We start from the raw sequence: 57,671 nt of genomic DNA on the forward strand, positions 1-57,671 counted from the left end.
CTCCAGCGGCTAGAATCTCCGGCCATTTCGCTCTCTCGGTCGAAGCAAAAAGCGCTTCTTGGTCGAGAGCTTGAAGTGACCTGGATTCTGAACGAGCCGCTTGCGCTTTTAATTGATATCCAGTTCCGGCGGCTAGCTCTTCGTGTCTAAGAACCTCCGCTACTCAAGGTAAAAAGCACCTTTTGTGCGAGAGAACCTTAGCCAGTCAGAGCTGAGCGAGCCGCCTCCACTTTTAATTTTAAAAAGACAAAAACAGGTAGTTGCAAAATGGAGTTAGCCTTGTTATAATTTCATCATATGTGTTTCATCAATATAGTTGTGTAAGCAGCTGAAGATGAAAAACTCTGTTTCGAAAATGATTCAGGGCGGAAGGAGATGAAAAGAATGAAAGCAGGAATCCATCCAAATTACAATAAAGTTGTATTTATGGACACGAACACTGGCTTCAAATTCTTAAGCGGGTCTACAAAAGGCTCTAGCGAAACTGTTGAGTGGGAAGATGGTAACACTTATCCATTACTAAAAATTGAGATCAGTTCTGATTCTCACCCATTCTACACTGGACGTCAGAAGTTTGCTACTGCAGACGGACGTGTTGACCGCTTCAATAAGAAATACGGCATCAAGTAATAAAGAACATAAAACAGGCAAGTGTATGTATTCGCTTGTCTGTTTTTTTTGCGAAAATATTAAACCTTTACCCTACTTTGGATTAGGAAAGTAGATGAAAGGAGAGCTCAATGTACTTAATGAATCAAAATGGTTGGATTGAAGTGATTTGCGGGAGTATGTTTTCTGGGAAATCAGAAGAGCTCATCCGCCGTATACGCCGTACACAATTTGCGAAACAACATGCGATTGTATTTAAACCATGTATTGATAATCGTTATAGTGAAGAAGATGTTGTATCACATAATGGATTAAAGGTTAAAGCAGTTCCTGTTTCAGCTTCAAAAGATATATTTAACCATGTAACAGAAGAAATGGATGTTATTGCAATCGATGAGGTACAATTTTTTGATGGGGACATTGTGGAAGTGGTGCAAGTATTGGCAAATCGTGGCTATCGTGTCATTGTAGCTGGATTAGACCAAGATTTCCGTGGTCTACCATTTGGACAAGTTCCTCAGCTGATGGCGATTGCTGAACATGTAACTAAATTGCAGGCAGTTTGTTCTGAATGTGGATCTCCTGCAAGTCGTACGCAACGTTTAATCGATGGAGAACCAGCGGCATTTGATGATCCAATTATTTTAGTTGGGGCTTCAGAATCGTATGAACCACGTTGTCGTCATTGTCATGCAGTACCTACAAAACAAAGATAAGTGAAACTCGCTATGTAGAGCGGGTTTTTTTCGAAAATAGATGAAGATTGGTGGCAAGAATCTCCGGCCATTTCACTCTCTCGCTCGAAGCAAAAGCGCTTCAAGGCCGAGAGTTCCAATGTCCTGCGATTCTGAACAAGCCACCTGCGCTTTTAAATATAATTTGCGTTTTTTTGATTAAGTACCATATACTATTTGTATTAGATACTAGGATGTAGAGGTGAATGGTGTGTTAGATCGTTTGCAAGCTGTAGAAAATCGTTATGAGAAGTTGAATGAATTGTTAAGTGACCCAGAGGTTATTAGCGATACAAATAAGCTTCGTGAGTATTCAAAAGAGCAATCTGATATTCAGGACACGGTAGAGGTGTACCGTGAGTATAAAGATGTTCGTGAGCAATTACGAGATGCAAAAGCAATGTTAGAAGATAAGTTAGACGCTGATATGCGTGATATGGTAAAAGAAGAGGTTTCTGAATTAGAAGGACAAGAGAAAACATTATCAGAACGTCTGAAAATTTTACTTGTTCCAAAAGACCCTAATGATGATAAAAACGTTATCGTTGAGGTTCGTGGCGCTGCTGGTGGTGACGAGGCAGCTTTATTTGCTGGTGATTTATATCGTATGTATAGCCGTTATGCTGAGGTGCAAGGTTGGAAAACTGAAATTATCGAAGCGAGCTATACAGAGTTAGGTGGATATAAAGAGATTATCTTTATGATTAATGGTAAAGGTGCTTTCGCGAAGCTGAAATTCGAGAATGGTGCTCACCGTGTACAACGTGTTCCTGAAACGGAATCTGGTGGACGTATTCATACATCTACAGCAACTGTAGCTGTACTACCAGAGGCAGAAGAAGTAGAAATTAATATTCATGAAAAAGATGTTCGTGTTGATACGTTTGCTTCTAGTGGTCCTGGTGGACAAAGCGTTAATACAACGATGTCAGCGGTACGTTTAACACATTTACCGACTGGTGTAGTTGTATCTTGTCAGGATGAGAAATCACAAATTAAGAATAAAGAAAAAGCGATGAAAGTATTACGCGCACGTGTTTATGATAAATTTAGACAAGAAGCGCAAGCTGAGTATGATCAAAACCGTAAACAAGCTGTTGGTACGGGAGATCGTTCAGAGCGTATTCGTACGTATAACTTCCCGCAAAACCGTGTTACAGACCATCGAATCGGTTTAACGATTCAAAAGCTAGATCAAATCCTACAAGGTAAGTTAGATGATTTCATCAATGCCTTAGTGATGGAAGATCAGGCGCAAAAGATGGAGGCAGCTGAGTAATGCGTGTCTATGAAGCCCTGAAATGGGCTTCTTCTTTTTTACAGGAAAATGGACGAGATGAAAATGCGGGAGAAATTGTCCTTTGTCATGTATTAAAGACAAACAGAACCGGAATGCTCATGAATATGCGTGAAGAAATAACTGCGGAACAAGAGAAAGGTTTTGCAGAATTTATCCACAACCATGTAGAAGGTATTCCGATCCAATATATGCTCGGTTATGAAATGTTTTATGGCCGATCATTCTTTGTAAATGAAGAGGTATTGATACCAAGACCGGAAACAGAGGAACTTATAGTTGGAGTGCTAGAGAGAATTGAGCGCCATTTCGGTAATGAGGAGCTTCACATAGCGGATATTGGAACAGGTAGTGGAGCGATTTCTATTACGCTCGCTTTAGAAAATAAAAATCTTCATGTGTATACAGTAGATATCGCACAGGAGTCGATTGAAGTTGCAAAAGAAAATGCAAAAACTTTAGGGGCGGATGTAACTTTCTATCACGGCGATTTACTGTCTCCGTTTTATGAAACAGGTCAGAAGTTAGATGTTGTTGTTTCCAATCCTCCGTACATACCAGAGGAAGATTGGCGTGGTCTTTCTACTGTTGTGAAGGAGCATGAGCCGAAGCGTGCGCTTGTTGGTGGTGAAGATGGACTAGATTTCTATCGTCGTTTTATGGAAGAATTGCCGAATGTATTACAGAAAAGGGCGATTGTGGCGTTTGAAATTGGTGTAGGGCAAGGTGAAGATGTGAAAGCATTATTACAGCAAACTTTCCCGCGCGCTCAAGTTGAAGTTGTATTTGATATTAATGGAAAAGATCGCATGGTATTTGCAGAGATGGAGTAAGGCATAAGCCTTACTCTATTTTTTGTATGAAAAATTCGTAACTACTCAGCCATACATTTTATTTAGAATTTTGGTAAGGGGTATTATTCCAGAGAAAATACGCCTCTTATTACCTATAGAAAGTTATTTTCATTTTTCAGCATATAGATTGCTGCCACGAAGATAAAAATGGACATACACTTTGCTAGCTTTCTTTGTTTTAAAACTTTGCGCGTGGCAGGAAAAGGCCCTGACCGCTCCTGTAAATAGCCAGTCCCTCTCGTCTATTTAAAAAAATGTTTTTCTGTCGGTTTTTCATAGAGTGGCTGATTAGTTACAAAAATTCATATAGATTTTGAATTTAATAGTTTAGAAAGATGAAAGTCTGTCCACACTGTTTTTAGAGGGGACGGTGGAGGAAATGAAAAAACAAGTTATTGCTTACTTTCTTTTATTATTAATTGGTGCACAGTTACTTGTGCAGTTTGGATATATGAAAGCTGATGCAAAAGGGCCTACTGTTATTCCGAAAGAGGCCGTTCGATTACGTATTTTAGCTAATAGTGATTCCGATAAAGATCAGGCATTAAAACGTAAAGTACGTGATGAAGTGAAAGCGCAAATTGATGGATGGGTAGCGGATTTAACGTCATTTGAAGAAGCTCGAAAAGTAATTCAAAATCATATTCCTGAAATTGAAAAGACAGTGGCGAATACGCTGAAAAGAGAAGGAAGTAAAGAGGCGTTTCAAGTGAAATTCGGTAAGAATGTGAAGTTTCCTACAAAGGTATATGGGAATTTTATTTATCCGGCAGGAGAATATGAAGCGGTACTTATTACAATTGGAAAAGGTGAAGGTGCAAACTGGTGGTGTGTATTATTTCCACCGATGTGTTTCTTAGATTTTTCAAGTGGTACAGCTGTAAGGAAAGAAGAACATGTTGTGAAGGCTGAATCTCCTGAGGAGGGGGAAGTTAAGGAGCAAGATGAGGAAGTAGTGGATGTACCAGAGAAGAAAGAGGGTAAAGTGAAAGAAACGAAGGTTGTAAAGCAGGAAGTCGCAAAAAAAGTAACAGATTCTGAAAAGAAAGTAGTAAAACACGAAACACAAGTAGAAGAACAGCCTGTAAAAAAAGTAGAAACAAAAACTGTGGAAAAAGTGGAGAAACCTGTGGAGCAAAAACAAGAAAAGCAAAATGAGTATGTAACAGTAGAAGAGGAAGAGAAACCAGAGGTTAAATTATTTATCGTCGAAGCTTTTACATCTTTATTCTCTAAATAGTGCTATTAATAAATCCTTCCTCATATATATCAATGAGGAGGGATTTACTATGAAGAACGTGTATTTTGCTACGAAAGCAGATGTAGAAAGATTACATTCTTTTTTCGGACAAGCTAATAAAAAAGATGATAAAATAAATGAGTTGTACGCACAATTTATGATCTTGGAAGAGGCGGGAGAAATACGAGCGGTAATTGGATATGAACAAAGTGGAGAAAATGCACTTATCCGTTCTTGTTTATTCACACCTAATGTGGATAAACAGACTTTCTTATATTTTTTCGAGATGTTTTTGCAGTATATGAAAGAAAAAGATATTCGACAATTGTACTTACTCACAAATCATCCACAATCTGTGACCATCTTTCAGTTTTTTAACTTTGTCATTATAGAGAAAGAGGAAGTGCCAGAGGAAATTCGACAGTTAGAACACTTTTGTAAAAATATAAAAGAGCTAAATGCAATAATACTAAATTGTCAGCTATTCACAAAGTTATCCACGGATTAACAAGGTTTATCCACATTTTGTGGATAAACCTTGTTTGTCTTTTGGATAAATCTCATAGTAAACTAAAAATAGACAAGTATTTCATGGTAGAAAAGGACGTGGGAAAAAATGCATACAAATATGTGGGTTGTGGATAATGTTGTGGAAAGAAAAAAATATTATCCACAATTAAAAGAAGCAGCGAGATTATTAAGAGAAAATGAAGCGGTGGCCTTCCCAACGGAAACGGTTTATGGGTTAGGAGCAAACGCAATGGATGATGAAGCGATAGCGAAAATTTTTGAAGCGAAAGGGAGACCGAGCGATAATCCACTGATTGTCCACATAGGAACAAAATCTCAGTTAGATGGTATCGTAAGAGAAATTCCGCCGGTTGCAGAAAAGTTAATGGAGCATTTTTGGCCAGGACCATTAACAATCATTTTACCGAGAAAAAAAGGGATTTCAGAGAGGGTTACGGCAGGACTTAATACAGTCGGAGTGAGGATGCCGGATCATCCAGTAGCGCTCGCCCTTATTGAAGAGGCAAACGTGCCTGTTGCGGCACCGAGTGCGAATCGTTCAGGACGCCCAAGTCCAACGTTAGCTTCTCATGTGTATGAAGATTTAAATGGGAAAATTGCTGGTATTGTTGATGGCGGGGCGACAGGAGTAGGTGTTGAATCAACTGTAATTGATTGTACGAGCGAAGTTCCGACGATTTTACGTCCTGGTGGGATTACGCAGGAACAATTGGAAGCAGTAATAGGAAATGTTTCTTTAGATCCAGCTTTAAAGGATGAGAAAGAAAAACCGAAATCGCCTGGAATGAAATATACACATTATGCACCGAAAGCGCCACTTAGTATTGTTGAAGGATCCCGTGAGTTTATTCAACGTATTGTGGATGAGAAAAAGAAAGAAGGATTTAAAGTAGGTGTATTAACGACCGAAGAGTATCAACATGTGTATAGTGCAGATGTTGTATTGTCTTGTGGTGTGCGAAGCGATTTAGCCAGCGTTGCGACTAAGTTATATGATGTGCTTAGAACGTTTGATGCAAGTGAGGTAGATGTTATTTTTAGTGAATCATTCCCGAATGAAGGCATAGGAAATGCAATTATGAATCGTTTAACAAAAGCTGCGGGACATCATATTATCACTGAATGATAATGTACCTTTAGCAAACAGAATATTTTTCCTCGGATAAGCATATTGTGAAGTAGCACGTCCGAGGGGGGATATGAATGACACTTGAACAATTAATACCTTTAATAATTATGGCATTTGCCCTGGGGATGGATGCATTTTCAGTGAGCCTCGGTATGGGGATGGTAACATTAAAGTTAAGACAAATCCTTTATATAGGTATGACGATTGGGATATTTCATATTATTATGCCATTTATCGGAATGGTACTAGGACGTTTTCTATCAGAGAAGTATGGGGATGTCGCGAATTTTGCAGGAGCTATTTTATTAATTGGGCTAGGGTTCTATATTGTATATTCGTCTATTTTAGAAAGTGAAGAGACTAGAACTGCTCCAATTGGAATTAGTTTATTTGTATTTGCATTTGGTGTCAGTATAGATAGTTTTTCAGTAGGTCTTAGTCTTGGAATTTACGGAGCAGAGACAATTATTACGATATTATTGTTCGGACTAATAAGTATGTTACTGGCGTGGATGGGTTTATTGCTCGGTAGGCATGCCAAAAATATGCTTGGTACATATGGTGAAATAGTAGGTGGTATCATTCTGGTTGGATTTGGATTATATCTCCTTTTTCCTATATAATTTTATATAGGAGGGAATTATGAACAAGTTATTGGAATGGTATGTTAAGTTTTTAACCTTCTTTCCTAGATGGCTAAGAAGGCTAATAATCTGGGGTATTATTTTGCAAATTTCGATGTTAGGTTGGATTAAGTTAATTCGTGAATGGTGAGATCGTTCCTTTCTGTGCATAGTTTCGTTTGTACTATATTGATCACACTAAAAAATTACAAATATAGAAAGGATGAGATGAATGACGAGATTGAAGCAAGTTTTTGGCATTATTATTAGTTTTTTTGTTTTTTGGTTCAGTATGCTCGGTGTACAAATGTTTGCTGAGTTTTTAGATATTGAGTCATTGAAGTTTGTTGCAGGAAAATCGGAGGCGGCGCGTACTTTTTATTCTCCGTACCCGTTTTTAATTGTTTTCCTTATTACGTTACTTTCCTTATATTTCTTTGTAATAAAGCTTGGTAGATCTAAAAAAGAGAAATTCCCGGCATTAGAGGAGAAGAACGAAGAATTACGATAAAAAATCCCCCGCTTTCAGCGGGGGGGGTATGTTTGAGTGATGAAGCTGGAGCTTTTCGGTGGCATCCAGCTCCCCCTCCTAGGCCCTTGAGTCTAAGAACCTTCCCCACGAGAAGATAAAAAGCATCTTCTGTGAGGAAGAACCATTCTGAGCGAGCCGCTTCCGCTTTTAGATCTATCCAGCTCCAGCGGCTAGAATGGTCGGTGGCTTCGCGCCTTCCTGCGAGGCAAAAAGCGCCTCTACGTCAGGAGCTCCATCCCCCTCTTATTCTGAACGAGCCGCTTCCGCCTTTAAATGGGCCTCACTAATTCAAATTGTTCTCCTAGTTTTGCGTAGTTGTGTCCTGCTAGGCGGCTTATTGGTTTTAGTTCTTCGGCGTGAATTCGGCCGTTTTCGTATAAGTGCTCTGCGACGTGGAAGCGAACGACGCGGCCGATTAGTAGGTCACAAGCTGGCGAGTCGTCGGTTCCGCCGAGCGGTATAGCGCGTTCTAATATGCATTCCATTCGAATGTTTGCTTCTTTCACCCCTGGTACAGAAATGACATCGCTGTCGATCGGTGTTAGTTTTGCTAATTCGATTTCACTTTCATCGGGTGGTAGGTTGGCAGCTGTTTCATTGATCGCTTCTACGTAAGACTCATCAGAAATATGTACGACAAATTCCCCTTTTTCGATTGCGTTTCGGGAAGTGTCTTTTGGTTTTCCTTCTTTTCGTTGTACTGAAACCGAGATAAGTGGTGGATTGGCAGCGACGATATTGAAATAACTATATGGCGCACCGTTCAATACACCATCTTTAGTTACAGAAGTAACGAATGCAACAGGACGTGGAATAATACTTCCTGTTAGTAATTTGTAATTATCTTTTTCGGTTTGTTCGTTTGGATTAATGGATAACATGTTGTAATCCCCTTTCTAAATATGAATACTTATTGTTTGTTTACAAGATACTAGTGGGAAACTCCTGCTGAAAAAATATTTTTTTGACGTTTTTTGTATTACTACGTAAAAAAGGCCCACTTCAAATTTTACTGAAGTAGGCCTTTTTTGAATAGGTATCTCAAATCCAAGATAAATGATTAAAGTAAAACGTAAGCACCAGGGCCAATTAAAGCTACACCAACAGCAACAGCGATTAACATTAAATTATACTCATATCCGTTTTGTGTTACCCAGTAACCATTTTTTCCGTGAACAGTGAAGATTGCCATTAACATTGTTCCAACGATAAATAATGAACCAACTGCAATGAAAATACCTGATGCAAATAAGAAACCACCTAGTAATTCAGTTGCGCCAGCCATAAATGCCATGAATACACCAGGGCGTAAACCGATTGATTCCATCCAGCCACCTGTTCCTTTTAAACCGTAACCGCCGAACCACCCAAATAATTTTTGAGCGCCATGACCCATGAATGTAATACCTATAATAAGACGAATAATAAGAAGACCGAAATCCATCATTTAAAAAAACCTCCTAAAAGTTATTAACTTACCTTATGTAAGTAATGATAAAATAGTTACTTACTTTAGTCAAGTGGATTTCGGAAAAAGTTTGAATTAAATTTTACAAATTAACAACAAAAAACAAAATGTAGTAAAGACCTCTAGACAAGTTGGGTAAAAAAAGAGAAAATATAAGTAGAAGTTAACTTCTCATTGTTATTCAGACAATCAGAATTGACTGGAATTTTGTGAGGCGCTACAATAAGAGTCTAGTAGTAATGGCATAAGTTATTTCGAAAGCGTTTTTACAGTATAACATTCGAAGTATGAAGTCTTACGTGTATTTCGATCTTGAATAGAGATTGCCCTATAAACTTTTAGGTAAATTATAAGGAGGACTATCCTATGTTTAAAAAATTATTCGGTTTTGGTTCAAAAACAAATGAAGAAACAATCGTAGCTCCATTAACTGGAGCAGTGAAAAATATTGAAGAAGTACCAGATCCAGTATTCGCTGGTCGTATGATGGGTGACGGTGTTGCGATCGATCCTACTGAAGGTGTAGTTGTATCTCCAGTTGATGGTGAAATCGTACAATTATTCCACACGAAACATGCTATTGGAATTAAAGCGAAAAACGGTACAGAAATTTTAATCCACGTTGGATTAGAAACTGTAAAAATGGAAGGTGAAGGTTTCGAAGCTCACGTTTCTGAAGGACAAGCTGTAAAAGCTGGAGATAAATTAATCTCATTCGACTTAGAATTAATTCGTGAAAAAGCGAAAAGCACAATTACTCCAATCGTTATTACAAACACAGATGCAGCTGAGTCTATTAAGACAACTGTAGGTGTAACAGCTACAAAAGGTTCAACAGAAGTAATGAAAGTTACAATGAAATAATTATTGTATGAAAGGAATCCGTTTCGTATGAAATGGATTCCTTATTTTGTTTTGTAGTGTGTTCATTATGTATGGTGAAATACTTTGGGCACTTGGAAATAGGGTTTCACATATATGTGGATAAGGCGCATTTTTCTTAGAAAAAATATAAGAGAAATGCGCCTTTCGTATATTCACATTTCTTTTGTTCTATTCTAATGTACGCTATGATAAATGGTAGGAAACAGAAAAAAGGGGTGGGTTTAGATGAAACGGGTGTTATTTGTTTGCACTGGAAATACATGCCGTAGTCCGATGGCTGAGGCTTTGCTTCGCCATTATGGAGAAGGTAAATTTGAAGTGCAATCTGCTGGTGTTTTCGCCTATCCTGGAAGCGATGCGTCGGTACATGCAAAGGAAGCTTTAGCTGAAAAAGGAATTGTAATCGATCATGCCGCGCAGCAGGTAAACGATACTTTGGTTGATTGGGCGGATATTGTAGTAACAATGACGGAAAACCATAGGCAAATTGTACTTGGGCATTATCCGAGTGTTGAAAAGAAATTGGATACATTATATGGATTAACTGAGGGTGTAAGTAAGGATATTTCAGATCCATTTGGCGGATCGCTTTCTATTTATAAAGAAACGTTAGAAGAGATGGAAAAACTTGTACAAACTTTACTGAAAAAACATTCAGAAGGTTGATGTTTCGTGTATAATACGATATTGGAGATCACTTTGTTCCATTAAGGTAGCGAGTGTGAAATGAAGATAATTGATTGAGACTTCGGAGGGGTAAAAATGAAAGTAGTAGTAGCATCTGATCACGGCGGTATGAATATCCGTAAAGAACTTGTAAATTTATTAGAAGAGTTAAATATTGAATATATTGATTTAGGTTGTGAATGTGAAGCTGGTTCTGTTGATTACCCTGATTTTGCGTTTCCAGCAGCAGAAATGGTCGCGAATGGTGAAGTGGATCGTGGTATTTTAGTTTGCGGGACAGGCATTGGCATGTCAATCGCAGCAAACAAAGTAAATGGTATTCGTTGTGCATTAGTTCATGATACTTTCAGTGCGAAAGCGACGAGAGAGCATAATGACACTAACATGTTAGCAATGGGCGAGCGTGTAATTGGAGCTGGTCTAGCGCGTGATATCGCGAAAATTTGGCTAACAACTGACTATGAAGGTGGCCGTCACGAAAACCGCGTAGGAAAAATTAAAACGTACGAAACAAAGTAATAGATTCTAACTATAAGTAGTATGAAATATAATTTGGTGAACCAACCTGTGAAAGGAAGAGGCGTAATGACAGAAATCGTAAAGGTAAGAGAACAGCTACAAATGTCGCTTTCTGATTTCCAAGAACAAGCCACGCTGCAAAGTGGTCAAATTTTTGTAGTGGGGTGTAGCACGAGCGAAGTGCTAGGCGAAAGAATTGGAACATCAGGAACGATGGAAGTGGCAGAGGCGATTTTTTCTGAATTAAAACAATTTCAAGAGAGAACAGGTATTGAATTGGCGTTTCAATGTTGTGAGCATTTAAATCGTGCTTTAGTAGTTGAGAGAGATGTAGCGATGAAATATCAATTTGAAATTGTAACAGTTACGCCTGTTAGATCAGCAGGTGGTGCATTAGCGACGTATGCGTATCACAATTTTAAAGATCCGGTAGTAATTGAGTTTATTAAAGCAGATGCAGGAATGGATATCGGCGATACATTTATCGGTATGCATTTAAAGCATGTAGCTGTACCGGTTCGTACAAGTGTGAAAGAAATAGGAAGTGCGCATGTAACGATGGCGAAAACACGTGGGAAACTAATAGGTGGAGCACGTGCCGTTTATGCGGCAAATGAAGAAGCTATTCCTTGCCGTTAAACATGAAAAATTATAAAGTCTTATAACAGCTGTATATCGAAAGGTAAAAGGTATGTGGTCTGACTTTATAATAGAAGAAAGAAAAGACCAATTTTGGTCTTTTTTTTTCTTTTATGATATAGAAAGTCATGTTAGAATGTAGTTGAAAACATGAAGGTTCGAAAGAATTACAACCTGAATTTTCGTTTTTTCTGAATAAATGAGAAAAAACTATTGGGAATTGATGTAATTCGTTCAGAAAAGGGGGATTTTGGTGAATCATTTAAAACGTCAAGATGAAAAGGTATTTGCTGCAATTGAGGCAGAACTAGGAAGACAGCGTTCAAAGATCGAGTTAATTGCTTCGGAAAACTTCGTAAGTGAAGCAGTAATGGAGGCGCAAGGTTCTGTTCTAACGAATAAGTATGCTGAAGGATATCCTGGAAAACGTTACTATGGTGGTTGTGAACACGTAGACGTAGTAGAAGATATCGCACGTGATCGCGCGAAAGAAATTTTTGGCGCAGAGCATGTAAATGTTCAACCACATTCTGGTGCACAAGCGAACATGGCAGTATACTTTACGATTTTAGAGCAAGGCGATACAGTACTTGGTATGAATTTATCTCATGGTGGTCACTTAACACACGGAAGCCCTGTTAACTTCAGTGGAGTACAATATAATTTCGTAGAGTATGGCGTGGATGCTGAATCTCACCGTATTAATTACGATGATGTATTAGCAAAAGCGAAAGAACATAAACCAAAATTAATCGTTGCAGGTGCAAGTGCATATCCTCGTGTTATCGATTTCAAACGATTCCGTGAGATTGCAGATGAAGTGGGCGCATACTTTATGGTTGATATGGCACATATCGCTGGTTTAGTAGCTGCTGGTTTACATCCAAACCCAGTACCACATGCACATTTCGTTACAACGACAACACATAAAACATTACGTGGTCCACGTGGTGGTATGATTTTATGTGAAGAGCAATTTGCAAAACAAATTGATAAATCAATCTTCCCTGGTATTCAAGGTGGTCCACTTATGCACGTAATTGCTGCAAAAGCTGTTGCATTTGGTGAGACACTACAAGATGATTTTAAAACATATGCACAAAATATCATTAATAATGCGAATCGTTTAGCTGAAGGCCTTCAAAAGGAAGGACTTACACTTGTTTCTGGCGGAACAGACAATCATTTAATCTTAATTGATGTTCGTAACTTAGAAATTACAGGTAAAGTAGCAGAGCACGTATTAGATGAAGTTGGTATTACAGTGAACAAAAATACAATTCCATTTGAAACAGCAAGCCCATTTGTAACAAGCGGCGTACGTATCGGTACAGCAGCTGTAACATCTCGTGGTTTCGGTTTAGAAGAAATGGATGAAATTGCGGCACTTATTGCTTATACATTAAAAAATCATGAGAATGAAGTTGCATTAGAAGAAGCAAGTAAGCGTGTAGAAGCGTTAACGAGCAAATTCTCAATGTATACAGATCTATAATAGATTGAAAAAGACTGCTGAAACGTAATTGTTTTGGCAGTCTTTTTTGTGGACATATATTATTTTTAAAGTATGTATACAAATGATGAATAAATTTTGGCGATATAATGAAGGATACAGCTCCCATAATTGGTAAAGATACTAGATAGATTCATCGCAAAATCATGATTTTGCCAAATTTGCCCTTGAATATTAGTAGCGTTTTCTTTACAATCGTAAATAGTGTAAAGAAGCGTGTAAACGCATGAATATCATCTAAAGGAGAGATTCACATGGGAAAACTGTATGTATTTGATCACCCGTTAATTCAACATAAGATTACATATATTCGCGATAAGAATACAGGTACGAAAGATTTTCGTGAATTAGTGGACGAAGTAGCAAGCTTAATGGCTTTCGAGATTACTCGTGACCTTCCACTTGAAGACATTGAAATTGAAACGCCTGTAAGCAAAGCGACAACAAAAGTGATCGCTGGTAAAAAACTTGGTTTAATTCCGATTTTACGTGCAGGTTTAGGAATGGTTGATGGAATTCTGAAATTAATTCCAGCAGCAAAAGTAGGACACGTTGGTTTATACCGTGACCCTAAAACATTGCAACCGGTAGAATACTATGTGAAACTTCCAACGGATGTAGAAGAGCGTGATTTTATCGTACTAGATCCGATGCTAGCAACAGGTGGTTCTGCGGCTGAAGCAATTAATTCTCTGAAAAAGCGCGGTGCAAAGCAAATTAAATTAATGTGTATCGTAGCTGCTCCAGAAGGAGTAAAAGTAGTGCAGGAAGAGCATCCTGATGTTGATATTTATGTAGCGGCATTAGATGAGAAGTTAAATGACCATGGTTATGTAGTTCCAGGTCTTGGTGATGCTGGTGACCGTTTATTCGGAACGAAGTAAGACAACAGACGAGAGGGGGATTCCCCTCTCGTTTTTTTTTCGCCCTCAGCACACGGGGGAGGGGGAGATAAATATACAGGGTATATACAACATAAGTTATATACACATCACATATAATATAGAAGTCTTACGTCTCGGGGACACTATATTATGGAAGGAAAGCGCTATATCTTAAAAATATAATAGTGACAAACTTGTGAACATTTTCTTCTATTATAAAGAGAAAACTGTTAGAAATTGCATATCTCTAACCAGTATTTAGAAGGGGAACGTTTTCATTTTTGGGAGGAAATGCCTAATACTCAAATTTTTTGATTTTTTACGATTTCTCGTTGACACTGTTAATACCCTATTGTATGCTAACAACGGGGATAGATGGTAGGGCTTTCAGTGACAAAAATGCATCTATTCCGTGACGAAAATGTAAACTTTTTATTTTGTATAGAATTTATGCAGAAAAATGAGTTATTATTAACACATCGTGAATGAGGGTTACATATTGGAGGGATGAATCCTTGCAAAAAAACGATCGCAGCCATATAAAAGCGTATGCTTTAATGTCAGGAATACTTGCTCAGTTAGTTGGTTCTATTCTTATCGGAATCTTTGGTGGGCAATGGATTGATAATAAGGTTGGAACGTTTCCATTGTTTCTTATTATAGGGTTATTACTCGGGTTAGGAACAGGGGTATACGCAATGATTCGACTCATTCAACATTACTATTCGGGAGAGCAATGATGATAGACGTACATGGACTTGTCCAACGACAAAAGAAATATATGTACTACTTGCTTGCGCTTCTAGTGCTAGGATGGGGAATTACCTCTTACAAGGATGTATTTCTTGGGCTGATTATCGGAACGATTTTCAGTTTTCTTAGTTTGCGCATCATTGCACGTAGAACAGACAAGCTATTAGATCGCGTAACAAATGGAGAAAACGTGAAGTTTAAGGCGACAGCGGTAAGTACATATTCAAGATTCGCCACGATTGGGTTATTAATTTTATTTGCAGCCAAATATCAAGAGTTAATTGCGATGTGGGGCTTAGGTGTAGGATTGCTGACAGGATACCTTGTCATGATCATAGATTTTCTTTATTTAGAGTATACGAGCAGGGAAGAGAGGTGAATTACTAGTGGAACACGGTAAATTAGTTGAATTTCTAGGTTTAACGTTCGATTTGTCATCAGTTATGATGGTTACTGTAGCAGCAGTTATTGTTTTCTTAATCGCTGTTATCGGAACTCGCAGCTTAGCGCTTCGCCCAACCGGAATGCAAAACTTCATGGAATGGGTGTTTGACTTCGTGAAAGGGATTATCAATAGTACGATGGACTGGAAAACAGGTGGACGATTCTTAACGCTTGGCGTTACGCTTATCATGTTTATCATCGTATCGAACTTCCTTGGTTTACCATTCATGTATTCAACAGTTGAGGCTGGCGAACATATTGCATGGTGGAGATCACCAACGTCTGATCCAGCAGTTGCATTAACATTAGCCGTGATGGTAGTTACCCTCACCCATTACTATGGAATTAAGATGAAGGGTACGAAAGAATATGCTAAAGGTTATTTCCAACCTATGAAATTCTTATTCCCATTAAAGGTTATTGAGGAGTTTGCTAACACATTAACGTTAGGTCTTCGTTTATTTGGTAACATTTACGCAGGTGAAATCTTATTAGGATTACTTGCTAAGTTAGGTGGGGCATCATTCTTAGGAGCATTAGGTGCACTTGTACCGATGTTAGCATGGATGGGATTCAGCGTATTCGTTGGTTCAATCCAGTCATTTATTTTCGTAATGTTAACGATGGTTTATATGGCTCATAAAGTAAGCCATGACCATTAATATAATTTAAGTAAGAAAAAATTTATTTTTTTATAATACAAAGGAGGACAAATTAAATGAGTTTAGGTGTAATCGCAGCTGCAATTGCAATTGGTTTATCAGCATTAGGTGCAGGTATTGGTAACGGTCTTATCGTATCACGTACAATCGAAGGTGTTGCTCGTCAACCAGAATTAAAAGGCGCACTTCAAACAATTATGTTCATCGGGGTTGCATTAGTTGAGGCACTTCCAATTATCGGTGTAGTTATTGCTTTCATCGTAATGAACAAATAAGGGAGACTCCCCTTACATAGATGGCGAAGAGTGTTTTTCCGAACTTTCTTCGCCATTGCTTTATGAACGAAACGTATGTCTTTTTTTTTCATATGATCAATTTAGATATTTTGAAGGGAGTGAATCCTTGTGCCAACTTTATTATTAGGGGCTTCCATTCCATTTGGAACGATTGCTTATACATTGTTCATTTTCTTACTTCTATTAGTAATGCTACGCAAATTCGCGTGGGGTCCTTTAATGGGAATTATGAAAGAACGTGAAGAGCATGTTACTAATGAAATCGACGCTGCAGAAAGAAGTAATGCTGAAGCGAAGAAATTAGTAGAAGAACAACGTGAAATGTTAAAACAATCGCGTGTTGAAGCACAAGAGTTAATCGAAAGAGCGAAGAAACAAGCTGTAGATCAAAAGGATGTTATTGTTGCTGCTGCGAAAGAAGAAGCAGAATCAATTAAAACATCTGCTGTACAAGAAATTCAACGCGAAAAAGAGCAAGCGATTGCTGCTTTACAAGAACAAGTTGCTTCTTTATCTGTTCATATTGCTTCTAAAGTAATTGAAAAAGAATTAAAAGAAGAAGATCAAGTGAAATTAATTCGCGATTATATTAAAGAAGTAGGAGAAGCGCGATGAGCAATGGGATTGTAGCAAAACGTTATGCTGTCGCTCTTTTCAAAATTGCAAAAGAAAAACACGTATTAGAAATGTTTGAAGAGGAATTACGCCTTGTACAAAACGTTTTTACAAAGAACGGAGAACTACATAGCTTTTTAACGCAACCGAACATTTCAAAAGAGCAGAAGAAAACGTTTCTTGCAAACGTATTCGCATCTGTTTCTGAATCTATTTTAAATACGTTATATATTTTAATTGATAACAAGCGTATTGATATCCTACCTGAAATTGCAAATGAATATGTTGTTCTTGCTAATGAAGAACGTAACGTAGCGGATGCAACTGTATATTCTATTCGTCTTCTATCGGAAGAAGAAAAACTTAACATTGCAGAAGCATTTGCAAAAAAAACAGGAAAAGATGCAATTCGCGTGAAAAATGTTGTGGATGAAGATTTACTAGGCGGCATTAAAGTACGTATTGGAAATCGCATTTACGACGGAAGCTTACAAGGAAAATTAGCACGTATTCAGCGTGAATTAATGAAGAATAGATAGGGGTGAAGCACATGAGCATCAGAGCTGAAGAAATTAGCGCACTGATAAAGCAACAAATCGAGAACTATCAGTCTGAAATCGAAGTTAGTGATGTTGGTACAGTTATCCAAGTTGGTGACGGTATTGCGCGTGCTCATGGTCTTGATAACGTTATGGCTGGTGAACTTGTAGAGTTCTCTAATGGCGTTATGGGACTAGCACAAAACTTAGAGGAAAACAACGTAGGTATCATTATTTTAGGACCTTACACAGAAATCCGTGAAGGTGACGAAGTTCGTCGTACTGGTCGCATCATGCAAGTACCAGTAGGAAAAGAACTAATCGGTCGTGTTGTAAACCCATTAGGTCAACCAGTTGATGGTTTAGGCCCAATCAATACAACAAACACTCGTCCAATCGAAAGTCCAGCACCAGGTGTAATGGATCGTAAATCTGTTCATGAACCACTTCAAACAGGTATTAAAGCGATCGATGCTCTTGTACCAATTGGCCGTGGTCAACGTGAGTTAATCATCGGTGACCGTCAAACAGGTAAAACAGCAGTTGCACTTGATACGATCATTAACCAAAAAGATGAAGATATGATTTGTATCTATGTAGCTATCGGACAAAAAGAATCAACAGTACGTAACGTAGTAGAAACACTACGTAAGCACGGTGCATTAGATTACACAATCGTTGTAACTGCATCAGCTTCTCAACCAGCTCCATTATTATACCTAGCTCCTTACGCTGGTGTAACAATGGGTGAAGAGTTCATGTACAATGGTAAACACGTATTAGTAGTATATGATGACTTATCAAAACAAGCAGCGGCTTACCGTGAGCTTTCATTACTATTACGTCGTCCTCCAGGTCGTGAAGCATATCCAGGGGATGTATTCTACTTACATTCTCGCTTATTAGAGCGTGCAGCAAAATTAAGTGATGCAAGAGGCGGCGGTTCTTTAACTGCACTACCTTTCATCGAAACACAAGCAGGGGACGTATCAGCTTACATCCCAACAAACGTAATTTCTATTACGGATGGACAAATCTTCTTACAATCTGACCTATTCTTCTCTGGCGTACGTCCAGCAATCGATGCGGGTACTTCTGTATCTCGTGTAGGTGGATCAGCTCAGATTAAAGCGATGAGTAAAGTATCAGGTACACTTCGTCTTGACCTTGCATCTTATCGTGAGTTAGAAGCGTTCGCTCAGTTCGGTTCTGACCTTGATAAAGCAACACAAGCGAAATTAAACCGTGGTGCTCGTACAGTTGAGGTATTAAAACAAGGATTACACAAACCGTTACGTGTAGAGAAACAAGTTATCATTCTTTACGCTTTAACACGTGGATTCCTAGATGATATCCCAGTAGTAGATATCACTCGTTTCGAAGAAGAATTCCATGCTTGGTTAGATTCAAATGCAACTGACTTATTAAGCGAAATTCGCACAACTAAGAAACTTGCGGATGATGACAAATTTGCAGCAGCTATTAATGGATTTAAAAAAGTATTCGTAGCTTCTGAGTAATAAATAAAAGCGGAAGCGGCTCGTTCAGGCTGCTGAAGCTAGATAATATATAAAGGCATCTCAATCTTTGAGATTGCTGACGGTTATGTAAAGGAAAAGAGTAGGTGCACCTATTCTTTTCCTTCAATCATGAGCAAGAATATCTTGCAACGTAGATTAGGAAGAGGATTCTTACTAATCGTGCCAACTTCCGGAAAAAAGGTGGTGAAAACCTGTGGCATCTTTACGCGATATAAAAGCGAAGATTAACTCGACAAAGAAAACGAGTCAAATTACGAAAGCGATGGAGATGGTATCTGCATCTAAGTTAAACCGTGCAGAACAAAATGCTAAATCTTTCGTTCCGTATATGGAAAAGATTCAAGAAGTAGTAGCGAGCATTGCGCAAGGAAGTAAAGGGATCAATCATCCAATGCTAAATGCGCGTCCTGTAAAGCGTACAGGGTACATCGTTATTACATCTGATCGCGGACTAGCAGGTGGTTATAACAGTAACGTATTACGTACAGTAAGTAACGTAATTCGTGAACGTCATAATATGGATTCAAACCAATATTCAATTATTGTGCTTGGACGACTAGGACGTGATTATTTAAAACGTCGCGGCTTTAACATCATTGATGAAGTAGTTGGATTATCTGACCACCCATCATTTACTGATATTAAAGATATTGCTTCTCGAGCAATTGCGATGTTCGCAGATGGTGCTTATGATGAGCTGTATATTTACTACAATCATTATGTAAGTAAAATTTCACAAGAAGTAACGGAAAATAAAATTTTACCGCTTACGGATGTGGCGTCTGATAAACCGACGACAGCTTATGAATTCGAACCTTCTGAAGAAGAAATTTTAAAAGTATTATTGCCACAATACGCAGAAAGCTTAGTGTACGGTGCATTACTAGACGGTAAAGCAAGTGAGCACGCGGCGCGTATGACAGCAATGAAGAGTGCTACAGACAACGCAATGGAAGTTATCGATTCACTTACACTTTCATTCAACCGTGCGCGTCAAGCAGCGATTACGCAAGAAATTACGGAAATCGTTGGTGGAGTAGCAGCGTTAGAATAGTATTAAAAAGCGTAGGTGGCTTGCTCAGAAGGGGAGGGCATTGGAACTCCTGACAAAGAGGCGTTCTTTGCCTCGTAGGAAGGGTGAAATGACCGACCCTTCTAGCCACCGGAACTAGATTCAATAAAAAGCGGAAGCGGTTCGTCCAGAACAGGAGAGTCGCGTAAGCTATAAACTAATAAAAATTAAAAGCCGACTTCTCTTAGAAAGCTGGCTAATTAAAAGAAAGCTAGGAGGGAACCCGATGAATAAAGGGCGCGTTACGCAAATCATGGGTCCGGTTGTAGACGTTAAGTTTGATGGCGGAAAGCTACCAGAAATCTACAACGCCCTTACGGTAAAACAAAGCAACGAAAACGGAGCAAGCATTAACTTAACATTTGAAGTTGCACTTCATTTAGGTGATGACACAGTTCGTACAGTTGCAATGTCTTCCACAGATGGACTTGTTCGTGGCACAGAAGTAGAAGATACTGGTAAAGCAATCTCTGTACCAGTTGGTGATGTAACACTTGGTCGTGTATTTAACGTATTAGGTGATGCAATTGACTTAGATGGTGATGTTCCTGCGGATGTACGTCGTGATCCAATTCACCGTCAAGCGCCTGCATTTGAAGAGTTATCTACTAAAGTAGAAATTCTTGAAACTGGTATTAAAGTAGTAGACTTACTTGCTCCTTACATTAAGGGTGGTAAGATCGGTCTATTCGGTGGTGCCGGCGTAGGTAAAACAGTATTAATTCAGGAATTAATTAACAACATCGCACAAGAGCACGGTGGTATCTCTGTATTCGCTGGTGTAGGTGAGCGTACTCGTGAAGGTAACGACTTATACCACGAAATGAGCGATTCTGGCGTAATTAAGAAAACTGCGATGGTATTCGGACAAATGAACGAGCCACCTGGAGCACGTCAACGTGTTGCATTAACAGGTTTAACAATGGCTGAACATTTCCGTGATGAGCAAGGACAAGACGTACTATTGTTCATCGATAACATCTTCCGTTTCACGCAAGCGGGTTCTGAAGTATCTGCCCTTCTTGGTCGTATGCCATCTGCGGTAGGTTACCAGCCAACACTTGCAACAGAAATGGGTCAATTACAAGAGCGTATTACATCTACAAATAAAGGGTCTATCACGTCTATCCAAGCGGTATACGTACCAGCCGATGACTATACGGATCCAGCACCAGCTACAACGTTCGCTCACTTAGATGCAACAACAAACTTAGAGCGTCGTTTAACACAAATGGGTATTTACCCAGCCGTAGATCCATTAGCATCTACATCTCGTGCGCTTTCTCCAGAAATCGTAGGAGAAGAGCATTATGGAGTAGCTCGTCAAGTACAGCAAACTTTACAGCGTTATAAAGAGCTTCAAGATATCATCGCTATCTTAGGTATGGATGAGTTATCTGAAGAAGATAAGTTAGTTGTACATCGTGCTCGTCGTATTCAATTCTTCTTATCACAAAACTTCCACGTAGCTGAACAGTTTACAGGTCAAAAAGGTTCTTACGTACCTGTAAAAAATACAGTTAGTGGTTTCAAAGAAATTCTAGAAGGAAAATATGATGACCTTCCAGAAGATGCGTTCCGTCTTGTTGGTAGCATTGAAGAAGTTATTGAAAACGCGAAGAAAATGATGGCGTAAGGCCTTAGGAGGGACGAATTATGAAGACATTTCCAGTCAGTATTGTAACTCCTGATGGACCGGTTTACGAAAAAGAAGTAGAAATGGTAAGCGTAAAAGCAGAGAGTGGGGAAATGGGGATCTTACCAGGTCACATTCCAACTGTTGCACCTTTAAAAATTAGTGCGGTCCGTCTGAAAAATGGTGGGCACACTGATTATGTAGCAGTAAGCGGTGGCTTTATCGAAGTTCGTCCAGATAAAGTAACTGTGTTATCATCATCTGCTGAAGAAGCAAACCATATCGATATCCATCGTGCAAATGAATCGAAACGTCGCGCTGAGCAACGTATGCAAGATAAACAAGCGCATGTTGACTTTAGACGTGCAGAAATGGCCTTGCAGCGTGCTGTGAACCGTTTAAACGTTTCTGATATGAAGTAAAAAAATCCGTAAGGGCTCTTGCCTTTACGGATTTTTTGTTATGGATATAAATTAAAAGAGGAAAAAACGCCTCTCTTTAGGTAGGAGAGAGCATCTAGCCATGCATAGATGTGTTTTATTTAAATGTCGAAACTGAAACTCAATTTAATAGATAGAATAAACTTACAAAATTGGTATAATTATATTGTTGTTTGTATAAGTAGAGAATATATAACAATTTATATTTCATAAAGGAGATGAACAAATGATCGGTGAAATGAAACGAGAAGCATTGTACTCTTTAAAAGGAAAATGGGGACTAGGTGTTGGATCAACGATTTTACATATTATTTTAAGTTATGTTGTTTCAATGGCTGCAATGCTTATACTTTTAATTCCAGGAATTATTATATTTTTCTTAGTTGTTGGTTTAGCGGGTTCAATTGAAGAGGAAGCAATATCAGTCGGGGCAGGTATTACATTTGGAATTTTTTATTGCATAATGATCATTTTGAGTAATGCATCTTATGGTATTACATCATACGGTTATACGAATGTGTTGCTACAAATTAGTAAACGAGAAGATGCTAGAGTAGATTATTTATTTGAAGGATTTCGTGGCTTTAAAAGAATGATGAAAACAATGTGGGCTATGCTTGCGATTTTGTTATATACAGGTACGTGGATTCCGATGTTGTTACTAGGTGTATTCGCGTTTTTTGGTGAGGAAGGGAATGTATCGTTAACAATTGCTTTCTTTGTACTATTAGCTATTTCGATTGTTGTAATGATTGTGATGTATTTTTCTTATGCGATGACGTATTATGTTATGGTTGAAAATCCAGATTATAGCGTTTCACAGGCGATGAAAGAAAGTAAGAACTTTATGAAGGGGCATAAACTAGATTTATTTCTTTTATGGCTTAGCTTCATAGGATGGGCTATTTTAGCAATTCTTACTCTTGGAATAGGATTTCTTTGGCTTAGTCCATATGTAGGTACAACGACAGCACATTTTTATCGCTATATTGCAAAAGGTGAATTGCAGTAGGGACGTGCTATACTAATAGAATTATTACGTATAGGAGGTTAAGTATGATTAGTGATTTAAAAGGAGAAGCGCTAGATTCACTGGAAGGAAAATGGGGCTTAGCTGTTGGGGCAACATTACTTATTTCGATTCTTACTTCAGCTTTTAGTTTTAGTATTCAGTTCCTTCTCTCTCAGGTTTGGGAGTGGAAAGAAGTGAATAGCTCACTTTCAATAGATGTTATTACAATATTGCTGGTGGGGCCTTTAACGCTAGGGGGTTATTGTTTAGCACTGCATATAATTCGTGAAAAAGAAGCGCGTATTGGGCATATATTTAGATGGTTTACAGAAGGAAGTAAGTTTATAAAGTCATTTTTATTATATATAGTAGTAAACATTTATATTTTCCTATGGTGTTTACTATTTATTATTCCAGGCATTATTAAATCATTTTCTTATGCGATGACGTATTTTATTATAAATGATCATCCTGAGTATTCAATAAATCAAGCTATTACAGAAAGTCGTCGTATGATGGCTGGACATAAGATGGAGTATTTCATTTTATGTTTAAGTTTTATTGGTTGGTTTATATTAAGTTGTATTACATTAGGAATTGGATTTTTATGGTTGATTCCATATTTTTATACAACGACAGCAGCTTTTTACGAAGAGATTGCAGAAGAATATTACGAAAAAAGAATTCCGACACTTTAAAAAACACCCAGTGTGAACTATTGGTTCATACTGGGTGTTTTTTGTAGGAATTTTATAAACTGTTTACTTGTTAGAGGTTTACTGAAATAGTAACCTTGCATGTATTTACAGTTGTTTTTTTGCAGAAACTTAAGCTGTTTTTCTGTTTCAATTCCTTCAGCAACGACAGAGAGATTTAAAGTATTTGCAAGGGAAAGGATAGTGGAGACGATGGCTCTTTCTTCAGGCCGATGATCGGCTAGTTGTGTAAATTCTTTTGGTACTTTTAATGTATCGATAGGGAAAATTGATAAATAAGCAAGAGAAGAGTAGCCGGTACCGAAGTCATCAATGGACGTTTGAATACCATATTCTTTTAATTGCTTTAGTCTCGATAATGTTTCTTTTTCATCAATCATCGCAATTCGTTCTGTTAGTTCAAGTGTTACATCTTTCGGGTCAATTTTAACGTCCTTTAGTATTTGTGAAATATTTTCGATTAATTGATTTTGTTGAAATTCTTTCGCTGATAAATTGACACTCATTTTTAAGTTTGTGTATCCAAAACTTTGCCATATTTTTAGTTGACGACAAGACTCTCGTAGCACCCAATGCCCAAGTGGGATGACCTGCGGAGTCTCTTCCACAATTGGAATGAACTCACATGGTGAAATGTCACCTAATAGTGGATGTTTCCAACGGATTAAAGCTTCGGCACCGATGATTTTATTCGTTGTAATGTCAACTTGTGGTTGATAGACGAGAAAGAATTCTTTATTTACTAAAGCAAGTGGTAAATCTTTTTCAATTCTAGCTTTTCGCTCCATTTTTTTATATAACTCTTTCGTATAAAGTGAGCTACCATTCTTTCCTTTATTTTTGGTTTCGTACATGGCCATATCAGCATGTTGTAAAATAGATAACGGATCTTCGCCTGCTTCTGGGTATATTGCAATCCCGATACTTGGCGAGATTTGTAAATGTTGATTTTCAATTTCGAATGGCTCATTCATAGATAGTACAATCATATCAGCTATTTTTTGTACATCTCTATCTTCTTTATAATCTTCTATAAGAATTGTGAACTCATCCCCAGCTAACCGAGCAAGTTTCATATTTGACGTCGATATTCGTTCTAGTCTTTTTGCTACAGCAATTAAAAGAAGATCTCCTACCCGGTGACCGAGAGTATCGTTAATAACTTTAAAACGGTCTAAATCGAGAAACATAACAGCAAAAGGTCTTTTCGATAGTTTTGCTCGTACAATTGCTTGTTCTAACTGCAGATGAAATGAACGGCGATTTGCAAGTTCCGTTAAAGTATCATGATATGCTAGGAAATTAATTTGCTCTTGTTGCTGCTTGCTTTCTGTAATATCTTTAATCATTAAATAGGCCCCAGAAATATGTTCCTTTAAAAAGATGGGAACAGCTGTAACATGTAAGTAGTAAATATCTCTATTTTTATGATATGCCCGTATTTCTAAAGAAATAGATTTCCCTTTTTTCACGTGATGAAAGGCAGTAATGATTTCTTCTAAATCTTCTTCATACATAAGTGAATAGTATGGTTGGTTTAATAATTCATTCGTTTGATAACCGAGTAAAGTAGTTCCAGCGTTGTTCACATTGAGAAAATTACCGTACAAATCTAATGTGAAAATTGGATCTGGATGATGCTCGTATAAAGATTTAAACATTTGTTGGTTATGATATAACTCATTTTTTTGTTCTACTAAATCTTCTGTACGTAGTTCGATTTGTTTCTCGAGTTCTAAGCTGAATTGCATTTGTGCTAGCAATAATATTTTATTTTGTCTTCGAACTAACATATGGCGTATGAGAACGAAGGCGAAAGTTACCATAATTCCAATTACTACGATAGGTGCAAAAACATTTTCGACCAATATAAAAACAATAAGCATCACGACAGAAATATACGGTAATGATAATCGGATTGATTCACCAAATTGAGGCGTTAGTAATATTTGTTCTTGTTTTTCGGGCTCTTTTGTGTGAAGTATACAAGCGATTGCTACCAATAATAAGGTTACTTGATATAATGGAGCAACTGTGAACATAGAGTGCTCAGGCTGGAAGTATTTTATATAAGCATAAATAGAATCCGTAGTAGCATACAAAATTAAAGCACTGCCAAGAAGAGCACCAACTTGCTTTGGTAGTAAGGATAATGGTCTGAATAAAAGGTTGATTCCTATTAAAAGAAAGAGTAGATCAGCCATTGGATACGTGAGTTGAACAAACATGTCGATATATGATGTTGTAAAAATATGAATGGTTCTTTCAATAAGTAAATAGTAGCTTAAAGTAAATTGAGCAGTAACAATAATACAAATATCACATATCGTAAAAAGCTGTTCCAATAAATCTCGGCCATAAATAATTTCATATAGAAAGGCAAATGCAAAGCTAATTAAAAATAATAAGTAAAAAAAGTCTGATGGATCAACGAATGTATAGTAGTCATGCAGAATTAAGCGTTGATAAGCAACTACTATATCGCCGATGAAATAAGAGAAGGATCCGATAGTTAATGTTATCCAAAACAAACGAGATAACCCTTGTTTTATATTTGAAAAATAAAATATATAACTGCAAATTGTAATATCAATTAATATGGTACTTATTCCAGTTAATATTTGAAATGGGAGTGCGTACTCATATAAAAAGGACATTGATACGTAATGAATAGCTATATACAACAATGAAATGCTTATAAGAATACTTACATGTGTTTGTTTTTTCATTTATATCACCCACTGTATATACATAAGAACCACCTTTTTGTAGTTTATGTTTTTTATGATTGCTTGAAAACATATAGAATTTCTATATTTATTTTACACATTTATAATGAGTTGTAAAAATAGATTTGCTTAGCAAGTATTAATTGTTGTTTCTGTTCCCAATATATCGACATAGGAATTTGAAGTTTGCTATAATGAATTAAATAGTTGAATTATTTAGAAAAATTTAAAAATAATAAATGATGCAAGTAAGACATATTGTTTACTATGTGAACTTGTTCTTAATTCAGGGGGGAGGGTTTCACAATGGCAAGTGTATATGAAAATAGTTATATGATCGTTTTGATTTTCTTGCTATTAGGTATATTGCTGCCGGTAGTGGCTCTTACATTAGGGAAAATGCTGCGTCCAAACAAACCGAGTGCAGCGAAAGCGACGACGTATGAGAGTGGAATTGAGCCTTTTCATGATGCAAATATTCGGTTTCATGCTCGTTATTACATTTTCGCTTTATTGTTCGTCATCTTTGATGTAGAAACTTTATTTTTATACCCATGGGCTGTTGCATATGACAAGCTTGGTTTATTTGCACTGATTGAAATGCTCATTTTTGTTGTGATGTTGCTAGTTGGATTAGCGTATGCTTGGAAAAAGAAGGTGTTACAATGGTTATAAATTTTGAGGAATTAAACCCACAGGAGCGAGCGGAATTAGAAAGGAATATCTTTTTTTCTACATTGGAACAGTTGAAGGGATGGGCGCGGAGCAACTCTTTATGGCCGATGACATTTGGACTGGCATGCTGTGCGATTGAAATGATGGGAGTAGGCTCATCACATTACGATTTAGATCGATTTGGGTCATTTTTTCGGACTTCACCAAGACAATCGGACGTCATGATTGTGTCAGGAACGGTAACGAAGAAAATGGCACCTATTGTTCGGCGCCTATATGATCAAATGCCTGAACCGAAGTGGGTAATTGCGATGGGATCTTGTGCAACGGCCGGTGGTCCGTATGTGAATTCGTATGCTGTTGTGAAAGGTGTAGATCAAATTGTACCAGTTGATGTGTATATTCCTGGATGCCCTCCAAATCCTGCTGCTTTAATTTATGGAATTAATAAATTAAAAGAAAAAATTCGTTACGAGGCGAGGACCGGGAAGCAGGTGACGAATAAATGAGTGATCCAAATAAAGACTTAGAAAGCATGAAAAGAGAAGCAGCCCGTCATGCGAAAGAGGAAGCGCGAAAACGTCTTGCTGCGAAACATGGGGCGGAAATGTCTAAACTTGAAGGAGAACATCGAGAAAAAGAGAAAGCGCTACCAAAAGATAAGGGGATTAATGTAGAAGAAGCGAAGGCAAAGGCCGCAGCAGCTGCAAAAGCAAAAGCAGCGGCATTAGCGAAGCAAAAGCGAGAAGGATCAGAAGAAGTAACGGATGAAGAAAAAGCCAAAGCAAAGGCGAAAGCTGCAGCAGCTGCAAAAGCAAAAGCAGCGGCATTAGCGAAGCAAAAGCGAGAAGGATCAGAAGAAGTAACGGATGAAGAAAAAGCCAAAGCAAAGGCGAAAGCTGCAGCAGCTGCAAAAGCAAAAGCAGCGGCATTAGCGAAGCAAAAGCGAGAAGGATCAGAAGAAGTAACGGACGAGGAAAAAGTTAAAGCAAAGGCGAAAGCCGCAGCAGCTGCAAAAGCAAAAGCAGCGGCATTAGCGAAGCAAAAGCGAGAAGGGTCAGAAGAAGTAACGGACGAAGAAAAAGCCAAAGCAAAGGCGAAAGCTGCAGCAGCTGCAAAAGCAAAAGCAAAAGCAGCGGCATTAGCGAAGCAAAAGCGAGAAGGATCAGAAGAAGTAACGGACGAAGAAAAAGTTAAAGCGAAGGCAAAGGCTGTAGCAGCTGCAAAAGCAAAAGCAGCAGCGTTAGCGAAGCAGAAAGCCTCACAAGGTGAGGGGGATTCTGGAGATGAGAAAGCGAAGGCAATTGCAGCCGCGAAAGCGAAAGCCGCTGCTGCGGCAAGGGCAAAGGGATCTGTAAATAAGATAGAAGACGAACTGCAGCAGGAAGAACCATCAGTTAACCAACCATATTTAAATCGCTATGTGGAGGTTGTTAAGGAGAGGTTAGGAGAATATGCATTAGTAGATTCCTATATTAATAAGCTTTCAAAAGATGTTCCAACGCTTGTGGCGAAGCCTTCGAAATATTATGAAGTGATGGAATTGCTAAGATTCCATGAGGGACTTGCTTTTGATTATATGTCAGAGCTACATGCGACGGATTTTGTGACACATATGGAAGTATACGTTCATTTATTTTCATATGGAAAGAAACAGTCAGTAGCAGTGAAGGTAAAGCTGGATAGGGAAGCGCCGCAAGTACAATCGGTGACGCCGCTTTGGAAAGGGGCAGATTGGCCGGAGCGTGAAACGTATGATTTGCTCGGTATTGTATTTGAAGGTCATCCTAATTTATCTCGCATTTTAATGCCGGATGATTGGGTGGGGTATCCGCTTAGGAAGGATTATGAACCGTATGATGTGGAGGTGTAGCTTGTGATCCGTACGGAAGAGATGCTCTTAAATGTAGGGCCGCAGCATCCGAGTACACATGGTGTGTTTCGGCTTGTAATTAAGATTGACGGGGAAATTATTAAAGAGGCTACACCGGTTATCGGATATTTGCATCGCGGAACAGAAAAGATAGCTGAGAGCTTGCAATATACACAAATTATCCCGTATACAGATCGAATGGACTATTTATCAGCAATGACGAATAATTACGTCCTTTGCCACGCTGTAGAGACGATGATGGATCTTGAGATTCCAGAGCGTGCTGAATATTTACGGGTGCTTGCGATGGAGCTTGGGAGAGTTGCGAGCCATCTCGTCTGGTGGGGAACGAACCTGCTTGATATAGGAGCGGTTAGTCCATTTTTATATGCCTTTCGTGAACGAGAGATGATTATAAATTTATTAAGTGAATTGTGCGGTGCAAGGCTTACTTTCAACTATATGAGAGTCGGCGGCGTGAAGTGGGATGCGCCAGACGGCTGGATTGAAAAGGTGAAAGAGTTTGTTCCGTATATGAGAGAGCAGTTGGAAGGGTATCACGACCTTGTTAGCGGAAATGAAATTTTCTTAAATCGTGTGAAAGGCGTTGGCGTATATAGCGCGGAAGAGGCGATCTCGTATTCTTTAAGCGGCGCAAATTTACGGTGCACGGGAGTCCACTGGGATCTTCGCAAAGATGAGCCGTATTCTATTTATGATCGTTTTGACTTTGATATTCCTGTTGGGAGCACGGGAGATGCTTGGGATCGCTACGTTTGCCGGATGGAGGAAATTGAGGAGTCATTGAACATTATTGAGCAAGCAGCCGAGCAGTTCCCGAAAGACGGCGCTGTGCTGGCGAAAGTGCCGAAAATTATTAAAGCACCTAAGGGAGAAGCGTTCGTCCGTATAGAGTCACCGCGGGGAGAGATTGGCTGTTATATTGCTAGTGATGGAAAGAAAGAGCCGTACCGTTTGAAATTTCGCAGACCGTCTTTTTATAATTTGCAAATCTTACCGAAGTTATTGAAAGGTGAAAACATCGCCAACTTAATTACGATTTTAGGTGGGGTTGATATTGTACTTGGGGAGGTTGACGGCTAATGATTGAGACGCTCTTACAATCACCTTCAAGCTGGACGAATTTCTTCATTTTTTTCGGGTTAGCGGTGCTTCTATTATTTGCAGTCCTTGGCTTCGTTACATACGGTATTTTGGCAGAACGGAAAGTGATGGGATTTATGCAAGGACGGATTGGACCAAACCAAGTTGGGGGCCGGTTCGGTTTACTCCAAACGGTAGCTGATGTTTTGAAACTATTATTAAAAGAAGATAGCATTCCGAAAGCTGCTGATAAACCGTTGTTTATATTAGCACCTGTTATTGCATTCGCACCAGCATTTATGGTGCTTGCGGTTATCCCGTTTACTGATAAATTTCAGTTTGCGGATATTGGCGTAGGATTGCTGTATTACATTGCTGTTTCTGGGATTACGACGATCGGCGTCGTAACTGGGGGATGGGCATCAAATAATAAATATTCCCTTTTAGGAGGGATGCGTGCGGCAGCGCAAATGATTTCTTATGAGATTCCACTTGTGATGAGTGTAATTGGCGTCGTTTTGTTAGCTGGTAGTCTTAACTTGAATGAAATTGTAGCGGCGCAGGAAAAGGTATGGTACATTTTCGCACAGCCAATCGGTTTCGTCATTTTCTTAATCGCGGCAGTTGCAGAGCTAAATAGGACACCGTTTGATTTACCCGAAGCGGAGTCAGAACTTGTTTCAGGATACCATACGGAATACTCAGGTTTTCGCTGGGCGTTTTTCATGCTTTCAGAGTATGTGTATTTCTTCGGGATGTCATCTTTAATTACAGTACTCTTTTTAGGAGGCTGGAATCCAGTTATGTTTCTTGGGTTTATTCCAGGAGCCGTATGGTTTGCTTTGAAATTCAGCAGTGTGGTCTTTCTATTGATTTGGTTCCGCGTTACGTTCCCGCGCATAAGAGGTGACCAGTTAATGGAGTTTGGCTGGAAAGTATTATTACCAATCGCACTTGCAAATATTTTCTTAACGGCATTGATTAAGGAGCTATTCTTCTAATCTATAAAGGGGGTGCCAGTAAGAGATGAAAGGACTATTTAAAGGGTTAAAATATACGCTTAGTAATTTGAGTAAGAAAAAGGTGACGTATGATTATCCAAATCAACCGTTGCCATTACCAGACCGATTTCGAGGTATTCAAAAGTTTTATCCAGAGAAATGTATTGTTTGTAATCAGTGTTCCAACATTTGTCCGACAGATTGCATTCAATTAACAGGAAAAAAACATCCTGATCCTACGAAAAAAGGGAAAATTATCGACACGTATGATATTAATTTTGAAATTTGTATTCTTTGCGATTTATGTACAGAAGTTTGCCCGACAGAGGCGATTGTAATGACAAATAACTTTGAACTTGCAGAGTATTCACGTGATGATTTATTTAAAAATTTGCAGTGGCTTGACGAGAACGACGAGAACATCAGGAAGGAGAATAAAGCATGAACGGCGAGTTTGTAGCTTTCTTTATATTATCCTTGTCCGCGATTATCGGCGGCGTTCTTATGCTGAATTTAACGAAAGTAATGCATATGATGCTGGCCCTTGTGCTTACGTTCCTTAGCATTGCGGGTTTGTATTTTCTCTTATCAGCCGAATTTATCGGAGTGGCACAAATTTTACTTTACTCTGGTGCAATCACTATTATTATGATTTTTGGCATTATGTTAACGAAACATAACGCGGAAAATGAATCGCGCCTTACTCTTCGAAAATGGATTATCTTCTTTGCGGTTGTAGCATTTGGCGCAGTTATGTATTTCGCTGTTAATAGTATCGATTTTTCAAATCAAAGCACACAAGGAAGTTTACCTCTCCATGAAAATAACACACTTCAAATCGGTACACTTCTCTATTCAAAATATATTATTCCATTCGAATTAACCTCAGTTATTTTACTTGTAGCACTTGTAGGAGCGATTATCCTTGCGAAGAAGGATGAGGGAGAGGAGGATTCCCATGAGTAGCGTTCCGGCTTCTGCGTATTTAACACTTGCGATTATTTTGTTTTGCATCGGCTTATTTGGAGCTTTAACAAAGCGAAATACAGTAATTGTACTAGTTTGTATCGAATTGATGTTAAACGCCGCCAATTTAAATCTAGTAGCGTTTAGTAAATTAGGCTTGTTTCCGAATTTAACAGGACAAATTTTTTCGCTGTTTACGATGTCTGTAGCGGCAGCGGAGGCAGCGGTAGGTCTTGCAATTTTGATTGCTTTGTACCGTAATCGCCCGACAGTTCATGTAGATGAGATGGATACGCTCAAAGGATAGCATTGTGACCGAAAAGGGGGAAGGAAACAATGATCGATTATGCATGGCTCATACCGCTTTTCCCGCTTGTTTCATTTTTGTTACTTATTGTGTTCGGGAAGAAAATTAGAGAGGGAAGTAGTGTACTAGGTATTTTCTTTACCTTTCTCTCCTTTATATCCGCGGTAGTGGTACTAATAGAACGATTTTCATCCGAGGCAGTGAAGCATAAGTGGGTATGGCTTAGGGTAGGAGATATAGATATATCATTTGGTTTTGAAGTTACCGCATTAGGGGCTTTAATGTTGTTTATCGTTACACTTGTAAGTTTTCTTGTACATGTGTACTCAAAAGGTTATATGAAAGGTGACACCAGATTACCAACCTTTTATGCATATTTAGGGCTCTTTACCTTTGCGATGCTTGGGCTAGTTATATCGACGAATTTATTACAGCTTTATATATTTTGGGAGTTAGTCGGCCTTGGTTCGTTTTTACTTATCGGTTTTTATTTCTTTAAAGAAGAAGCGAAGGCTGCTGCGAAAAAGGCTTTTATTATGACACGCATTGGGGATGTTGGGCTATTTATTGGGATGATATTAATTTTTTGGCACGCAGGTAGTTTTGAATATGACGCGATTTTTAAAGCGATTCATACGGGCGACCTCTCTCCTTCTATGATTACAATAACGGCGATATTAATTTTTATCGGTGCGATGGGGAAATCGGGTCAGTTCCCGCTTCATACATGGTTGCCAGATGCAATGGAAGGACCGACGCCTGTTTCGGCGCTTATTCACGCGGCAACGATGGTTGCAGCCGGCGTATATTTAGTAGCGACGATGTTCCCGCTATTTTCAGCAAGTGCGGTAGCGATGCAAACTGTGGCAATCGTTGGGGCTTTCACCGCAATCTTTGCGGCCTCTATCGGTCTAGTGCAAACAGATATTAAGAGGGTTCTTGCTTATTCTACAGTTAGTCAGCTCGGATATATGATGCTTGCGCTAGGCTCGGCTGGTTATGTAGCTGGTATCTTTCACTTAACGACACACGCCTTTTTTAAAGCATTATTGTTCCTGGCAGCAGGAAGTGTAATTCATGCAGTCCATACGCAAAACATTAATAAAATGGGCGGTTTACAGAAAAAGATGAAAGTAACCGGTGCACTATTTTTAATAGGCACACTTGCAATTAGTGGTGTTCCTCTGCTTTCCGGATTTTTTAGTAAAGATGAAATTTTAGCGGCGGCTTGGATGAATGGCAATTACTTTCTATTCGTTTTAGCAGTAATTGCGGCATTTCTAACAGCATTTTATATGTTCCGTCTATATTTTCTTGTCTTTACGGGGGAAACGAAGACGAAGGAAGAGGTGCATGAATCGCCTCGCACCATGACGTATCCGATGATTGTCCTTGGTGTTCTTGCGGTAGTGGCCGGTTATATAAATACACCGTGGTTCGGAACGTTTCTTGGGGATTGGCTTACGAAAGATATAGGATTCCAGGTGAAGGAAGTGCATGGACCTGTTTGGATTATGGTTGTTGCGACGCTCGTTTCATTTGCGGGAATTGCCCTCGCATATTTCATATATGGCAAGAAATCTATCTCTAGAGATTGGGCCGGCGGAGAAGGGACGTCTTTTTATAACCTTTTGAAAGAAAAATATTATGTGGATGAACTATACAATGCGACAGTGCTTCCTATTACGAAAGGAATCGCTCATGTGCTTCGCTTATTTGAAGTATACGTTGTAGAAGGAATCGCAGTTTTAATTGCTGGACTCGTTAAAGGTATGAGTGGACTAGGATCGCGGCTTCAAAACGGGAATGTACAAGTGTATGGAACTGTAACAGCAGTTTCGCTCGCAGTGCTCCTAATTATTTTGTTATATACGGGAGGGGATTTACGGTGAATGGATTGCTATTAACGTTCTTCATTTTTTCCCCGCTTTTAGGAATTCTCTTGCTTTTATTAACGCCGAAACGAGAATCGCGTACAGTGCAGGCGCTTGGTTTATTCGGAACGGCGCTTCCATTTGGAATTGCTACCGTCCTTGCTTGTACATACGCTTCAGGAAAGAGCTTATCGATATTTGATGAAAAAGTGAAATGGATTAAATTTGGGGATTTCACAGCAGTGGACAAAAGGTGGTTTTCAATTTATTACGAGCTCGGCATTGATGGTTTATCGCTTGTAATGATGGTGCTCACAGCCCTTCTAGCGATGCTTGCAGCTATTGCGGCATTTTCTATTAAAAGAAATTTGAAAGCATTCTACATGCTGTTACTCATGTTAGAAATAGGTATGCTCGGTGTCTTCGCTGCTCAAAATTTAATGTTGTTCTTCATGTTCTTTGAGATTACGTTGCCACCAATGTTTTTATTAATTGGCAAGTGGGGGAAATTGTCGAGTGAAAAGGCTGCATATAGTTATTTAATATATAACGGTATTGGATCAGCTATTTTACTTATCGTTTTCTCGGTTTTATTTGCGAAAACAGGTACAACAAATATTGCGGAGCTTAAAGAGATATTAACGAGTGTAGGTGCTGGGGGAGGAATGGCTGTCTCAGGTAGCGTACAGTTCGGCTTGTTTCTTGCCATAATGATTGCTTTTGCGATTAAACTCCCTGTTTTCCCTTTGCATCGCTGGATGGTCAATGTACACATAGAAGCGCATCCCGCTGTAGTTATGCTTCACGCGGGGGTTTTGCTGAAGATTGGCGCGTACGGTATTGTTCGCTTCGGGAAAGGATTATTCCCAGAATATTTTCGTGATTTTGCAACGCTAATTGCGGTTTTAGGGGTAATTAATTTATTGTATGGGGCCTTTCTAGCACTCATCCAAACGGACTTTAGAAAGGTACTTGCTTACTCTAGTATTTCGCATATGGGCATTGTATTAATGGGGCTGGCGGCGTTAAATGCACCAGGTATACAAGGGGCATTGTTCCAAGTTGTGTCTCACGGTTTAATTGCGGCCTTGCTCTTCTTCTTGCTTGGCATTATTGAAGAGCGTTTCGGGACTTCGGATATTACAGCACTTGGTGGACTCGCAAAAAGTGTTCCAGTGCTTAGTGGTTTCTTCTTAGCGGGCGGTATGGCATCGCTTGGAATGCCAGGGATGTCCGGATTTATTAGCGAATTCCTTGCCTTTCTCGGTTTATTCCAAGGGAAACCGGTTATCGCCGCCGCAGGTGTACTTGGAATTATTTTAACCGCTGTATACGTATTAAGAGCGACACTTCAAGTGACATTTGGTAAGAAAGAATGGGAAGCGAAATCTGATATACACGGATGGGAGTACGTTCCTGTTATAGTGCTTATCGTTTGTATTATTGCAATTGGGGTAATGCCAGAACTACTAGGGGATCCACTTCAAACTACATTGAAAACATTGGGGGTGAAGTAGGATGGATATGAACACGTTACTTAGCTTATCATGGCATCTCATGGTACCAGAATTCATTATTCTCGGGGCAGCCATCCTTCTTTCCATATGTGATTTGTTTTTTAAGCTGAACCATAGGTACGTTGCGATTGGTGCAATTGCCGCTGCCTTGTTAGCGATAGTGTCATTAATGACGCTATATAGCGAACCGGCAGGAGATATTTTAAATGGATCGTTTGTACTAGATGGATTTTCAAAAGGATTTAAAACGTTGTTATTAGGCGGAGCAGCCCTCGTTTTATGTATGGCAATAAGCGATGATAAGAAGGAGCCTATTCAAGATAAAGGAGAATATTATTATTTGTTTTTAATGGCGCTTCTTGGAGCGATGTTCATGGCTTCTAGCGTCGATTTCATCACATTGTTCGTTGGTTTAGAGTTGCTTTCGCTTTCTTCCTATATTTTAGTAGGAATCCGAAAAAGAAACCGCGCATCGAATGAGGCTGCAATGAAATATGTCATTAACGGAGGAATTGGAACAGCAATTACACTCTTTGGAATGAGCTATTTATACGGTATTACAGGGTCGACCAACATAGTAGAAATGCAAAAGGCATTTACGCAAGGATTGGCCGGGGGCATTCAGTTATTGTTAGCTCTCGCATTTCTACTTTTGCTCGTTGGACTCTCATTCAAAATTGCAACAGTGCCATTTCATATGTGGGCACCAGATGTGTATGAGGGAGCGGCTACACCTGTCACTGCTTTTCTCGGAACGATTTCTAAAATTGCTGGTTTTCTACTCATTACGCGTTTGTTTCTTATGGTGTTTGCAGGTGTGGCAATCCAAGGAGACGCACAATCTTTGTACGGGCGTATGAGTATATACATTGCGGTACTAGCTAGTATTACGATGATTGTTGGGAACGTAGTAGCATTAAAGCAATACAACGTAAAACGTCTATTTGCCTATTCAGGTATCGCGCATGCTGGGTATTTGCTAGTCCCTCTTGTAGCGCTATCGCAGTTTACGATGGATAGTATGTGGTTTTATATGCTTGCATATATGCTTATGAATATAGGAGCATTTGCAATCATCCACGGATTAATCTTACAAAATGATAAGGAAAACATGACGATTTTTACAGGGTTATATAAGCGATCCCCCTTTACAGCTATAGTGATGACGGTCTTTATTTTATCCTTAGCTGGAATACCGGGGACAGCAGGTTTCATCGGAAAAATTAACATTTTTTTAGGGGCACTTCATGTTGAACCTGCTCATTACGTATTAGCTTCTATTATGATGGGGACGACGGTTATTTCATTCATATATTATTTCCGAATATTACAGCAAATGTTTTTCCGCAAGGGAGAGACGGAAGAAAAGCTCCGATTACCGTTAAATATAAAGATTGTCATGAGTCTTTGCGCAATTTCAATTGTAATACTAGGGATTATGCCGATGATTGGTTACAATTTCTTTTATGAAAATTTTCCATTAATGAAGGATTTCTTCTTCTTGGGGAACGTGGTACAATAGTGGAAATAAAAGGTGTAGAGTCCGTACTCTACGCTTTTTATTTTGGAGTAACAGCAAATGAAAACGCCTATAGGTATATGTTTTCCGAGAGAAAATTACGATGTAAGATGCTTATTTGCGTTTGAAAAAGTGTGGCTCCTACTTATTTATGGTATCGTTTTTTACATTTTGCGTAAGTAGTAGCCAAGCAAAAAAAGGGGTCGATTTTTTGGCACATCTTTTAGGGCAACAAGCACTGATTGCCATTGTTTCGCATTTATTGTTTATTACCATTACGTGGTGGGCCTTACAAGGTATTCACATTGAGCGCTTAATGAAGTCTGGAAAAGTGATGCAGACGAGAGTATTACTGATCCTAATTACAATTGCAATTGGGACATCTGTAAGTAACTTTTTCCTTGATTATTTAGGCTATTCAAAGAGTTTAACGTATTTAGTAAAGTAAGTGTATAGAACCTCATATCTCCGTTAACAATGGGGATAGGAGGGGATGAAATTGAAGTTTAAAGCCATTCTTATCGTTATCGTAAGTGTTGTTTTATTTTTGGTTGGATATAAAGAGATGAAACCTATAAGCGATGAACAGAAAATGGAGAGCATGATTGCAGCTTTAGAGAAGAACGATGCAAAAGTAGAGCGGTGGTCATGGTTAGCGCGAGAAACGAAAACAATTTCTAATATACATACGTTTCAAAAATTGTTAAACGATGTGAAGGAAGAGGCGAACATCGAAGGTTGGGAATTAGAACAATCTCCAGATGGATATAAGGCTACATCCTATAAAAAATCTTCTTCACATGAAGAACGAATAGTAGTAACTTGGAGTAAGGAAAATACTAAAGAAAACACTTTTATTATTTTTGAAGTGAGCGGGGCGAAATGGGACCCGAAGTACGTTCAGAACATGGATAAAATTTTTAGTGAAAAACCTATAATTTACACTTGTGTTCAAGGTGTACTGAATGATAAGATTGAAGGTGTTTTGCAAAATAAAACCAATCAGGTTTTGAAAGATCTTTCAGCAAGAGCGATCGAACAGATAGAAGAAAGAGCATTTGTATCAGTCTCCGCATATAATAAAAAGTGGAATGACGCTCTTTCAACAAATAGAGAGAAAATAAATGTGCAAATAGCAATACGTTCTACAAACAACAAAGATACAATTGTGGTTGGCACACCGATCATAACTTCTGAGTATTGAGTGAATAGATACTGAAAAAAGGACACGGAGGGGAATAATTTGGAAAAGATCATCGTCCGTGGCGGAAAGCGGTTAAGCGGCACAGTGCGTGTTGAGGGCGCAAAAAATGCTGTATTACCTATAATCGCTGCAGCCCTATTAGCGAGTGACGGAAAGAATGTACTATCTGAAGTACCAGTATTATCTGATGTATACACAATTAACGAGGTATTACGTCATTTAAATGCTGAAGTCGTATTTGAAAATAACCAAGTAACAATCGATTCTTCTAAAGAATTAAACATTGAAGCACCATTTGAGTATGTACGTAAGATGCGTGCATCTGTTCAAGTAATGGGACCATTATTAGCACGTAACGGTCGTGCTCGTATTGCACTTCCTGGTGGATGTGCAATTGGTTCACGTCCAATTGACCAACATTTAAAAGGCTTCGAAGCAATGGGAGCGAAAGTAAAAGTTGGTAACGGATTTGTTGAGGCACACGTAGAGGGCGAACTAAAAGGAGCTAAAATTTATTTAGACTTCCCAAGCGTAGGCGCGACAGAAAACATTATGTCTGCAGCTACATTAGCAAAAGGGACAACAGTCCTTGAAAACGCAGCGAAAGAGCCAGAAATCGTTGACTTAGCTAACTTCTTAAATGCAATGGGAGCGAAAGTACGCGGAGCTGGAACTGGAACGATTCGTATTGAAGGCGTTGAAAAATTATATGGTGCAAACCACCCTATTATTCCTGACCGTATTGAAGCAGGAACATTCATGGTTGCAGCGGCAATTACAGGTGGAGACATCTTAATTGAAAATGCTGTGCCTGAACATTTACGCTCAATTACAGCGAAAATGGAAGAAATGGGTGTTAAAATTATTGAGGAAAATGAAGGTGTACGTGTTATCGGCCCAGATAAGTTAAAAGCGGTTGATATTAAAACTATGCCTCATCCAGGTTTCCCAACAGACATGCAATCACAAATGATGGCATTATTACTACATGCTGATGGAACAAGTATGATTACAGAAACGGTATTCGAAAACCGCTTTATGCACGTTGAAGAATTCCGTCGTATGAATGCTGATATTAAAATCGAAGGTCGTTCTGTAATTATGAACGGTCCAAGTAGCTTGCAAGGAGCTGAAGTTGGCGCAACTGATTTACGTGCTGCAGCAGCATTAATCTTAGCTGGTTTAGTATCAGAAGGTTATACTCGTGTAACAGAGTTAAAACATCTTGACCGTGGTTATGTAGATTTCCATAAGAAATTAGCTGCATTAGGTGCAACTATTGAACGTGTAAACGAAAAAGTAGAAGAAGTGAAAGAACAAGAAGTTTCTGATCTTCACGCTTAATTGAAGTAGTCTCTATGTCTTTTGACATAGGGGCTATTTTTTTTGGGTTATTACTGTTATAGTCAATAAATTCCATACTTATGCACGTCTCAGTGAAAATATTTAGAAAATTTTTGTTTTATTCCACTATTTGCGGTCAGTAAAACCCCACTGATTATAGTTTCACTTTATATCGATACCCCCAAGTATGTTCTAAAAAATCCGTAGTTCCATAAGAATGAAAGGAATCCAACTTTATATTGGGGGAATAGGATGAAATTTTCAAAGCCACTTTTCATTACAGTAGCGCTCTTAATAGCGCTCGTTATCATTGTACCTGCTGCTCTTGTTATTCCGTTTGCGAAAGCAAAAGTAGGGGAAGAAGCAGCTTCTAAAACTCCTCCAGCGATAGAAAGTATACCAGCTCCAGGGAAAGTGGATACAGCGGTTCAAGTTGCTGTATATCGTGATCAGCAGAAGAAGGTAGAAACATTACCTATGGAGGAGTATGTGGCCGGTGTAGTAGCTTCTGAGATGAATGCCAGCTTTGAAATAGAGGCGCTAAAGGCGCAGGCATTAGCAGCGAGAACATTTGTAGTGCAGCGTATGCTAAGCGGAGGTAAGAAAAACAACGCGGATGTGATAGATACAGTGAAAGATCAAGTGTACAAAAGCAAAGAGGAATTGAAGAAACAATGGGGTAATAACTACGAAAATAATTTAAAGAAAATTGAGGAAGCCGTTTCGCAAACCGCAGGACAAGTTTTAACGTATGATGGAAAACCAATTTCAGCATCCTTCTTCTCAACGAGTAACGGACGAACAGAAAATGCAGCTGATTATTGGGGAAATGATTATCCGTACTTGAAAAGCGTAGATAGTCCGTGGGATCAAGCCTCTCCAAAATTTACGAGTGAGCAAAAATTCACAGTAGCTGATTTTCAAAAACGTCTCGGTGTGAAAGTACTAGCAAACGGAAAGGTTGGTAATATTAAAGACCTTACGGAAGGAAAGCGAGTAAAGGATGTAGAGTTCCAAGGGAAAACATTAACAGGAAAACAAGTTCGTGAAAAGTTAGATTTACGCTCCTCAGACTTTACGTGGAAACAAGAAGGGGATAACATCACCGTTACAACGAAAGGATTCGGTCACGGCGTCGGTATGAGCCAGTACGGTGCGAATGGTATGGCAGCGGAAGGCAAGAAATATACAGAGATAGTCGCTCATTACTATAAAGGCATTGAAATAAAGACGCTGAATGATTATGAAGGAAAATTGATGGTGAAGAAGTAGGTGTCAGGGGTTTCCTGATACCTACTTCTTTTTTGTTTAAAATATCATAATTTTCCATTAAATGTTTGGTATAATTAGAGAAAAATATTTGGGGGAGACAGAATGGCGTTATTGGAGTTGAAACAGTTAGGGAAGACGAACCAGTTACCGGCAATTGAGCTAGAGGTTGAGAAGGGACAATGTGTTGTTTTGCAGTGTAATAACCATACAGCTAAAGTGTTGCACCGCATCATTATCGGTGAAGAAGAAGCTTCAACTGGCAATGTACTATTTGAAGGCACAGCGATTGGAAAGAAGAATTATTCCCGCATCGGCTTTTGTTTTTTGAAAGATGAAGCATACGATCGTTTGAAGGTGAGGGAGTACTTTAAGTTTATATTAGGGCTTTATGAATCTAACATGAGTATGGAAGAAGCAGTACAATATGTCGGTCTCCTAGATAAGTTGAACGTTAAAATAGAAAAATTGTCATTTTCAGAGAAACGCCGTCTTCATCTTGGGCGAGTTATGATTCATAATCCGGATTTAGTTATTTTAGAAGAGCCAGAGCAAAATGTCGATACAGAGAGTACGATCATTATTCGAAAAGCGATTATGAAAATGAAAGAGCAAGGAAAGGCGATTTTTATTACGTCATCTTTTTTATCAGATGCGCTCTCGCTAACAGAAGATGTATACATATTAAATAACAATGGTGTGAAAAAGGTAGAAATTGAGCAAGAAGAAGTGAAAGAAGTTGACGAAGAAAAGGTCATTCAAATGATTCCGCAAATGAAACTTGAAAGAATTCCAGCGAAAGTGAACGATAAAATCATTTTACTGGATCCGATGGAGATCCATTTCATTGAAACACAAAATGGAGTGACACATATTCATGTGCGCGAAGGTGACTTCGTATGCACATTAACATTAAGTGAACTAGAAACGAGATTAACAGGATTCGGATTCTTTAGATGTCATCGCTCGTACCTCGTTAATTTACAAAGAGTACGAGAAGTCATTACGTGGACACGTAATAGCTTTAGTTTAATTTTGGATGACGAAAGAAAAAGTTCAATCCCGCTTTCAAAAGGACGAATGGATGAGTTAAAAGGTGTAATTGGGCTATAAAAATGCTCCAATAAGCTCAAAATACGATTCATTCACCGGTAAAAATACTCCTTTTACCGGTATTTTACTGCGCCTACCCTTTGTTTTTCATATGATTGAGTCAAGAAAAGCGAAACAAACAAACGAAAAGCGCTAAAGCGACTTTCATCTATAAAAAGAAAAACAAAGGGGATGACGAAATGACATTGGCAATTGAAATGAAAGATGTAATGAAAAGTTTCGATGGAAAAACGGCCCTTCGAAATGTAAATATTGAGGTGAAGCAAGGAGAAATCTTTGGATTCCTCGGACCGAGTGGATCTGGGAAAACAACAACAGTAAAGATTTTAACTTCTCAATTGCTTCATAGCGTTGGAACTGTAAGAGTGTTAGGTAAAGACATTACAGGTCCAAGTAGTATCGATTACAAGCGAATTGGTATTTTAACAGACAACAGCGGCCTATACGAAAGACTTAGCATCTATGATAACTTACTACTATTTTGTGACTTATACGATTGTAAAAAAGAACGAATCGATGAAGTGCTAGCACAAGTGAACTTATTGGATGATAAAAAAACACAAGTGAAAAAATTATCAAAAGGAATGAAGCAGCGCGTCACATTAGCGAGAGCAATTCTTCATAAACCAGATATCCTCTTCTTAGATGAACCAACATCCGCACTTGATCCAGTAAACGTGCAAAACATTCATAAAATCTTGAAAGATTTAAATAAAGAAGGAACAACGATTTTCTTAACGACGCACAACATGGACGAAGCAGAAACGCTTTGTAACCGCATTGCCTTTCTGTGCGGAGGAGAAATTGTAGCACTTGATACACCAGAAAACTTGCGATTAAAATACGCGAAAGATCAAATACAAGTTGTGTTAAAAGATAAACAAAAAGAAACGGTACAAAAAGATGAATTAGGAGCAAAACGCATTTCAGAATGGATGAAAAAAGGCGAATTACTATCTATTCATTCACACGAGCCAACGTTAGGCGATATCTTTATTGAAGTTACTGGGAGGGGATTATAATGACATTTTCAATGAGACGATTTTCAGCTATTTTTCGGAAAGAGGTACAGGATTTTAAAACGAATTCACAAACTTTAATTATGTTGGTAATGCCACTTGTCTTTTCGGTATTATTTAGTCGCTCAGATAATATGAGAGAAGTTGGAGCAAGTACGTTAACCGCGATGGCCTTAGTTATGGTCGGAGGCTTTGTACAGGCAATGCTCATCGCTGAAGAAAAGGAAAAAAATACGCTTCGTGTTCTTATGCTATCACCAGCATCATCTATTGAAGTATTAATTGGTAAAAGTTCATTAACAGGTATGATTACAGTTGCAATCTGTTTTATTAATCTACTTATTTTAGGTAAATTAGAAGGTAATTTTGCATTATTATTACTCATCTTTGTTCTTGGAATGCTAATATTTAACCTCATTGGTACTTGTATTGGATTATTAGCTCAAAATGTGCCGCAAACATCAACAATTGGATTACCAATATTAATGACATTCCTTTTCGGTGATTTAATTGGAATGTTTGTGAAGAATGAAGTCGTTACAAAGATAGTCGATTATTTGCCAACTCGTCATATCGGTCTTGCAGTTAGTAGTGTTATAAAAGGTGAAGGTTTTAGTGCAATTACTAGTAATTTATTGAATATAACTATTTGGTTAGTTGCAGTACTTGTTATTACGCTCTTCATTTATAGAAAGAAACAAATGGACTAAAAACTGAGCTGAAACGCTCAGTTTTTTCCTTTTTCTATCATTTCCTCGGAAATTTTGCAATTCCTATACATATTTTTACAGATTTTGTCGAAAAGTAATTAGTTATAGGTTGTATAGGATGAGTGAATATTGTTCAAAATGATTGCTGAGGTGATGATGGAATGCGAGGAAGAAATAGTAAAAAGTCGCAAAAAGTAGTACATTTATTTCAAAAAAGATGGGTGTTTCCGGCACTATACATTGCTTGTGCAGCGGTAATCTTAATGGTTGCGCTATGGTTCCAGGGAGCTAATCCAAAGAAAGCTCCGAACCAAGATCAAGCAACACCGTATACACAAACGGAAGATCCGGCAGTACCAGTAACAAAATCTTCAGAAGTAGTGAAAATGCCAACTGCAGCAAATGCAGAAGTAGTAGTACAGAAGAAATTCTATGAAGATGCAGCATCAGAGGCGGAACAAGAAAAAGCACTTGTCTTTTATAACAACACATATTCCCCGAATAAAGGAATTGACATTGCTGCGAAAAACGGAAAAGAATTTGATGTTACAGCTGCTTTAAGTGGTACAGTAACGAAAGCTGAAAAAGATTCACTTCTTGGTTATGTTGTAACAGTAGATAGTGGAAATGGTGTAGCAGCATCTTATCAAAGCTTAGGCAGTGTGAAAGTAGAAAAAGGTGCAAGAGTCGCGCAAGGTGAAGTGTTAGGAAAATCAGGTCTAAATGCAATGAATAAAGATGCAGGTTCTTACGTTCACTTTGAAGTACGTAAAGACAATGTGGCTGTGAACCCTGAGCGTTATTTAAATAAATCAGTAGCAGAAATTAAAGCTGATGCAGGTGCTGCAAAGGCGACAAATGCTTCTGGTAAAAAAGCTGATGACAAATCTCAAAAAGAAGAAAAGTCAACAAGCACGAAACCAGAAGATAAGTCTCAAAAAGAAGAGAAATCAACAAGCGGCTCGACTAGTGATAAAGAGACGAACGGCAAACAAGATGAGAAATCTCAAAAAGAAGAGAAATCGACAAGCGGTTCGACTAGTGATAAAGAGACGAACGGCAAACAAGATGACAAATCTCAAAAAGAAGAAAAATCAACGAATGGTTCTACAGAATCATCTAACGGTTCTTCTTCACAAGAATAATAAAGTGAAAAAATCAGTTCTCATTAGGAGAGCTGATTTTTTTATTTTCATATAAAAATAATCAATTTCGAGAAAAAAGTTGCAATAACAAGGAAAAATGACGAGATTCTCGAATATATATTACAAAAGGGAGGGGATACTGTGTCATTTTTATCTGTTCTGTCGATTGCTATCATTTTATTGTTTGTTTTATTCGCTTTATATTATTATATTGCCGGTAAGAAAGAAGTCCCCCACCATCAGTTGTTAGAAGAAGAATATGAAAGAGAAGAGTGACACCTTTTATAAAGAGGTGTCACTTTTTTTCGCCATAATTGTCATCGTTAACGTATTTCTCACAAAAAAACGTAATTTTTCTTAACTTAGTCCGCAAAAATAGTGAACATGTAGCATATATCAGTAGTGCGGGCAATACAATGGTATAAACCAATGCAAAGAGAGTGTTTGAGGTGAGAAATCGTGAATCATTTCATTATAAATCCAAGAATGTTTAACGCTTACAAACAGCACTCACATTTACTTCATAGTCGTATGCAGCGAGTCTCATTTCACACTTCTCACATCCAATTTAGGGAGGCGAGTGGTGTGCACGATTACATCAAAGAGAGAACTATCAAGATTGGCAAGTATATCGTGGAGACAAGAAAGACAGTGCGTGTAATCGCAAAGGAGTTTGGGGTATCAAAGAGTACAGTCCATAAAGATCTAACAGAACGTTTGCCAGAAATTAATCCAGAGCTCGCAAATGAGGTGAAAGAAATTCTTGATTATCATAAGTCTATTCGTCATTTAAGAGGTGGAGAAGCAACAAAGCAAAAGTACCGAAAAGAAGATACAGAAAACCCTGTGCGCCAATAAATCTAAAATAGCAAACATTCCTTGTGAATTCGGTAATATTTTTCAGAAGAATTCTTTTTGCGAATATTACGTTTCTGTTAAATTTATGATAAAATCAGAAATTAGGTGTAAAAGAATTCGGGTGTAACCTGATTTTGAATATCGAGGAGGAAATGACGGGAATGTTTGCGCGAGATATCGGAATTGACCTAGGTACGGCTAACGTATTAATTCATGTTAAAGGTAAGGGTATTGTATTAAATGAGCCATCTGTTGTGGCAATTGATCGTAATAGTGGAAAAGTATTAGCAGTAGGTGAAGAAGCAAGAAGTATGGTGGGACGTACACCTGGTAATATTGTGGCAATTCGCCCACTTAAAGATGGTGTAATCGCAGATTTCGAAATTACAGAAGCAATGTTAAAGTATTTCATTAACAAATTGGACGTGAAGAGCTTCTTTTCAAAACCTCGCATTTTAATTTGCTGTCCAACAAATATCACATCTGTAGAACAAAAAGCAATTCGTGAGGCTGCTGAACGTTCAGGTGGTAAAACAGTATTTTTAGAAGAAGAACCAAAAGTAGCCGCAGTTGGTGCTGGTATGGAAATCTTCCAGCCAAGCGGAAACATGGTTGTTGATATTGGTGGAGGTACAACAGATATTGCCGTACTTTCTATGGGTGATATTGTTACCTCTTCCTCTATCAAAATGGCTGGCGATAAGTTTGATATGGAAATCTTAAACTACGTTAAACGTAAGTATAAGCTATTAATTGGAGAACGTACTTCAGAAAATATTAAAATTAAAATTGGTACAGTATTCCCAGGTGCACGCAGTGAAGAGCTTGAAATTCGTGGACGTGACATGGTAACAGGTTTACCACGTACAATTACAGTATGCTCTGAAGAAATTACAGAAGCACTAAAAGAAGACGCAGCTATCATTGTACAAGCTGCAAAAGGCGTACTAGAGCGCACACCACCAGAACTATCTGCGGACATTATCGACCGCGGTGTTATTCTAACAGGCGGAGGAGCTTTATTACACGGTATCGACATGCTTCTAGCAGAAGAATTAAAGGTACCAGTATTAATCGCTGAAAACCCAATGCAATGTGTTGCTATTGGTACAGGTATTATGTTAGAGAATATTGATAAATTACCACGTCGTGCATTGAAATAAAGTGAGAAAGAGCTAAGGGAAAACCTTAGTTCTTTTTTTTTATTTTTTTAATTCTAATTTTTTACGAAAACGGAAGAATAATAGAGGAAAATAAAGAAATGAGGTGATATATCCGTATATACAGTTAAATTTAATGTTTTCTTATTTGAAAACGTATGTAATATAATGATTCGGAATACGACATTAAGGCAAAAAATGTTCAAATACATATTGCCTTTCCCTAATTTGGGCATACACTCTTTTCTACCTCCGTGTCAGTTGCTGGGAAGTGCAACTATTTTAATGGAATAGAGTGTGTGCATTTTTTTATATATAAAGCCGAATTGATTAAAGTTTCACTTTATAATGACAAATAATAAACAAAATGGGATAATAACAATATGTCCGAGTGGTAAGACCAATATTACAAAAGGGGCGATTGTTATATGCTAAATATAGAACAAATTAAAGAAATCATTCCTCACCGCTATCCATTTTTACTTGTTGATAAGATATTAGAAGTAGATGAAGGAAAAAGAGCGGTTGGAATTAAAAATGTATCTGCAAACGAGGAGTTCTTTAATGGGCACTTCCCAGACTATGCAGTTATGCCTGGTGTACTTATTGTAGAAGCATTAGCGCAAGTTGGTGCAGTTGCTGTATTAAAGAAAGAAGAAAACCGCGGGAGACTTGCTTTCTTCGCAGGCATCGACAACTGTCGTTTCAAAAAACAAGTGCGCCCAGGTGATCAACTTCGCCTAGAAGTAGAAATGACGCGCGTACGTGGTCCAATTGGAAAAGGAAAAGCAATCGCAACAGTAGATGGTGAAGTTGCGTGTGAAGCTGAAATTACATTTGCAATTGGTGATAAAAAAGAATAAAGAAAAATAAAAAAATCTCCTTGTGAAAAAAATTAAGGGAGATTTTTTTATTTTTGTTATATATTGATCAATCGTAAAAATGCAAACTAGTCAGAAAACAACTTGTAAATATATGGTTATTGGCATATGATTACTTTATTATTTATTTAGAAAATAGGATAAACGATAAAGGTATTAAAGAAGTAAAGTCATTGTCATATTGTTAAGGCATTTATATAAGACAAAGTAGAATGTTATTGATTATGATGAGGTGTGGGGAAGTTAGCGATATAAAATATTAATTAGACGTATGAAATCGAGCATAAGAGAGAGAAGAGGGGAAAGGCCGTATTTCACAAAAGGAGATTATGAATATGTTCGGGAAAAAGAAAAGAAAGCCATTACGACAATTAATTACACATAAAGAGCCTAAATCGCGTATTGCAGAGCAATACCGTAACATTCGTACAAACATTGAATTTACATCTGTAGATAATCGTATTCGTTCTATTATTGTCACTTCAGCAGATCCAGGCGATGGAAAAACAACGACAATCGCAAACTTAGCAGTTGTTTTCGGCCAACAAGGAAAGAAAGTTTTATTAATCGGAGCTGACTTACGTAAGCCGACGATTCAAAACTTATTTGCCATTCATAGTTCAAATGGGTTAACGAACTTATTATCAGGACAAGCAAAACTTATGCAATGTATTCAAAAAACAGATATAGAGAACGTATATGTAATGGCATCAGGCCCTATACCGCCAAACCCAGCTGAACTATTAGGGAGCCGGGCTATGGACGAGGCGTTGCTAGAAGCATATAACATGTTCGATATTATTTTAATCGATACCCCACCTGTCCTTGCGGTAACCGATGCACAAATACTTGCGAACAAATGTGATGGAATCGTACTCGTTGTACGCAGTGAAAAGACAGAAAAAGATGAGATCGTAAAAGCGAAACAAATATTAGATAAAGCATCTGGCAAAATACTCGGTGTCGTTTTAAACGATAAAAAGGAAGAAAAAGAGCAGTATGGTTATTACTAAAATATAAAAAGCCAACAAAATTTTTGTTGGCTTTTTATTGTTTTCTGAAAATTATTTATCAAGTTACACAGCATGAAAAACATGATAAAATAAAAATTTTGGAAAATGATTGGAATGTGTTGTCATATTTAAGATTATTTTGTAAGATTAAACTTGTTTCTTGTGAACGAATATAGAACTGAATTATTAAAAATGAAAAATGTAAGATTTATATGTTATAATTTTTCCTATGTGTAAATTTTAGAAATTTGGAGGAACTTATGGAAGAAACAATCAGTTTAAAAGAGTTATTTCATATCTTAAAAAAACGTTTAGCAATGATCCTCGTAATCGCCTTTGGTGCAGCTATAGTAAGTGCTATCATTAGCTTCTTCTTCATGACACCAATCTATCAATCTTCGACGCAAATTCTTGTGAATCAGAAGAAGCACGAAGGGACAGCACTTCAAATTGGTGAAGTGCAAACAAATATACAATTGGCAAATACATATAAAGTCATTATTAAGAGCCCAGTAATTTTAGAACAAGTAAAAGAGAAGTTAAAATTACAAGAGACGATTCAAGATTTAACAAAAAAAATTGATGTTACAAATGAAAAAGACTCCCAAGTTATTGCTGTTACGGTTCAGAATAAAAATCCGAAAACGGCAAGTGATATTGCAAATAAGGTTGCAGAAGTATTTCAAAGTGAAGTAGCAAAAATTATGAATGTTGATAACGTAACTGTACTATCAAAAGCGGAAGTTGCGGAAAATCAATCCCCAATTAAACCACGTCCAATGTTAAATGTAGCGATTGCTTGTATTGTTGGTTTGATAGCTTCAGTTGGACTTGCATTCTTACTAGAATACTTAGACAACACTGTAAAAAAAGAAGAAGATATAGAAAACTTACTTGGTTTACCAGTGTTAGGTATTGTAGCTCGTATGGATGAAGAAACAACAAATGTGAAATCACACGCTCCATCATCAAGAAAAGTGAGGGGACAAACAATTGGCTCTTAATTTATTTAAAAAGAAAAAAAATCACCGACAACGTCGTCAATTAATTGCTCATCAACAACCGAAATCACCCATTTCAGAACAATATCGTAATATTCGAACGAACATCGAATTTGCATCTGTTGATACAAATTTACATTCATTAATGGTAACATCTGCGAACCCAAGTGAAGGGAAAACAACAACGACAGCGAATATGGCAGTTGTGTTTGCTCAACAAGGGAAGAAAGTATTATTAATTGATGCAGATATGCGTAAACCAGCGATGCATCAAATGTTCCAAGTAGATAATATTTTCGGATTAACGAATGTATTAACGTACAGTGAACGTTTAGAGAAATGTGTACAAACGACAGCAGTTGAGAATTTGAGTTTTCTAGCTTGTGGTCCAATCCCACCAAATCCAGCTGAATTGTTAGGTTCAAAATCAATGCAAGAACTTCTTGCTCAAGCGTATAGTATGTACGATTTAGTTATTTTCGATTTACCACCTATTTTGGCTGTTACAGACGCGCAAATTATGGCGAATGTATGTGATGCATCCATTCTTGTCGTTCGTAGTGAAGCGACAGAAAAAGAATCCGCAGTAAAAGCAAAAGGATTATTGGAGTCTGCAAAAGGTAAATTGTTAGGTGTTGTTCTGAATGACCGTGAACGTGAACAAGGCTTATATTATTACTACGGTGCAAACTAATTAAAAAAGTGAGATATGGTAGAAACATATCTCCTTTTTTCCCTTGAATATGAGATGTCTCATATTCAAGGGAAAAAAGATTTAATATGAGGGCGGGAGGATGAAAAGAATGATTGATTTACATTGTCACATTTTATCTGGTATCGATGATGGTGCACAAACAGTAACAGATAGTTTAGCGATGGCGCAACAAGCTGTGGCAGAAGGAATACATACAATCGTCGCAACACCACATCATCAAAATGGAAAATACGTAAATGAGCGTACTTCCATTATTCATCAAGTGAAGAAATTAAATGATGAACTACAACAAAATGAAATTCCACTGAATGTTTTACCAGGGCAAGAGGTCAGATTATATGGTGATTTATTAGAAGACTATGAAGCTGGTAAAATCGTTACGTTAAATGAAACAAATAAATATATATTAATTGAATTCCCATCTAATCATGTACCCCGTTATGCAGAACATTTATTATACGAATTACGTGTAAAGGGAATGATTCCAATTATCGTTCATCCAGAACGTAATGCAGAGTTAATTGAGCGTCCAGATAAGTTATACAACCTTGTAAATAAAGGGGCATTAACGCAAGTGACGGCAGGTAGTTTACTTGGGAAGTTCGGTAAAAAAATTAAAAAGTTTTCATTACAACTCGTTGAACATAATTTAACGCATATGATCGCATCAGATGCACATAACACAACGTCAAGAGGATTTTATTTAGCAGAAAGCTACGAATTAATCGGAAAAGAATTTGGAATGAATGTTATGAGCGATTTAAAAGAAAATCCGTATTTATTAATTAGCGGGAAAGCAATTTATAAAGAAGATCCAGAACAAATTCGCCGTAAAAAATTGTTTGGTATTTTTTAATTGAAGAGCTTTGGTGATGTCTCCTAACCGTTATCAATGGGGGCACTCGGTCGTGCTGTGGGTAGAAATTTTTATTTCGAACCTACCTTAGACGCTTGTCGTCGGGAGTATGACGTGAGGTTGGGTTAGATGCCCATAGTTTATTAATATTTAGAAACTCTACCTATGGAGTTATAAATATGACTCTATAGGTAGGGTTTTTTGTTATTGCTACATAAAAATAAAGGGATATAGGGGGGCTACGATTGAAAAAAGTAAGAAAAGCGATTATCCCAGCAGCGGGTCTTGGAACGAGATTTTTACCAGCAACGAAAGCAATGCCAAAAGAAATGTTACCAATCGTCGATAAACCGACAATTCAATACATAGTAGAAGAAGCGATAGAATCAGGAATTGAAGATATTATTATTGTTACTGGTAAGGGAAAACGTGCAATTGAAGATCACTTTGATCATTCTTTTGAGTTAGAACAAAACTTACTTGAAAAAGGAAAGCATGAAGTACTTGAAAAAGTACAAGCTTCTTCAAAAATTAACATCCACTACATAAGACAAAAAGAACCAAAAGGTTTAGGACATGCAGTATGGTGCGCACGTAAATTTATTGGGAACGAGCCATTTGCGGTATTACTTGGTGATGATATTGTACAAGCCGAAACACCGTGTTTACGTCAGTTAATGAACGAATATGAAGATACACAATCATCCGTTATTGGTGTACAAACAGTACCAGAAAATGAAACACATCGTTACGGAATCATTGATCCAATTGAACAAAATGATCGCCGTTACCAAGTTCGTCAATTTGTTGAAAAACCAGCAGAAGGTACAGCACCATCTAATTTAGCGATTATGGGACGTTATGTATTGACACCAGAAATTTTTATGTTCCTTGAGGATCAACAAACGGGTGCTGGTGGAGAGGTTCAGTTAACAGATGCGATTCAAAGATTAAATGAGATTCAACGTGTGTTTGCTTATGATTTTGAAGGAACTCGTTATGATGTTGGAGAGAAGCTTGGGTTTATTAAGACCACAATTGATATGGCTTTACAGCATGATGAATTGAAATATGAACTATTGGAATATATGAATAAACTTGTTAAAAAAGAAAATATACATAGATAGAGGAGAGTGGATATATTTGGATAATCGAGAAATGGTAGGTACTCCGATTGAGTCAGAAGCACAGATGATAAAACAAACTAGTATGACTTATTTATGCTCAAAAAGAATAATGGATGTAATAGGGGCTATAGTAGGGTTAATAGTTTTTTCTCCAATTTTTGTCCTAATTTCAATTTTGTATATGTGGGGAGATAATAAAGGGCCTGTGTTTTTCAAACAAGTAAGAATGGGTAAAAACGGTAAACCATTTCATATTTATAAATTCCGTTCAATGATTGTAAATGCTGAAGGGAAATTAAAAGAAAATGAACTATTATATAAAAAATATGTAGCTAATAATTATAAGTTAGAACCTAATGAAGATCCCCGTATTACGAAGCTAGGTCAATTTTTAAGAAAAACAAGTTTAGATGAACTTCCGCAATTTATTAATGTTTTAAAAGGTGATATGAGCCTTGTGGGTCCAAGACCGGTGGTAAAAGAAGAATTAAAAGAGTACGGTCATAGAGAATGTGAATTTTTATCTGTTAAACCGGGTATTACAGGCTATTGGCAAGTGAGTGGAAGAAGTAATGTTGGCTACCCGGAAAGAGTGGATTTAGAACTTCATTACGTGTATAATGCTTCTTTATATTTTGATATCAAGATTATATTTTTTACAGTTATAAACGTAATTTTACGTAAAGGTGCTTATTAATTTAACATAATAGAAGGAGAGTTGTTTTTATGAAAGGAATTATTTTAGCCGGAGGAAGTGGAACGCGTTTGTACCCACTTACTACAGCTGTTTCAAAACAATTGTTACCAGTATACGATAAACCAATGATTTACTATCCATTATCAGTATTAATGTTGGCTGGAATCCAGGATATTTTAATTATATCTACGCCACAGGATACACCACGTTTCGAGGAGCTCCTAGGGAATGGTTCTCAGTTTGGAATTAACCTTGAATACGCAGTACAAGAATCACCGGATGGATTGGCACAGGCATTTATTATTGGAGAAGATTTTATTGGTGATGATTCAGTCGCTCTAATATTAGGGGACAATATGTTTTATGGACATGGCTTAACTCAATTACTACAAAATGCTGTAGAGCGTCAAAATGCGGCAACTGTTTTCGGTTATTATGTAAATGATCCAGAACGTTTTGGAGTAGTTGAGTTTGATGAGAACGGAAAAGCTATATCTATTGAAGAAAAACCAGAAAATCCTAAATCTCATTATGCAGTAACAGGGCTTTATTTTTATGATAATAGAGTCATAGAGATTGCTAAAAATATTAAACCATCAGCTCGTGGTGAGTTAGAGATTACAGATATCAATAAAGTATATCTAGAAGCAAATGAATTAAATGTAGAGATTCTTGGACGTGGTTTCTCATGGCTGGATTCAGGTACGCATGAATCATTATTAGAGGCATCACAATTTATTGAAACAATTGAAAAACGTCAAAGTTTAAAGGTAGCTTGTTTAGAGGAAATTGCTTTTAGAAGAGGATATATTAATCGAGAGCAATTATTAGTTCTGGCAGAGCCCATGAAAAAGAATCAATATGGTCAATATTTAATGAAATTGGCAGAGCAAAGTAAGCAGAAGCAACCAATTTATCAATAAAGGAGTATTAAATATGAAGATTATTGAGACAAAAATTCCTGATGTACTTATTTTAGAGCCAAATGTATTTGGGGATCATCGTGGATATTTTATGGAAAGTTATAATAAAGATGCATTTGATAAGTTAGGTTTAAAATATGAATTTATTCAAGATAATCAATCATTATCAGTGCCTGTTGGAACATTACGTGGTTTGCATTTTCAATTAAATCCTAAAGCACAGACAAAAGTAGTTCGTTGTATTACTGGTGCCATTTATGATGTAGCGGTTGATATTCGTAAAGGTTCACCTACATATGGTCAATGGGTAGGTGTTATTTTAAGTGAACATAATAAGCGTCAGCTAGTTGTACCAAAAGGATTTGCGCACGGTTTTTGTACATTAGTACCTAATTCAACTGTCGCTTATAAAGTAGATGAATATTATTCCCCAGAACATGACTCTGGTATTTTATGGAATGATCCAGCGCTAGGCATAGACTGGCCAGTAAGTAATCCAATACTATCGGATAAAGATAACAAACATCCAATGTTGGAAGAAGCAAATATTAATTTTGTATATGAAAATTAAGGAGGAGCAACATGAAAGTATTAGTAACAGGTGGAGCAGGATTTATTGGAAGTAATTTTGTACGTTATATGGTAAAGAAATACCCTGAATATAATCTTGTCAATTTAGATGCATTGACGTATGCAGGTAATTTAGAGAATCTAAAAGAGATTGAGAGCTTACCGAATTATAAATTTGTTAAAGGTGATATAGCCGATCGCGAGTTTATCAATCAACTATTCGAAAAAGAAAAATTTGACTATGTATTAAATTTTGCAGCAGAATCACATGTGGATAGAAGTATTACTAATCCAGATATATTTATTCAAACAAATATTCAAGGAACTCAAGTGCTATTAGATGCAGCGAAAAATGCACAAGTGAAGAAATATTTGCAAGTTTCAACAGATGAGGTATATGGTACTTTAGGTGATACAGGTTATTTTTCAGAAGAAACACCTTTAGCTTCAAATAGTCCATATAGTTCAAGTAAAGCTGGGGCAGACTTACTAGTTCGTGCATATCATGAAACATTTGGCTTACCTGTTAATATTACACGTTGCTCAAATAACTATGGGCCATTCCATTTTCCAGAGAAATTAATTCCATTAATGATTATTAATGCATTAAATAATAAGCAGTTACCTGTATACGGCGATGGTTTAAATGTACGTGACTGGTTACATGTAGAAGATCATTGTCAAGCTATTGATTTGGTACTTCATAAGGGGAAAAATGGTGAAGTATATAATGTTGGTGGAAATAACGAGCGTACAAATATTGAAATTGTAAAAACAATTTTAAAAGCGTTAGATAAGCCGGAATCTTTAATTCAATATGTTACAGATCGTCTGGGACATGACCGCCGCTATGCAATTGATGCGACAAAACTTCGTGAGGAGTTAGGTTGGTCACCAAAGTATAACTTTGATACTGGAATTGAACAAACTATTAATTGGTACTTAGAAAACCAAGATTGGTGGAAGAATATTATTTCCGGAGAATACCAAGAATATTTCGAAAATCAGTATGGTAATAGATTAGAGGTTAAGTAAATGAAAGTTATTGTAACAGGAGCAAAAGGTCAACTTGCACAAGACGTTTTGAAACAATTAGAACATACAGATTTACAAGTATACGGTATTGATCGTGAAGAGTTAGATATAACAAATAATGAGGCTGTACAAGCTTATATAAATAAAATTAAGCCAGATGCAATTATGCATTGTGCAGCTTATACAAATGTTGATGCAGCAGAAGAAGATGCAGAAACTGCTTATAAAGTAAATGGACTAGGTACAAAGTATTTAGCACAAGCTGCAGGAGAAATAGGGGCGAAAATGTTGTATATTAGTACCGACTATGTTTTCGATGGTACAGCAAAAAGTCCTTATGAAACTAGTGAACCTACAAAACCATTGGGGGTTTATGGTGAAACAAAATTAGCAGGTGAAACATTTGTACAACAATATGTAGATAAATTCTTTATTGTACGTACAGCTTGGGTATTTGGGATATTTGGAAATAATTTTGTGAAAACAATGCTACGTTTAGGAAAAGAGCATGATGAAATTAGTGTTGTTCACGATCAGATAGGTTCACCTACATATACAGTAGATTTGGCACGTTTTATGATTGAATTAATTCGTTCTGAAAAGTACGGTATATATCATGCGACAAACACAGGGGTTTGTTCTTGGTATGAATTTGCTGTAGAGATTTTCAATCAAGCAGGCATAGAAGTTAAGGTGAATTCGGTGACAACAGAGGAATTTCCTCGACCAGCAGCACGTCCACATTATTCAGTATTAAGTAAACAAAAAATTGAAGATGAAGGATTTAGCTCTTTACAAGATTGGAAAGAGGCTTTAAAAGCTTATCTTCTTGAAAATAAATAAAAAGATGCTACACAAAACATCTATACTAGATGTTTTGTGTAGTTATATAGGATTTTTTACTTTAGTGAATAAAATTAATTTATTTTTTAAATTAAGAAATTCTAAAATTACAACATGTGAAAGGATATTTATATGACTTCAAATTTAAATACTAGAATAGACATATTATTAGCTACCTATAATGGAGAAAGATTTATTCAAGAGCAATTAGATTCATTAATGGCACAAAGCTATGAAAATTGGAAAGTTATTATACGTGATGATGGTTCTTCAGATAATACATTAGGAATAGTTGAGGAATTTATAAAAAAACATGGAGACCGTATTGAATTAATAGATGATGGTGACAAAGGGTTGGGTCCTAGTGGAAACTTTGCACGACTACTAGAAAATTCAACTGCTAAATATATAATGTTTTGCGATCAAGATGATGTTTGGAAAGAAGATAAAATTAAAGTAACATTTGAAAAAATGAAGGAAATAGAAAATAACGGTTATAAGGATAAACCGATATTAGTACATACCGATTTAGAGGTGGTCAATAAAGAATTAGAGACTGTAGCTGATTCAATGTTTCAATATCAAAATTTAAATTCAAACTTTGTGAATTTAAATAATCTATTAACACAAAATAATGTAACTGGTTGTACTACTATGATTAATGAGAGCTTGAAAGAAAAAGCCCTTCCTATATCAAAAAATGCAATGATGCATGATTGGTGGTTAGCATTAGTTGCTTCAGCTTTTGGAAAG

Annotated in this window: 66 protein-coding genes (1 of these 66 running past the window's edge); 63 read left to right on the plus strand and 3 right to left on the minus strand. The window is 37.6% G+C overall.

Features of this window, described 5'->3' with window-relative positions:
- The first annotated feature begins 384 nt into the window (after positions 1 to 384).
- From MR066_RS14670 to MR066_RS14710, 10 genes are all read left to right on the plus strand, one after another.
- Positions 385 to 630 carry a type B 50S ribosomal protein L31 gene (locus tag MR066_RS14670; RefSeq protein ID WP_000643447.1) on the plus strand — a complete coding sequence of 82 codons (246 nt, stop codon included), beginning with the start codon at positions 385 to 387 and terminating at the stop codon, positions 628 to 630.
- Between the two features lie 110 nt (positions 631 to 740).
- A complete protein-coding gene (locus MR066_RS14675; protein ID WP_002016305.1) occupies positions 741 to 1,325 on the plus strand; it encodes a thymidine kinase in 585 nt (194 codons plus the stop codon).
- Positions 1,326 to 1,554: 229 nt separating this feature from the next.
- Positions 1,555 to 2,622, plus strand: a complete 1,068-nt coding sequence (gene prfA, locus MR066_RS14680; protein ID WP_002139009.1) for a peptide chain release factor 1 — start codon at positions 1,555 to 1,557, stop codon at positions 2,620 to 2,622.
- Positions 2,622 to 3,473: a peptide chain release factor N(5)-glutamine methyltransferase gene (gene prmC, locus MR066_RS14685; RefSeq protein ID WP_242247567.1), complete on the plus strand. Its 852-nt coding sequence runs from the start codon at positions 2,622 to 2,624 to the stop codon at positions 3,471 to 3,473. Before prfA ends, prmC begins: the two co-directional genes overlap by 1 nt.
- Positions 3,474 to 3,873: 400 nt before the next feature.
- Positions 3,874 to 4,734: a stage II sporulation protein R gene (gene spoIIR / locus MR066_RS14690; RefSeq protein WP_242247568.1), complete on the plus strand. Its 861-nt coding sequence runs from the start codon at positions 3,874 to 3,876 to the stop codon at positions 4,732 to 4,734.
- 49 nt (positions 4,735 to 4,783) lie between these two features.
- Positions 4,784 to 5,242 carry a GNAT family N-acetyltransferase gene (locus MR066_RS14695; protein ID WP_002016300.1) on the plus strand — a complete coding sequence of 153 codons (459 nt, stop codon included), beginning with the start codon at positions 4,784 to 4,786 and terminating at the stop codon, positions 5,240 to 5,242.
- Positions 5,243 to 5,350: 108 nt separating this feature from the next.
- The gene (locus MR066_RS14700) at positions 5,351 to 6,391 is read left to right on the plus strand and encodes an L-threonylcarbamoyladenylate synthase (RefSeq protein ID WP_242247569.1); all 1,041 of its coding nucleotides are present in this window, start codon (positions 5,351 to 5,353) and stop codon (positions 6,389 to 6,391) included.
- 77 nt (positions 6,392 to 6,468) lie between these two features.
- Entirely contained in the window at positions 6,469 to 7,017 is a 549-nt protein-coding gene (locus tag MR066_RS14705) for a manganese efflux pump MntP (protein ID WP_113936188.1), read from the plus strand.
- A 19-nt stretch (positions 7,018 to 7,036) separates the two neighbouring features.
- Positions 7,037 to 7,168 carry a hypothetical protein gene (locus MR066_RS27210; protein ID WP_001037634.1) on the plus strand — a complete coding sequence of 44 codons (132 nt, stop codon included), beginning with the start codon at positions 7,037 to 7,039 and terminating at the stop codon, positions 7,166 to 7,168.
- Between the two features lie 81 nt (positions 7,169 to 7,249).
- A complete protein-coding gene (locus tag MR066_RS14710; protein WP_002034899.1) occupies positions 7,250 to 7,528 on the plus strand; it encodes a DUF3935 domain-containing protein in 279 nt (92 codons plus the stop codon).
- Positions 7,529 to 7,818: 290 nt separating this feature from the next.
- Here the strand turns inward: MR066_RS14710 and MR066_RS14715 are convergent, their stop codons facing one another.
- Together MR066_RS14715 and MR066_RS14720 are read right to left on the minus strand one after the other, a co-directional pair.
- Positions 7,819 to 8,430 carry a flavin reductase family protein gene (locus tag MR066_RS14715; RefSeq protein ID WP_242247570.1) on the minus strand — a complete coding sequence of 204 codons (612 nt, stop codon included), beginning with the start codon at positions 8,428 to 8,430 and terminating at the stop codon, positions 7,819 to 7,821.
- A 179-nt stretch (positions 8,431 to 8,609) separates the two neighbouring features.
- Positions 8,610 to 8,996: a DoxX family protein gene (locus MR066_RS14720; RefSeq protein WP_219300826.1), complete on the minus strand. Its 387-nt coding sequence runs from the start codon at positions 8,994 to 8,996 to the stop codon at positions 8,610 to 8,612.
- Between the two features lie 387 nt (positions 8,997 to 9,383).
- Between MR066_RS14720 and MR066_RS14725 the strand changes: the two genes are divergently transcribed.
- From MR066_RS14725 to MR066_RS14815, 19 genes are all read left to right on the plus strand, one after another.
- The gene (locus MR066_RS14725; protein ID WP_002016294.1) at positions 9,384 to 9,881 is read left to right on the plus strand and encodes a PTS sugar transporter subunit IIA; all 498 of its coding nucleotides are present in this window, start codon (positions 9,384 to 9,386) and stop codon (positions 9,879 to 9,881) included.
- Positions 9,882 to 10,127: 246 nt separating this feature from the next.
- Positions 10,128 to 10,568: a low molecular weight protein arginine phosphatase gene (locus MR066_RS14730; protein ID WP_242247571.1), complete on the plus strand. Its 441-nt coding sequence runs from the start codon at positions 10,128 to 10,130 to the stop codon at positions 10,566 to 10,568.
- Positions 10,569 to 10,664: 96 nt separating this feature from the next.
- Positions 10,665 to 11,108 carry a ribose 5-phosphate isomerase B gene (gene rpiB, locus MR066_RS14735; RefSeq protein WP_002089748.1) on the plus strand — a complete coding sequence of 148 codons (444 nt, stop codon included), beginning with the start codon at positions 10,665 to 10,667 and terminating at the stop codon, positions 11,106 to 11,108.
- Positions 11,109 to 11,174: 66 nt separating this feature from the next.
- Positions 11,175 to 11,747, plus strand: a complete 573-nt coding sequence (locus tag MR066_RS14740; RefSeq protein ID WP_002130064.1) for a TIGR01440 family protein — start codon at positions 11,175 to 11,177, stop codon at positions 11,745 to 11,747.
- Between the two features lie 253 nt (positions 11,748 to 12,000).
- Entirely contained in the window at positions 12,001 to 13,242 is a 1,242-nt protein-coding gene (glyA, locus tag MR066_RS14745) for a serine hydroxymethyltransferase (protein ID WP_242247572.1), read from the plus strand.
- Between the two features lie 272 nt (positions 13,243 to 13,514).
- Positions 13,515 to 14,144, plus strand: a complete 630-nt coding sequence (gene upp, locus MR066_RS14750) for a uracil phosphoribosyltransferase (RefSeq protein WP_000517533.1) — start codon at positions 13,515 to 13,517, stop codon at positions 14,142 to 14,144.
- A gap of 375 nt (positions 14,145 to 14,519) precedes the next feature.
- Positions 14,520 to 14,633 carry a DUF4024 domain-containing protein gene (locus tag MR066_RS14755; protein WP_000232963.1) on the plus strand — a complete coding sequence of 38 codons (114 nt, stop codon included), beginning with the start codon at positions 14,520 to 14,522 and terminating at the stop codon, positions 14,631 to 14,633.
- Positions 14,634 to 14,659: 26 nt separating this feature from the next.
- Positions 14,660 to 14,884 carry an AtpZ/AtpI family protein gene (locus tag MR066_RS14760; protein WP_002089742.1) on the plus strand — a complete coding sequence of 75 codons (225 nt, stop codon included), beginning with the start codon at positions 14,660 to 14,662 and terminating at the stop codon, positions 14,882 to 14,884.
- Entirely contained in the window at positions 14,884 to 15,276 is a 393-nt protein-coding gene (locus tag MR066_RS14765; protein WP_002016288.1) for an ATP synthase subunit I, read from the plus strand. Before MR066_RS14760 ends, MR066_RS14765 begins: the two co-directional genes overlap by 1 nt.
- 7 nt (positions 15,277 to 15,283) lie before the next feature.
- Complete coding sequence (gene atpB, locus MR066_RS14770) at positions 15,284 to 16,003, plus strand: F0F1 ATP synthase subunit A (protein WP_002089740.1); 720 nt, start codon at positions 15,284 to 15,286, stop codon at positions 16,001 to 16,003.
- 56 nt (positions 16,004 to 16,059) lie between these two features.
- A complete protein-coding gene (atpE, locus tag MR066_RS14775) occupies positions 16,060 to 16,278 on the plus strand; it encodes a F0F1 ATP synthase subunit C (protein WP_000052064.1) in 219 nt (72 codons plus the stop codon).
- 129 nt (positions 16,279 to 16,407) lie between these two features.
- Positions 16,408 to 16,914: a F0F1 ATP synthase subunit B gene (gene atpF / locus MR066_RS14780; protein WP_002016287.1), complete on the plus strand. Its 507-nt coding sequence runs from the start codon at positions 16,408 to 16,410 to the stop codon at positions 16,912 to 16,914.
- Complete coding sequence (gene atpH / locus MR066_RS14785; protein ID WP_002130060.1) at positions 16,911 to 17,453, plus strand: F0F1 ATP synthase subunit delta; 543 nt, start codon at positions 16,911 to 16,913, stop codon at positions 17,451 to 17,453. The genes atpF and atpH overlap by 4 nt, the downstream gene beginning before the upstream one ends.
- 11 nt (positions 17,454 to 17,464) lie before the next feature.
- On the plus strand, positions 17,465 to 18,973 hold the full coding sequence (gene atpA, locus MR066_RS14790) for a F0F1 ATP synthase subunit alpha (protein ID WP_002016284.1): 1,509 nt from the start codon (positions 17,465 to 17,467) through the stop codon (positions 18,971 to 18,973).
- 214 nt (positions 18,974 to 19,187) lie between these two features.
- On the plus strand, positions 19,188 to 20,048 hold the full coding sequence (gene atpG / locus MR066_RS14795) for a F0F1 ATP synthase subunit gamma (protein WP_002016283.1): 861 nt from the start codon (positions 19,188 to 19,190) through the stop codon (positions 20,046 to 20,048).
- Between the two features lie 244 nt (positions 20,049 to 20,292).
- Positions 20,293 to 21,702 (plus strand): F0F1 ATP synthase subunit beta, encoded by a 1,410-nt coding sequence (atpD, locus tag MR066_RS14800; protein ID WP_002016281.1) that lies wholly within the window; start codon positions 20,293 to 20,295, stop codon positions 21,700 to 21,702.
- Positions 21,703 to 21,722: 20 nt separating this feature from the next.
- Positions 21,723 to 22,124: a F0F1 ATP synthase subunit epsilon gene (gene atpC / locus MR066_RS14805; protein WP_002016279.1), complete on the plus strand. Its 402-nt coding sequence runs from the start codon at positions 21,723 to 21,725 to the stop codon at positions 22,122 to 22,124.
- A 244-nt stretch (positions 22,125 to 22,368) separates the two neighbouring features.
- Positions 22,369 to 23,154 (plus strand): DUF975 family protein, encoded by a 786-nt coding sequence (locus MR066_RS14810; protein WP_002016277.1) that lies wholly within the window; start codon positions 22,369 to 22,371, stop codon positions 23,152 to 23,154.
- Positions 23,155 to 23,198: 44 nt separating this feature from the next.
- Complete coding sequence (locus MR066_RS14815; RefSeq protein WP_002166408.1) at positions 23,199 to 23,852, plus strand: DUF975 family protein; 654 nt, start codon at positions 23,199 to 23,201, stop codon at positions 23,850 to 23,852.
- Positions 23,853 to 23,869: 17 nt separating this feature from the next.
- Here MR066_RS14815 and MR066_RS14820 read toward each other — a convergent pair whose 3' ends face one another.
- Positions 23,870 to 26,599 carry a putative bifunctional diguanylate cyclase/phosphodiesterase gene (locus MR066_RS14820; RefSeq protein WP_242247573.1) on the minus strand — a complete coding sequence of 910 codons (2,730 nt, stop codon included), beginning with the start codon at positions 26,597 to 26,599 and terminating at the stop codon, positions 23,870 to 23,872.
- 306 nt (positions 26,600 to 26,905) lie between these two features.
- Between MR066_RS14820 and nuoA the strand changes: the two genes are divergently transcribed.
- The 34 genes from nuoA to MR066_RS14990 form a co-directional block, all read left to right on the plus strand.
- Positions 26,906 to 27,274 (plus strand): NADH-quinone oxidoreductase subunit NuoA, encoded by a 369-nt coding sequence (gene nuoA / locus MR066_RS14825; RefSeq protein ID WP_000179270.1) that lies wholly within the window; start codon positions 26,906 to 26,908, stop codon positions 27,272 to 27,274.
- Positions 27,265 to 27,783: an NADH-quinone oxidoreductase subunit NuoB gene (gene nuoB, locus MR066_RS14830; RefSeq protein ID WP_088040472.1), complete on the plus strand. Its 519-nt coding sequence runs from the start codon at positions 27,265 to 27,267 to the stop codon at positions 27,781 to 27,783. Before nuoA ends, nuoB begins: the two co-directional genes overlap by 10 nt.
- Positions 27,780 to 29,147, plus strand: coding sequence for an NADH-quinone oxidoreductase subunit C (locus MR066_RS14835; RefSeq protein WP_277928998.1), 1,368 nt, complete (start codon positions 27,780 to 27,782; stop codon positions 29,145 to 29,147). Before nuoB ends, MR066_RS14835 begins: the two co-directional genes overlap by 4 nt.
- 3 nt (positions 29,148 to 29,150) lie before the next feature.
- Entirely contained in the window at positions 29,151 to 30,251 is a 1,101-nt protein-coding gene (gene nuoD / locus MR066_RS14840; protein WP_242247574.1) for an NADH-quinone oxidoreductase subunit NuoD, read from the plus strand.
- Positions 30,251 to 31,252 carry an NADH-quinone oxidoreductase subunit NuoH gene (gene nuoH, locus MR066_RS14845; RefSeq protein WP_002068471.1) on the plus strand — a complete coding sequence of 334 codons (1,002 nt, stop codon included), beginning with the start codon at positions 30,251 to 30,253 and terminating at the stop codon, positions 31,250 to 31,252. The genes nuoD and nuoH overlap by 1 nt, the downstream gene beginning before the upstream one ends.
- Positions 31,253 to 31,277: 25 nt before the next feature.
- Positions 31,278 to 31,697 carry an NADH-quinone oxidoreductase subunit NuoI gene (gene nuoI / locus MR066_RS14850; RefSeq protein ID WP_002016193.1) on the plus strand — a complete coding sequence of 140 codons (420 nt, stop codon included), beginning with the start codon at positions 31,278 to 31,280 and terminating at the stop codon, positions 31,695 to 31,697.
- The gene (locus tag MR066_RS14855) at positions 31,694 to 32,218 is read left to right on the plus strand and encodes an NADH-quinone oxidoreductase subunit J (RefSeq protein ID WP_001012819.1); all 525 of its coding nucleotides are present in this window, start codon (positions 31,694 to 31,696) and stop codon (positions 32,216 to 32,218) included. The genes nuoI and MR066_RS14855 overlap by 4 nt, the downstream gene beginning before the upstream one ends.
- Positions 32,211 to 32,525 carry an NADH-quinone oxidoreductase subunit NuoK gene (gene nuoK, locus MR066_RS14860; protein WP_000100081.1) on the plus strand — a complete coding sequence of 105 codons (315 nt, stop codon included), beginning with the start codon at positions 32,211 to 32,213 and terminating at the stop codon, positions 32,523 to 32,525. Before MR066_RS14855 ends, nuoK begins: the two co-directional genes overlap by 8 nt.
- Positions 32,526 to 32,554: 29 nt before the next feature.
- On the plus strand, positions 32,555 to 34,417 hold the full coding sequence (gene nuoL, locus MR066_RS14865) for an NADH-quinone oxidoreductase subunit L (RefSeq protein WP_061688682.1): 1,863 nt from the start codon (positions 32,555 to 32,557) through the stop codon (positions 34,415 to 34,417).
- Positions 34,414 to 35,916, plus strand: coding sequence for an NADH-quinone oxidoreductase subunit M (locus tag MR066_RS14870; RefSeq protein ID WP_242247575.1), 1,503 nt, complete (start codon positions 34,414 to 34,416; stop codon positions 35,914 to 35,916). The genes nuoL and MR066_RS14870 overlap by 4 nt, the downstream gene beginning before the upstream one ends.
- A gap of 7 nt (positions 35,917 to 35,923) precedes the next feature.
- Positions 35,924 to 37,438 (plus strand): NADH-quinone oxidoreductase subunit NuoN, encoded by a 1,515-nt coding sequence (nuoN, locus tag MR066_RS14875; RefSeq protein WP_396022275.1) that lies wholly within the window; start codon positions 35,924 to 35,926, stop codon positions 37,436 to 37,438.
- A 208-nt stretch (positions 37,439 to 37,646) separates the two neighbouring features.
- On the plus strand, positions 37,647 to 37,883 hold the full coding sequence (locus MR066_RS14880) for a DUF1146 family protein (protein ID WP_002016201.1): 237 nt from the start codon (positions 37,647 to 37,649) through the stop codon (positions 37,881 to 37,883).
- 51 nt (positions 37,884 to 37,934) lie between these two features.
- Entirely contained in the window at positions 37,935 to 38,639 is a 705-nt protein-coding gene (locus MR066_RS14885; protein WP_002130043.1) for a YwmB family TATA-box binding protein, read from the plus strand.
- 39 nt (positions 38,640 to 38,678) lie between these two features.
- Entirely contained in the window at positions 38,679 to 39,983 is a 1,305-nt protein-coding gene (murA, locus tag MR066_RS14890; protein WP_002068497.1) for a UDP-N-acetylglucosamine 1-carboxyvinyltransferase, read from the plus strand.
- Between the two features lie 252 nt (positions 39,984 to 40,235).
- Entirely contained in the window at positions 40,236 to 41,255 is a 1,020-nt protein-coding gene (spoIID, locus tag MR066_RS14895; RefSeq protein WP_242247577.1) for a stage II sporulation protein D, read from the plus strand.
- 102 nt (positions 41,256 to 41,357) lie between these two features.
- Entirely contained in the window at positions 41,358 to 42,365 is a 1,008-nt protein-coding gene (locus MR066_RS14900) for a LytTR family transcriptional regulator DNA-binding domain-containing protein (protein ID WP_242247578.1), read from the plus strand.
- 179 nt (positions 42,366 to 42,544) lie between these two features.
- Complete coding sequence (locus MR066_RS14905) at positions 42,545 to 43,387, plus strand: ABC transporter ATP-binding protein (protein ID WP_088040467.1); 843 nt, start codon at positions 42,545 to 42,547, stop codon at positions 43,385 to 43,387.
- Positions 43,387 to 44,094: an ABC transporter permease gene (locus MR066_RS14910; RefSeq protein ID WP_002130038.1), complete on the plus strand. Its 708-nt coding sequence runs from the start codon at positions 43,387 to 43,389 to the stop codon at positions 44,092 to 44,094. Before MR066_RS14905 ends, MR066_RS14910 begins: the two co-directional genes overlap by 1 nt.
- A gap of 161 nt (positions 44,095 to 44,255) precedes the next feature.
- A complete protein-coding gene (locus MR066_RS14915; protein ID WP_002167338.1) occupies positions 44,256 to 45,239 on the plus strand; it encodes a stage II sporulation protein SpoIIQ in 984 nt (327 codons plus the stop codon).
- A 141-nt stretch (positions 45,240 to 45,380) separates the two neighbouring features.
- The gene (locus tag MR066_RS14920) at positions 45,381 to 45,515 is read left to right on the plus strand and encodes a hypothetical protein (protein ID WP_002016211.1); all 135 of its coding nucleotides are present in this window, start codon (positions 45,381 to 45,383) and stop codon (positions 45,513 to 45,515) included.
- A gap of 309 nt (positions 45,516 to 45,824) precedes the next feature.
- Positions 45,825 to 46,097: a sporulation transcriptional regulator SpoIIID gene (spoIIID, locus tag MR066_RS14925; protein ID WP_002089714.1), complete on the plus strand. Its 273-nt coding sequence runs from the start codon at positions 45,825 to 45,827 to the stop codon at positions 46,095 to 46,097.
- 161 nt (positions 46,098 to 46,258) lie between these two features.
- A complete protein-coding gene (gene mreB / locus MR066_RS14930) occupies positions 46,259 to 47,260 on the plus strand; it encodes a rod shape-determining protein (protein WP_242247579.1) in 1,002 nt (333 codons plus the stop codon).
- A gap of 425 nt (positions 47,261 to 47,685) precedes the next feature.
- Positions 47,686 to 48,120: a 3-hydroxyacyl-ACP dehydratase FabZ gene (gene fabZ, locus MR066_RS14935; protein WP_000931959.1), complete on the plus strand. Its 435-nt coding sequence runs from the start codon at positions 47,686 to 47,688 to the stop codon at positions 48,118 to 48,120.
- A gap of 353 nt (positions 48,121 to 48,473) precedes the next feature.
- Positions 48,474 to 49,151 carry a CpsD/CapB family tyrosine-protein kinase gene (locus MR066_RS14940; RefSeq protein WP_242247580.1) on the plus strand — a complete coding sequence of 226 codons (678 nt, stop codon included), beginning with the start codon at positions 48,474 to 48,476 and terminating at the stop codon, positions 49,149 to 49,151.
- Positions 49,152 to 49,411: 260 nt separating this feature from the next.
- Positions 49,412 to 50,155, plus strand: a complete 744-nt coding sequence (locus tag MR066_RS14945; RefSeq protein WP_242247581.1) for a YveK family protein — start codon at positions 49,412 to 49,414, stop codon at positions 50,153 to 50,155.
- Positions 50,145 to 50,846: a CpsD/CapB family tyrosine-protein kinase gene (locus tag MR066_RS14950; RefSeq protein WP_242247582.1), complete on the plus strand. Its 702-nt coding sequence runs from the start codon at positions 50,145 to 50,147 to the stop codon at positions 50,844 to 50,846. Before MR066_RS14945 ends, MR066_RS14950 begins: the two co-directional genes overlap by 11 nt.
- Before the next feature lie 109 nt (positions 50,847 to 50,955).
- Positions 50,956 to 51,723 carry a tyrosine-protein phosphatase gene (locus MR066_RS14955; protein WP_242247583.1) on the plus strand — a complete coding sequence of 256 codons (768 nt, stop codon included), beginning with the start codon at positions 50,956 to 50,958 and terminating at the stop codon, positions 51,721 to 51,723.
- Between the two features lie 245 nt (positions 51,724 to 51,968).
- A complete protein-coding gene (gene bpsC / locus MR066_RS14960; protein ID WP_242247584.1) occupies positions 51,969 to 52,850 on the plus strand; it encodes a UTP--glucose-1-phosphate uridylyltransferase BpsC in 882 nt (293 codons plus the stop codon).
- Between the two features lie 64 nt (positions 52,851 to 52,914).
- The gene (locus MR066_RS14965; RefSeq protein WP_396022276.1) at positions 52,915 to 53,547 is read left to right on the plus strand and encodes a sugar transferase; all 633 of its coding nucleotides are present in this window, start codon (positions 52,915 to 52,917) and stop codon (positions 53,545 to 53,547) included.
- Between the two features lie 29 nt (positions 53,548 to 53,576).
- The gene (rfbA, locus tag MR066_RS14970) at positions 53,577 to 54,470 is read left to right on the plus strand and encodes a glucose-1-phosphate thymidylyltransferase RfbA (RefSeq protein ID WP_242247586.1); all 894 of its coding nucleotides are present in this window, start codon (positions 53,577 to 53,579) and stop codon (positions 54,468 to 54,470) included.
- Positions 54,471 to 54,483: 13 nt separating this feature from the next.
- The gene (gene rfbC, locus MR066_RS14975; protein ID WP_144614975.1) at positions 54,484 to 55,041 is read left to right on the plus strand and encodes a dTDP-4-dehydrorhamnose 3,5-epimerase; all 558 of its coding nucleotides are present in this window, start codon (positions 54,484 to 54,486) and stop codon (positions 55,039 to 55,041) included.
- Between the two features lie 11 nt (positions 55,042 to 55,052).
- Positions 55,053 to 56,075 (plus strand): dTDP-glucose 4,6-dehydratase, encoded by a 1,023-nt coding sequence (gene rfbB, locus MR066_RS14980; protein ID WP_242247587.1) that lies wholly within the window; start codon positions 55,053 to 55,055, stop codon positions 56,073 to 56,075.
- Complete coding sequence (gene rfbD, locus MR066_RS14985) at positions 56,076 to 56,918, plus strand: dTDP-4-dehydrorhamnose reductase (RefSeq protein ID WP_242247588.1); 843 nt, start codon at positions 56,076 to 56,078, stop codon at positions 56,916 to 56,918. It begins immediately after the preceding gene.
- A 132-nt stretch (positions 56,919 to 57,050) separates the two neighbouring features.
- A protein-coding gene (locus tag MR066_RS14990; protein WP_242247589.1) for a glycosyltransferase family 2 protein crosses the window boundary here: on the plus strand, positions 57,051 to 57,671 show its 5' portion. The gene runs 351 nt beyond the window's last position; only the first 621 of its 972 coding nucleotides appear in the window; it begins with the start codon at positions 57,051 to 57,053; its stop codon lies off the right edge, out of view.

Origin of the sequence: Bacillus cereus group sp. BfR-BA-01523 (assembly GCF_022662615.1) — a bacterium.
Taxonomy (GTDB): domain Bacteria; phylum Bacillota; class Bacilli; order Bacillales; family Bacillaceae_G; genus Bacillus_A; species Bacillus_A mycoides.

Bases quoted from the DNA above. Each gene is read 5' to 3' on its own strand.
- MR066_RS14725 (WP_002016294.1), top strand. From the start codon at position 9,384: ATGTTTAAAAAATTATTCGGTTTTGGTTCAAAAACAAATGAAGAAACA.
- MR066_RS14810 (WP_002016277.1), top strand. From the start codon at position 22,369: ATGATCGGTGAAATGAAACGAGAAGCATTGTACTCTTTAAAAGGAAAA.
- MR066_RS14740 (WP_002130064.1), top strand. From the start codon at position 11,175: ATGACAGAAATCGTAAAGGTAAGAGAACAGCTACAAATGTCGCTTTCT.
- atpH (WP_002130060.1), top strand. From the start codon at position 16,911: ATGAGCAATGGGATTGTAGCAAAACGTTATGCTGTCGCTCTTTTCAAA.
- mreB (WP_242247579.1), top strand. From the start codon at position 46,259: ATGTTTGCGCGAGATATCGGAATTGACCTAGGTACGGCTAACGTATTA.
- MR066_RS27210 (WP_001037634.1), top strand. From the start codon at position 7,037: ATGAACAAGTTATTGGAATGGTATGTTAAGTTTTTAACCTTCTTTCCT.
- MR066_RS14675 (WP_002016305.1), top strand. From the start codon at position 741: ATGTACTTAATGAATCAAAATGGTTGGATTGAAGTGATTTGCGGGAGT.
- spoIIR (WP_242247568.1), top strand. From the start codon at position 3,874: ATGAAAAAACAAGTTATTGCTTACTTTCTTTTATTATTAATTGGTGCA.
- nuoI (WP_002016193.1), top strand. From the start codon at position 31,278: ATGAAAGGACTATTTAAAGGGTTAAAATATACGCTTAGTAATTTGAGT.
- atpD (WP_002016281.1), top strand. From the start codon at position 20,293: ATGAATAAAGGGCGCGTTACGCAAATCATGGGTCCGGTTGTAGACGTT.
- prmC (WP_242247567.1), top strand. From the start codon at position 2,622: ATGCGTGTCTATGAAGCCCTGAAATGGGCTTCTTCTTTTTTACAGGAA.
- nuoN (WP_396022275.1), top strand. From the start codon at position 35,924: ATGAACACGTTACTTAGCTTATCATGGCATCTCATGGTACCAGAATTC.
- MR066_RS14820 (WP_242247573.1), bottom strand. From the start codon at position 26,599: ATGAAAAAACAAACACATGTAAGTATTCTTATAAGCATTTCATTGTTG.
- MR066_RS14815 (WP_002166408.1), top strand. From the start codon at position 23,199: ATGATTAGTGATTTAAAAGGAGAAGCGCTAGATTCACTGGAAGGAAAA.
- MR066_RS14835 (WP_277928998.1), top strand. From the start codon at position 27,780: ATGAGTGATCCAAATAAAGACTTAGAAAGCATGAAAAGAGAAGCAGCC.
- MR066_RS14905 (WP_088040467.1), top strand. From the start codon at position 42,545: ATGACATTGGCAATTGAAATGAAAGATGTAATGAAAAGTTTCGATGGA.
- MR066_RS14915 (WP_002167338.1), top strand. From the start codon at position 44,256: ATGCGAGGAAGAAATAGTAAAAAGTCGCAAAAAGTAGTACATTTATTT.
- MR066_RS14720 (WP_219300826.1), bottom strand. From the start codon at position 8,996: ATGATGGATTTCGGTCTTCTTATTATTCGTCTTATTATAGGTATTACA.
- rfbD (WP_242247588.1), top strand. From the start codon at position 56,076: ATGAAAGTTATTGTAACAGGAGCAAAAGGTCAACTTGCACAAGACGTT.
- nuoK (WP_000100081.1), top strand. From the start codon at position 32,211: ATGAGTAGCGTTCCGGCTTCTGCGTATTTAACACTTGCGATTATTTTG.
- atpE (WP_000052064.1), top strand. From the start codon at position 16,060: ATGAGTTTAGGTGTAATCGCAGCTGCAATTGCAATTGGTTTATCAGCA.
- MR066_RS14700 (WP_242247569.1), top strand. From the start codon at position 5,351: ATGCATACAAATATGTGGGTTGTGGATAATGTTGTGGAAAGAAAAAAA.
- MR066_RS14900 (WP_242247578.1), top strand. From the start codon at position 41,358: ATGGCGTTATTGGAGTTGAAACAGTTAGGGAAGACGAACCAGTTACCG.
- rfbC (WP_144614975.1), top strand. From the start codon at position 54,484: ATGAAGATTATTGAGACAAAAATTCCTGATGTACTTATTTTAGAGCCA.
- MR066_RS14705 (WP_113936188.1), top strand. From the start codon at position 6,469: ATGACACTTGAACAATTAATACCTTTAATAATTATGGCATTTGCCCTG.
- nuoH (WP_002068471.1), top strand. From the start codon at position 30,251: ATGATTGAGACGCTCTTACAATCACCTTCAAGCTGGACGAATTTCTTC.
- MR066_RS14965 (WP_396022276.1), top strand. From the start codon at position 52,915: ATGATAAAACAAACTAGTATGACTTATTTATGCTCAAAAAGAATAATG.
- atpC (WP_002016279.1), top strand. From the start codon at position 21,723: ATGAAGACATTTCCAGTCAGTATTGTAACTCCTGATGGACCGGTTTAC.
- MR066_RS14765 (WP_002016288.1), top strand. From the start codon at position 14,884: ATGATAGACGTACATGGACTTGTCCAACGACAAAAGAAATATATGTAC.
- nuoB (WP_088040472.1), top strand. From the start codon at position 27,265: ATGGTTATAAATTTTGAGGAATTAAACCCACAGGAGCGAGCGGAATTA.
- MR066_RS14955 (WP_242247583.1), top strand. From the start codon at position 50,956: ATGATTGATTTACATTGTCACATTTTATCTGGTATCGATGATGGTGCA.
- MR066_RS14710 (WP_002034899.1), top strand. From the start codon at position 7,250: ATGACGAGATTGAAGCAAGTTTTTGGCATTATTATTAGTTTTTTTGTT.
- MR066_RS14715 (WP_242247570.1), bottom strand. From the start codon at position 8,430: ATGTTATCCATTAATCCAAACGAACAAACCGAAAAAGATAATTACAAA.
- MR066_RS14730 (WP_242247571.1), top strand. From the start codon at position 10,128: ATGAAACGGGTGTTATTTGTTTGCACTGGAAATACATGCCGTAGTCCG.
- nuoA (WP_000179270.1), top strand. From the start codon at position 26,906: ATGGCAAGTGTATATGAAAATAGTTATATGATCGTTTTGATTTTCTTG.
- fabZ (WP_000931959.1), top strand. From the start codon at position 47,686: ATGCTAAATATAGAACAAATTAAAGAAATCATTCCTCACCGCTATCCA.
- MR066_RS14940 (WP_242247580.1), top strand. From the start codon at position 48,474: ATGTTCGGGAAAAAGAAAAGAAAGCCATTACGACAATTAATTACACAT.
- MR066_RS14755 (WP_000232963.1), top strand. From the start codon at position 14,520: ATGGTAGGGCTTTCAGTGACAAAAATGCATCTATTCCGTGACGAAAAT.
- MR066_RS14910 (WP_002130038.1), top strand. From the start codon at position 43,387: ATGACATTTTCAATGAGACGATTTTCAGCTATTTTTCGGAAAGAGGTA.
- MR066_RS14670 (WP_000643447.1), top strand. From the start codon at position 385: ATGAAAGCAGGAATCCATCCAAATTACAATAAAGTTGTATTTATGGAC.
- rfbB (WP_242247587.1), top strand. From the start codon at position 55,053: ATGAAAGTATTAGTAACAGGTGGAGCAGGATTTATTGGAAGTAATTTT.
- rfbA (WP_242247586.1), top strand. From the start codon at position 53,577: ATGAAAGGAATTATTTTAGCCGGAGGAAGTGGAACGCGTTTGTACCCA.
- MR066_RS14945 (WP_242247581.1), top strand. From the start codon at position 49,412: ATGGAAGAAACAATCAGTTTAAAAGAGTTATTTCATATCTTAAAAAAA.
- MR066_RS14855 (WP_001012819.1), top strand. From the start codon at position 31,694: ATGAACGGCGAGTTTGTAGCTTTCTTTATATTATCCTTGTCCGCGATT.
- MR066_RS14695 (WP_002016300.1), top strand. From the start codon at position 4,784: ATGAAGAACGTGTATTTTGCTACGAAAGCAGATGTAGAAAGATTACAT.
- rpiB (WP_002089748.1), top strand. From the start codon at position 10,665: ATGAAAGTAGTAGTAGCATCTGATCACGGCGGTATGAATATCCGTAAA.
- upp (WP_000517533.1), top strand. From the start codon at position 13,515: ATGGGAAAACTGTATGTATTTGATCACCCGTTAATTCAACATAAGATT.
- atpA (WP_002016284.1), top strand. From the start codon at position 17,465: ATGAGCATCAGAGCTGAAGAAATTAGCGCACTGATAAAGCAACAAATC.
- nuoL (WP_061688682.1), top strand. From the start codon at position 32,555: ATGATCGATTATGCATGGCTCATACCGCTTTTCCCGCTTGTTTCATTT.
- spoIID (WP_242247577.1), top strand. From the start codon at position 40,236: ATGAAATTTTCAAAGCCACTTTTCATTACAGTAGCGCTCTTAATAGCG.